Below are 56775 nucleotides of genomic sequence, written 5' to 3'. Positions count from 1 at the left end.
TCAGGCGACCGCTGCGCGCCTGGTGCGCAGGGCGGCGGGGGCGAAATGCTCGGCGATGAAGGCGAGATAGGCATCGACTTCGGCTGTGATGCGCGCGTCATCCCAACCGAGCACATCCGCAACCGCCTCGGCTGCGGCTCTGGCCTCGCTGACGCCCATGCCCGGGTTCCAGCCGATCATGACCCGTCGAAACATGAGGTCGGTGAGGGTTGCCGCATGTTCATGCGCTGCCGCATGGCGCAGGGCCTCGACCGGGATCGACGCGCCGGGCGCATCGTTCGCGGGCGGCAGCTTCGCGCCATAGGACAGCGGCCGCGGCGTGCCGGAGGGGCGGAGCATGCCCGCCATGCGCTCGGCGATCTTTCGTCCGGCATGGCGGTGCACCATGATGGGTGTGCCGGTCAGCGCGAGGGCGTTGGGCATGCCCTCTTCGGCCAAGTCGTGGATCTTGACCGACTTGACGCCCTCGTCACCGTCGCTGGTGGTCCGCGGGCGCACGCCGCACCAGCTGTAAATCACGTCCTCGGTGGTGAGCTTCAGGCTCGGGAAGACGCGGTTGGCCTCGCCCAGAATGAAGCTCAGCTCCTCGGGCAGCACCCGGACCGCGTCCGGGTCGTCTTCGAAGATGGTCTCGGTCGGGCCGAAGAAGTGATAGTCGCCCCACGGCATGCAGTAGAAGGGCTGGCCGATGCTGCTGATGGTCTCCATGCCGAGGCCGCGGCAGTCGTCCGGCAGCTTGACCATGACGTTGACGCCCTTGATGCCGACCAGCCGCGGCTTCGGATGCGGAACCACCTGGGCGGTCACCCGGTCCGCCCAAGGGCCGGCGGTGTTGACGAGCCCGTTGGCCTCGATCCGCGCGGTCACGCCCTTGGCCAGCGTATCCTCCAGGGTCAACCGCCAGCGCTTGTCCGCGAGCGGCTCGATGGCGGCAACCCTCGTGTAGTTGCGCACGGCGGCGCCGCATCTCTCCGCGTCCAGCACCGTGTCGAGGCAGATCCGCTCTGCCCACTTGTATTGGTATTCCTGGAACACGCCGACGCTGTCCAATCGGCGCTGATCCATCAGCCGGACGAGGCCGTATTGCTCTGCCGCCTTTGCGCCCGGCAGCCGGTGATAGCCGAGCGGCGCCTGGGGCGAACCGAACAAGCTGAGCGCCCGGTAGCCGAGATCGACCTTCCAGGCCGGGAAGGCTCCGTCGCGGAAAACGGGAAAGAAGAAGGTGTGGCGCGACAGGCGCTCCGGCATGGTGACGGCAAGCTGGGTGCGGCACTGCATGGCAAGCCGCGCCATGGCGATGCGGTTCTTGAGGTCGCCCCAGCGATAGGCGAAGCGCCACAGCGCATAGTCCGGCGAGAAGTAGGCTAGCCCGCAATAGAGCAGGCGGCTCGAGCGGCTGGTGGTGCCGCTGGCGAAATCGCCCTTGTCGATCAGGAGCGTGCGGAAACCCTTTGCCGCCAGGTGCTGTGCAGCGCTCGCCCCGGCTGCGCCACCGCCGATGACGGCCGTGTCGAATGTCTGTCCCTCCAGGGACGTGAGGGGGGTGCGCATGAGGGGACCTTCTTCAAGACGAGAGACTTGCGCGATCTTCGCGCCCCTGGACTGCGGCCGAACGCTCCAGCTCCTCGCGCGCGGCGACCGCCTCCTCAAGCCAACCGGGCCGCAGCTCGGGCACGGAAGCCACCAGCAGCCTGGTATAGGGATCGGCGGGGGCGGCCAACACGGTTGCGGTGGCTCCGCTTTCGACCTGGGCGCCTTTGCGCAGCACCACGACCCGGTCGGCGATGGAGGCGACGGTCGCCAGATCATGGCTGATGAAGATGATGGCGAGGCCGAGCTCGGAGCGCAGGCGCTCGATCAGTGTGATGATCGAGCGGGCGACGATGGTGTCCAGCGCCGAGGTGATCTCGTCGCAGATCAGCACGTCCGGATTGGCCGCCAGCGCCCGCGCCAGGTTCACACGCTGCTTCTCGCCGCCTGATAGCTCGCTGGGCAGGCGATCGAGGTAACCGACCGGCAGCTGCACCATCTGCAAGAGATCGGTCATGCGCTCTTCAGCGGCTTGCCCCTTCGTGCCATGGAAGAACTTGAGCGTACGCCCGAGGATGCGCCTGATGCGCTGCTTGGGATTGAGCGCGGTATCCGCCATTTGGAACACGAGCTGGATGCGGCGCCGCTCCTCCAGCGTGCGCTTGCGGTCGGCCCCCGCCAATGCTTTGCCCTGCAGCGTCACGCGACCAGCGGCGGGAATGTGCAGCCCGGCGATGACCCGCGCCAGCGTGGTCTTGCCCGAACCGGATTCCCCAATGACCGCGAGAATCTCGCCGCGCCCGACTTTGAGGCTGACATCGCGCAAGGTGGTGACGGCGGGGATGCCGTTGGCGAGCCGCCCGTAGCCCGCGACCAGCCGCTCGACCTGCAACAACGGCCCGGCTGCCGGGAGGCGGGTGATCTGGCCCGGCGCGCTGCCCTTGCCGGCGGACTTGACGGAGAGATGCCGGCACGCGGCGATCAGCTCGCGGGTATAGTCCGCTTGCGGCCGGTTCAGAATGTCGTCCGTGGTGCCCATCTCCACGACGCGCCCGCCACGCAAGACGACAATGCGCGTTGCGATCTGGGCGACGACCGCCAGGTCATGGCTGACGAACAGCGCCGCGGTGTGATTGTCATGGATGGCGCGCTTGAGCAGCCGCATCACCTCCACTTGCGTGGTCACGTCGAGCGCGCTGGTCGGCTCATCGCAGACCAGGAGCAGCGGTTCCTCCTGCAGCCCCATGGCGATCATGAACCGCTGCAGCTGGCCGCCAGACACCTGATAGGGGAAACGGCGGCTCACCTGTTCCGGTTCGGGTAGGCTCAGCGAGCGGAACAGCTGCAGCGCGCGTTCACGGGCGAGGGCTGCGGGCTGCGTGCGGTGGATGCGTGCCGCCTCGGTCACCTGGTCCATCAGCCTGATGCGCGGGTTGAAGGCTGCGGCGGCACTCTGCGCGACATAGGCCACTTTGCGCCCGCGCAAGCCATTGAGCGCGCGCCGGGCGGCGGCGAGAACATCGACGCCGGCAAGCGCCACGCGCCCTTGCTGCACATGGAGGCCCGGCCGCAGGTGGCCCAGGGCCGCGAGGGCGAGGGTTGTCTTGCCCGAACCCGATGCGCCGATCAGCGCGAGGACCTCACCACGGTCGACCGTGAGCGAGACGTCCTGCACCACCGCCGTGCCCGCGTCTGAAGCGACGCTCAGATTCTCTATGGTCAATATGGTGTCGCCCATGGCTATTCCCGCCGGACAGCCTTGCGGTCGAGCGCGTCGACCAGCAGGTTGAGCGCGATCGAGACGAGCGCGATGCACATGGCCGGCGCGATCGCCGCTAAGGGGTTGGACGACAGCCCACCCAGGCCTTCCCTGGCCAGCCCGCCCCAGTCGGCCTGTGGCGGCTGAACACCGAGCCCGACGAAGCTCAGGCTGCTCATGAACAGGATGGCGAAGCTCATGCGGATAGCGAAGTCTGCCGCGAGAGGCCTGATCACATGGGGCAGGATCTCGCCGAACAGGATCCAGCCGAGGCCTTCGCCGCGGGAGCGGACCACGGTGATGTAGTCCATGTTCACGAGGTCGTTGCCCAGGGCGCGGGCGATGCGGAACACGCCCGCGGCATAGACCACGGCCGCGAGACCGACGATGACGCCGATGGAGGGGCCAAGGGCTGCCACCACCACCAGGCCGACGATGATCTTGGGCAGCGACAGCACGACATCCACCGTGCGGCTGAGGACACTGTCCACAAGGCCGCCCTTGATGGCGGCGAGCAAGCCCAGCGTATCGCCGATGAGATGGGCGAGAATGGTCGCCGCCAGCGCCATCATCAAGGTGATGCGGGTGGCGTCGATCAGGCGCGAGAGCACATCGCGGCCAAGGGAATCCGAACCCAGCCACAGGTTGGATGCGGGCGGCGCAAAGGGCTCGTCGGTGATGAACTCGGTGGGATCATGCGGCAGGGGCCAGAGCGACAGGATCGCCACCGCGACGAAGAACGCGAGAATGGCGACACTGGCCCACAGCGTGACGCGCGGCTGCCGTCGGCCGGCGATGACGAGCGCGGTGCTCATAGGGCCTCCGCGGGGCGAGAGATGCCGGCTTGCGCTGCGTTGGCGCGGGGGTCGAACACGCGGGCGATGATATCGGCGAGCAGCACGAGCAGCACGTAAGTGGCGCAGAAGATCATGGCGCAGGCCTGGATCACCGGCATGTCGCGGGATTGCACTGCATCGATCATCAGCTGCGCCAATCCGGGATAGGCGAACACGGTTTCCACGACGACGATGCCGCTCACGAGATAGGCGACGTTCAGCGCTACCACATTGGCAATGGGGCCGATCGCGTTGAGGAATGCGTGATAGGCGACCACCCGGCGGTGCGGAATGCCCTTGAGGGTTGCCATCTCGATATAGGGCTCGCTCAATATGTTGCCGATGATGGCCCGGGTCATGCGGGCGATCTGCGCGGTCACCACGATGACCAGGGTGGCGGTGGGCAGCAGCAGGGCGCGTATGGTCTGGCCCAGACCCGCGCCGGGGCTGAGATAGGCCACAGCCGGCAGCCAGCCGAGGTGGACGGCAAACAGCAGCACACCGAGGGTGGCGATGAGGAATTCCGGCGTGGCGGACAGGCCGAGAATGACAATGGAGGTGCCCCGGTCGACCGCCGTGCCCGGTCGCATGGCCATCGCCAACCCGAGCGACACCGCCAGGGGAACGGCGATGATCGTGGTGAGGCCGGCCAGCATCGCCGTGTTCACGATGCGCTCGGACATCATGGAGGCGACGCTCGAGCGCGTGACGATGGATGTGCCCCAATCGCCCTGAACGACGCCGGCGAGCCATTCGAGGTAGCGAACCGGCGCGGGCCGGTCGAGGCCCATTTGCGCGCGCAGAGCCTGCACGTTTTCTTCGGTGGCGAACTGCCCCAGCGCCACCTGCGCGACGTCACCGGGCAGGATTTCGCAGCCGATGAAGATGAGCAGCGACATCACCCACAGCAGCAGGAGCGCCGCGCCCAGCCGTTTGAGTATGAGCGCCACCACGGCTGGCTCCCCCTTGCAGCTATGCCCCGATCAGGTCTCGATCCAGATGCGGTCGGTGAAGTTGAACCCGCCGAGGCTGCCAATGGGCAAAGGCGTCAAGCCCTTGATCTTCTTCGAGACCCCGTCGATGTAGCTGAGGAAGCAGGGCAGGATGATCGCCCCGGAATTGTGAATGATCGACTGGATCTCGTGGTAGTATTCGACGCGCTTCTGCATGTCGAGCGTGGCCCGGGACTCGTCGATCAGCTTCTCCAGCTTGTCGTTCTCATAATGCGAGAAGTTCCACGGGGCGCCCTTCCGCCAAGCCAGGTTCAGCAGCATGTTGTAGGTGGGCCGCGGGTGGAAATTGGTGGCTGCGTAGGGCCGCTTGCCAGCGACGGCCGTCCAGTAGCTTTCCGCAGGCTCGCGCTTGATGTCGAGATTGAGCCCGGCGCGGGTCGCTTCCCGCAGCAGGAGCTGTCCGATATCGACGCTGTAGAGCACGCCATCGCCCACCGCGACCTGCACTTTCGTATTGCCGATGCCGGATTTGCCCAGGTGGTACTTGGCCTTGTCGAGGTCCAGCCCGCGTTGCGGCAGATTGGCGTTGTAATAGGGGCTCTTGGGGCCGATCGGATGGTCGTTGGCGATCATCCCGTAGCCGCGCAGCACCGTGTCGAGCAGGCGCTGGCGGTCGATCATATAGGCCATGGCCAGGTTGAGATCGATGTTGTTCGACGGCGCACGATCCACAGCGGCCTGAATGGCGGTGTAGCGGGTGCTGGGCGTCACGAATACGTCGGCAACGTCGGACTTGCCCACCTCCTCGATTCCGTTGCCGCGAAGCTCGAGGACCATGTCCACGTCGCCCGAGAGCAGCGCGTTGGCGCGGGCCGCCGCGTCGGGGATGGGGAACATCTCGAACTCATCGATATAGGGGCGGCCTTCCTTCCAGAAGTTCGGGTTGCGCACCAGCACAGTGCGGATGCCGGGCTGGAACTCCTTGACCATGAAGGCCCCGGTGCCCACGGGCTTGCTGAAGTCGTATGTGTCCTTCTTGACCAGGGCGAACTGGAACAGCCCGATCAGGATCGGCAGGTCAACGTCGGGAGAGGCCAGTTCCACGACGAAACCGTCATCGCCATCCGCTTTCACGGACGAGATATTGGCTGCGAGCTGCTTCGCGCTGGAGGCGACCTTTTCCTCCTTGTGACGCATGATCGAGAAGATGATGTCATCGATGGTCAAGGGCGTGCCATCGCTGAAGGTGATGCCCTTGCGAATCTTGAAGGCCCAGCGCGTCGCCTCTGTGTTCGGCTCCCACGAGACGGCGACCTCCGGCCGCGCGGTGCCGTCTTCGCTCATGCTGGTGAGATAGCTGTAGACGCTCGTGCCGCGGATATAGTCATTGCCCTTGTCGTAACGGGCGGAATCGAAGGTGTCGCCGGTGCTCTGCTGAAAGAGCGCCAGGCGAACCAGGCCGCCGCGCTTGGGCTGCTGCGCGCGCACCTCCGAGATCAGCGGCAGCCCGCTGGCCGCCACGAGGCCGCCTACCAGCATGCCCGAATTGAACAGCCGGCGGCTTATGCCGCGGCCGCGCGCGAATTCCATTTGGCGGAATCTGGAGAATTCATCAGACGACATCGCCCACCCCCTAGTGTTATCGATATTCTCTGTACGTTATTGCGACAGGTTGTGTTCCTCTGCTTATGAAGGTCGCAATATTCGAGACTAATTATCGCTGTAAATACAAATGTCCTCTCTTCCGGAGCTGGTTTTCTCCGAAATCTCAACCAAAATAGCTCACCCTTCCGGGCAATTTCTGCTGTTGAGAACACCTCTAGGGTGATGATTCCGAAATGGAGCTGGCTTCGTTAGCCCCAAGATGGACATGGCTCATGCCCTGTTTGGACATGATCGCGCATCTGTCCTCGTCAGGCGAGTGCGCGGCCGGTAAGTTGCGCCGGATGCGCTGACGACAACAGAAGGGAGTGAGGCGACGAGATCATGACAATCAAGCAGTTCGAGGTTCCCACCGACCGCGTGGTTGCCTTGCCAGGCGAGAAGGACTGATGCGGCGGGCGACGTTTCTGTTTCGCGGCAAGCCCGAGGTTGCGGAACGGTGGCGCAATCTCTTTCAAACGCACGCACCGGAGGTGGACTTCCGCGCTTGGCCTGATACGGGCGACGTGAAAGACATTCGCTATATCGGCCTGTGGGACTGGGAGCCTTCATTCGAACGGCATTTCCCCAACCTGGAAGTGGTGTTCTCGCTAGGCGCCGGCATCGATCAGTTCTGGAAGGCGGACCTTCCAGAACACCTCCCGATCGTCAGAGTCATCGACGATGATCTCACCCAGCAGATGGTCGAATATGTAACCTTCGCGGTGATGGCTCATCATCGGGAGCTGATCACCTACCAAACCTCACGCGAGGCGCAGGCCTGGCAGCCCCGGCCGGTTCGCACCGCGGGCGAGCGGCCGGTCGGCGTGATGGGCCTTGGCGTGCTCGGATCGGCAGCGGTCGAACGGCTGAAGCAGCTGGGCTTCCAGTGCCGCGGCTGGAGCCGGACCTCGAGAGATATTCCGGAGGTGGCATGCTATTCCGGCGCGGTGGGGCTACCACCGTTCTTGAACGGCTGCGAAATCCTGGTATGCCTGCTGCCGCTCACGCCCGAGACGGAGGGCATCATCAATGCCCGACTGCTTCGGCAGCTACCGCCTGGCGCTGCCCTGGTGAATGTGGGGCGCGGCGGCCATCTGGTCGAGCGAGACCTGCTCGACGCGCTGGATAGCGGACACCTCAGCGGCGCGATACTCGATGTGTTCGAGAGCGAACCGCTGCCGCCAGGTCATCCGCTGTGGACACATCCTAAGGTCCTCATGACGCCGCATGTGGCCTCGACCACCCGGCCGGAGGGGGTGGTTCGTGGTGTGCTGGAAAATCTGCGTCGGCTCGAGCGGGGCGAGCACCCATTGGGTCTCGTGGATCGAAAGCGAGGCTATTAGGGCGGCTCGGATCAGGACCCATCCAGCAGCAGCGTCGGAACCCTGGTCATGACGCCAGCGCCCGTGCTTTCGGGAGAATGGCGGGCATGGATTCGGGGAAGTGGCAGGCGACGGGGTGGCCGGCCCCTCGGTCCTGCAAGGCGGGTTCCTCGCGCGCGCAGATCGCCTGCGCCTTCCAGCAGCGGGTGCGGAAGCGGCAGCCCGTCGGAGGCGAGATCGGGCTCGGCACATCGCCTTGCAGCACGATGCGCGAGCGCGTCTTCTCCACCGCCGGGTCGGTCACCGGGATGGCCGACAGCAGCGCCTGGGTATAGGGATGCTGGGCATTGCGGTAGAGGCTCCGCGCCTCGCCGATTTCGACGATTTTGCCGAGATACATGACCGCGACCCGGTGGGAGATGTGGCGCACCACCGCGAGGTCATGGGCGATGAACAGATAGGCGGTTCCGAGCGAGCGCTGAAGCCGCTTCAGCAGGTTGAGGACGCCCGCCTGGATCGACACGTCGAGGGCTGAAACCGCTTCGTCCAGCACGATGACCTGGGGCTCGAGGGCCAGGGCGCGGGCAATGCCGACCCGCTGCCGCTGGCCGCCGGAGAGCTCGTGCGGATAGCGGCGGCCGTGGGTCGGGTCGAGATTGACCAGGGCCAGCAGCTCCTCCACCCGGTGCTTCTTCTCCTGGCGGGAAAGCTGGGTGAGGCCAAGGGGGACAGCGATATTGGCGGCAATCGTCAGCCTCGGATGGAGGGACGCATAGGGGTCCTGGAACACGAGCTGCAGATGCCGTCGCATCTGGCGCATCGCCTTGGGCGGAAGGTGGGTGATGTCCTGTCCACGAAAGGTGATGGTGCCGGAGGTCGGCTCGATAAGGCGCAGCATGCAGCGGCCGAGGGTGGACTTCCCGCAACCGGATTCGCCGACAAGACCGAGGGTTTCACCCTTGTGAAGCGCAAACGACACGCCGGCAATCGCTTGCACTTGGCCGATGGGCCGGTCGATCAGAAGGCCGCCTTTGATCGGGAAGCTCTTCACCAGGTCGCGGATAGCGAGCAGCGGCGGCCCCGGCATTTGAGGGGAGGGGAGCATCGCGTTCATGCGGTGCCCTCCGGAGCCAGTTCCGCTTTCGTGGCCCGGGGGAGCCTGTCCGCGAAATGGCAGGCCACGCGCTGCGATCCCACGAGGCGCAAGGCTGGCTGCTCGGTCCCGCAGACCGGCGCAGCATAGGCGCAGCGCTCGCTGAAGGCGCAACCAGGGGCGCGGCTGCCCAAGAGGGGCGGTGCGCCGGGAATGGAGTAAAGCTCGTTCTGGCCGTCATCCTCGATCTTCGGCACGGAGGCGAGCAGGCCGCGGGTATAGGGGTGGCGCGGATCGCGAAACAGATCGGCCACAGCGGCGTCCTCGACGACCCGCCCCGCATACATGACGGCGACCCGGTCGGCCATGCCAGCAACCACGCCCATATCGTGGGTAATGAGGATGAGCGCTAGGCCAAGCTGCTCGCGCAGTCGCTTCAGCACGTCCATCACCTGGGCCTGCACGGTGACGTCGAGCGCCGTCGTGGGCTCGTCGGCGATGAGGACGGTCGGGTTGTTGGCGACGGCCATGGCGATCATGGCGCGCTGCCGCATCCCGCCGGAGAACTCATGCGGATACTGCCCCACGCGGCGATCCGGCTGCGGCACAGCGACCAGCGCCAGGAGCTCTTCGGCCTTCTTCCAAGCCTCGCGCCGGGTCATGTCGGGGTGATGCAGCTGCAAGGCCTCGGCAATCTGGTCGCCCACCGTGAGCACCGGATTGAGCGCGCTGAGCGAGTCCTGGAAGATCATGGCGATCTGAGCGCCGCGTATGGACCGGAGATACGACCGTGGGACACCGACCAGCTCGACGCCGCGAAAGCGCACGGAGCCCGACACCGTGGCGGTGGGCGGCGTCAGGCCGATGGCGGCCAGCATCGAAAGGGACTTGCCCGACCCCGACTCGCCGACTACCGCCAGGACCTCGCCCGGGTGCAGGGTGAAGTCGACACCGCGGACCGCTTCGAGCGAAGGGCCATTGCGCCGGGTAAAGGACACTTTGAGATCGCGAATCGCCAGCAATGGTCCGGTCGGGCTTGGTTCCATCATCAGCGCCCCCGCCGATCGAGGGCGTCGCGCAGGCCGTCGCCGACGAAATTAAAGCCCAGCACCAGGGTGAGGATCGCCATGCCCGGCCCGAACGCGATCCACCATTGGTAGAACTGGGCGGCGCCTTCCGCGATCATTGCGCCCCATTCGGGGGTCGGCGGCGTGGCGCCGAGGCCGATGAAGCTCAAGGACGCGGCGAGCAGCACCACCTGGCCGAGATCCATGGTGGCGTGAACCAGGATGGGCGTCCAGCACAGCGACAGGACATGGGTGAAGAAAACCCGCCACGGCGGGACCCCGCTGGCAATGGCCGCTTCCACGTGGTCGCGCTGCTTCACCTCCAGCACCTGCGCGCGCATCAGCCGCGCGAAGACGGGCCACCAGACAAGCACCATGGCAATCGTGGCGTTGCGCAGGCCGGGGCCCAGGCCCGCCGCCACCGCCATGGCGAGCAGGATGGCGGGAAAGGAAAGGGTGATGTCCACGAGCCGCATGATCACCGCGCCGACGGCCCCGCCCCAAAAACCGGCGATGCCACCCAGCAGCGAGCCGATGGCCACAGCGATCAGCACGACCGTGAGGGCGGTGGGAATGGACTGCTGCGCGCCATAAAGGGTGCGTGAAAGCACGTCGCGCCCAAGGGCGTCGGTGCCCAGCCAGTGCTGGGCGCTGGGCGGCTGCAGCCTGCGGCCCACCATGTCCAGCGGCGTATAGGGCGACCACAGATCAATGGTGAAGGCGACGATGAACCAGAAGGCGAGGACAAGGCAGCCGATGACGAGCGGCAGCCGCAGCCAGGCGGGGCGCTGAAACGAGGAGAGCTTGGCGACGATTGCGGTCATGGCGTCCTCAGCTCAGCCGGATCTTCGGATTGGCCGCGGCATAGGCGATGTCGGTCACCAGATTGGTGATGAGGAAAGCCAAGCCGCCGACGATGGTCACGCCGATGATGGCGGGATAGTCGAGCGAGCGCGCTGCGGATACCGCGTAGGAGCCGATGCCAGGCCAGGAGAAGACCGTTTCCGTGAGCACTGCACCGGTCAACAGATAGGCGAAGGAATGGCCGATCACCGTCAATGTCGGCAGCAGGGTGTTGCGCAGCGCATGATGAAACAGCACCCGCCTTTCACCGGCGCCCTTGGCGCGGGCGGTGAGGATGTATTCCTGGTTCAGTACGTCGAGCATGCTGGCACGCACGAGGCGCGAGACGATGCCGGTCACCGTCCAGCCCAGCACGAAGGCGGGCAGAATGAGGTGATAGGCGGCGTCCAACGCGGTCCGAAACTGGCCGGCGAGCAGAGCATCGATGGTGACCATGCCGGTGACGAAGGGCGGCGGGGTCAGTCGCGCGTCCAGGCGGCCAGGACCCGGCAGGATCCCGAGCTTCACCGAGGTCAGGTAAAGCAGGCCGAGGCCGACCCAGAATACGGGCATGGACGAGCCGATAAGGGCGAACAGCCGCGCGCCGTGATCAATGGGGGTGTCGCGGTAATAGGCTGCGAGAACGCCGAGGAGGATGCCGCCGGAACCACCGATGATCATGGCCCAGACCACCAGTTCCAGGGTGGCCGGGAAACGCTCGCCGATGTCCTGCGCGACCGGGCGCTTGGTCACGAAGGACACGCCGAGATCGCCGGTGAGCAGGTTGCGGATATAGGTGAGATACTGCTCGGGCAGGCTCTTATCGAGGCCCCAGCGCGCCTTGGCCGCCGCCACCACTTCCGGATTGTCCATTTCCCGCTCGCTCACAATCGCCGTGAGCGGGTCGCCCCGCGAGAGATGGGAAATCAGGAAGGCAACCGTCACGATGCCGAGCACGAGGATCGGCATCATCAGGAGGCGGCGGGCTACGTAGCGCTGCATTCACATCAAACCAGTTCGTGCTGCTCACTCGGACAGCTCACCCAGGGCAACAGGCAGCATACCGAAGCGCGCACCCTCGAGGTCCTTGCGCCGTGGGCCAGCAGGTTGTCGGGATTGATCAGCGGAATGGCGATCCGGTCGTTGATCATCTCTCGCGCGCGTTGGTGGTCGAACTCGTCGCGTTTCGCACCCCGAGCAGCGAGGGCCTGCTTGTGGATCTCGGCCTCCTTGGGTTTGATGATGGACGGGTCGCGCTCGGCATGCGCCCGCTTGGCCCACTCGGTATCCGGTGTCATGGCGAAGAAGTTTACCATGTTCGATGGCCCGAAGAAGGCGGGAATTGCGGAGGAGACGGTCATCGGGATGCGGTTCCCCGGTAATCCATTCATCAGGTCCTCCTCGGGGCAGTGCCCCGGCTGAATCGTGCAAACGATCATGGGAGCGCACATCCCGGGGTCGCGCAGAACAGGTCGCCGTCCCTCGTCCGCTGTATTTCTGATATATCATATCTGTTCTTTGCCGGTGTCAATCATCGAGCGGTTCTGAACCGCTCGAGCCCATTGTGTTCCCGGTCACACCCTTGTGTCCTATCGCCATTTGGCCTGTGCGCTCAATCAACGGGCGGGTAAACACTCTGTCTAGCAACAGGGGACTTGACGACCTTGAAAAGCCTCATCGTTCTGGCGCATCCGGAGAAGCGGTCCTTCAATGCGCAAATGGCTTCGATTGCCGAGCAGGTTCTGTCGAGGGGCGAGGAAGACAGCGCCCGTGTCCTCGATCTCTATGGAATGGGGTTCGATCCGGTCGAGCGCGGGGAGCATTACGCAAACCGGAAGGACCTCGAGTGTTTCGATGCCCAAGCCGAACAGCGCCATGCCGCCGACACGGACGCGCTCCCGCAAGACGTGCGGGCGCATCTCGAGGCGGTCGAGCGTGCCGACCTGCTCATTCTGCAATACCCGCTGTGGTGGTATACGCCGCCCGCCATTCTGAAGGGCTGGCTCGACCGGGTACTCGTCTATGGCCGCGCCTATACGGGCCAGCGCCGGTACGACAGAGGGCATTTCCGCGGCAAGCGGGCCATGCTGTCGGTTACGGTCGGCGCGCTCGAGCCCACCTACCGCTACAACGGCCGCAATGGCGATATCGTGCACCTGCTGTGGCCGCTGAATTTTACGCTTTATTATGTCGGGTTCACCGTGCTCGAGCCCTTTGTCGCCTACGGTATCGAAGGCGGCCTGAAATATTCCGAGCAGTCGGAGGCCGTGAGGAGGCTCAGGCGCTGTCAGGCCGATTTCGAGCGGACGCTGGCGAGGCTTGATCAACGGCCGACGATTCCTTTCAATGGCTGGGACGATTGGGACGAAGAGGGGCGCCTGAAGCCCGGGGTGCCCGGCTATTCCCCCTTCATGCGCAGCGACCCCTGACTGTCCCGCCGCTTAGCCTTCGAGGAGATTTTGCGACCACTGCTCAGGCCCTCAGTTCTCTGAAGGTTTGAGACGGCGGCGCGGATTGTACGGGCTCGACGGGTTGACGTCCAAGTCGACGTCCTTGACACAACCCTGCTGCCGCTCATGGCGGTCGCCAGCGTGCCATGGCCCGCTGCGGAGCTTCGCTTCTCTGACCCGCGACAGCGCAAAGCACCGCCAGGCTCCTTCGGGCGGAAGCGGCCTCGTGCTTTCCCCCGCGAACTGGTAGACGAGCGCTCTTTCCTGTCCGTCGGTATATCCCAACACGATCGGGCAGACCTCGCGCCGATATCCGTCAAAAACACACACGACCTGCTTGCGCGACGCCATCGCCTCGGCGAACAGCTCGTAAGTTGGGCTGGGCATGGGTGTTGCCTCGTTCGTCAGATATCGCTGGCTTAAAAGCCGCCGGCTCCGCTGTGGAAAACGCACCGGCGCACAGAATGCTCCCTTCACGATGTTCATGTTTTGTTCTATCTTGTAGAAGAAGCGGTCTGTGGAGGTGCCGGATGCAAGGCGTATTTGACTTCTATGGGAACTCTTCCCCGCGGCGTGAGCGCCCGGAACGGCTGTTTTTCGCGCTGCTGCCCGATGCTGGGACCGCAGCGCAGATAAAAGAATTCAGCGAGAGGTTCTTTCGCGATCACCGGCTTTGGGGAAGCCGCATCAGGCAGGATCGTCTCCATGTTTCATTACATTGGATGGGCGACTACCCGCGCCTGCGATCCAAATTTGTTTACGCTGCACGGCAGGCTGCAAGGCGCATTTCGTTGAGCCCCTTCCCGCTGACGTTTCGGTTGGTGAAGAGCTTCGAGGGGCTTCCCACCAAGCGCGGCAGGCCACATCGGCGACCGCTCGTCCTCCTCGGCGAGGGGGAGAACGTGTTTCGGCTGCATGAGCAGCTTGGCGCTGCTCTGAGGTATAGCGGCTTGCGGGCGTCACCGCATTTCGTGCCGCATATGACCCTTCTTTATGGCCCCCAAGCGGTTCCGTTGCAGTCGATCGGGCCGATCCGGTTTGTGGTGGAGGAATTCACGCTCATCCATAGCAGAGTGGGACTGACGCAATATCATCTGCTCGATCGTTGGCACCTGTCGGCCGTTCAACATTGACAGGATGTCACATAGCTTGATATCAACCTATGTGTTGGGCAGGACCGAGGTAGTCATGGAACACTCATATCGCTGGGTCATCGTCGGCGCAGGTGCGCTCATGGGCTGTGTCGCCGTGGGTGCGATGTTCTCTCTGGCGGTGTTCCTGGATCCGATGGCGACCGAGACCGGTTGGTCGCGCGCGGGTATTTCGAGCGGCATGACGCTCAACTTCCTGGTGATGGGTGTGGCCGGTTTCGGCTGGGGCGTAGCGAGCGACCGGTTCGGGGCGCGGATCGTGGTTCTGATCGGGGCAGTCTTGCTGGGGCTTGCGCTGGTTTTGGCAAGCCAGGCCACATCGCTCGTTCAGTTCCAACTGGCCTATGGCATTCTCGTTGGGCTCGCCTCCAGTGCCTTCTTCGCCCCGATGATCGCGGCAGTGACGGCTTGGTTCGGCACGAACCGCAGCCTCGCCGTTTCGCTCGTATCGGCCGGCATGGGGGTCGCGCCGATGACGATCTCGCCCTTGGCCCGCTGGCTCATTTCAGCTTACGACTGGCGCACGGCAATGCTGCTCATCGGCCTCATGGCCTGGGCCTTGCTGGTGCCGACGGCCTTGCTGGTGCGGCGGCCGCCGGTAGCGGCGGCGGAAGGTGCCTCGTCGGAGGATGGCGTCGCAGGGAAGGGAATCTCTGTCGCCAACGCGCTCCGCTCTCCGCAGTTCCTGGTGCTGGGGTTCACCTTCTTCGCCTGTTGCGCTGCGCATTCCGGGCCGATTTTCCACATGGTGAGCTATGCCATCGTATGCGGGGTCGGTCCCATGGCGGCGGTCAGCATCTACAGTGTCGAGGGCTTGGCCGGACTGGGTGGCCGGCTGCTCCTGGGCGTGATGGCTGATCGGCTGGGGGTGAAGCCGGTACTGATCGCCGGCCTCTTGGTGCAGGCATTCGCAATCGGCGCCTATGTCTTTGTCAGTCGGCTTGGGGAGTTTTACGTGCTTGCCGTGATCTTCGGCACCGCCTATGGCGGCGTGATGCCGCTTTATGCCGTACTCGCGCGCGAGTATTTCGGCCAAGCCATCATGGGAAGCGTGTTCGGCGCCGCCACGATGCTGTCAAGCCTGGGCATGGCGCTCGGGCCGTTGGCCGGCGGCTGGGTCTACGACACGTTCAATAGCTATGCCTGGCTGTTCATCGGCTCGTTCGCCCTGGGTCTGGGGGCCGTCGCCGTAGCCCTGGCGTTTCCGCCGTTGCCGCGGGAGCGCCTTCAGCCGGCCTGACGGGTACCGGAGTGACGGAGGTCGCTCACGATGTCCGCTGCAGCTACTCTATCCCTCAATGATGATGTTCTGGACATCAATATAGCGGTGTGATACAGTCATGGTGATTTTTGAGCGATGAGCCGTGATCACCGCTGCACAAATGCGCGCCGCCCGCGCTCTCCTTGGCATTGACCAACGCCGGCTTGCCGAGCTGGCTGGGGTGTCGCTGCCCACGATCCAGCGCATGGAGGCGAGCGAGGGGACGGTGCGCGGGGTGGTGGAGACTCTCGTCAAGGTGATCGAGGCCCTCGATCGCGCCGGCATCGAGCTGATCGGCGATGACGCCGTCAGCGAACGTGGTGGGCGTGGCGTGCGTCTCAAGCATTCACAGTCTGCAAACACAAGCTAGCAGAAGGCACAAATCGCGGCGGCGACCGGTCGCCGGCCGAAGGTGTCCGCTCTCTCCCGCCAAGCGAAGAATAGCCATGGCGATCTCATCTGCCCAGCCCAGCTTTATAGAGCTGTTCACGCCAAAGCTCGTCACCGTTCTCCGCGAACGCTACGGGCTCGCTGATCTGAAAGCGGACGCCATTTCGGGGTTGACGGTCGCCATCGTCGCCCTGCCACTCTCGATGGCCATCGCAATTGCCTCAGGGGTCACGCCGGATCGCGGTCTCTATACCTCGATCATCGGCGGCTTCATCGTCGCGGTGCTTGGCGGCAGCCGATTCCAGATCGCGGGTCCAGCCGGGGCGTTCATCGTGCTCGTCTCCGCCACGGCCGCCCAGCATGGCCTGGATGGCCTTCTTCTCGCGACGATGATCTCGGGGGTTTTGCTGCTTGTGCTCGGCCTGCTGCGGCTTGGCACGTTCATCAAGTATATTCCGTATCCGGTGACAGTCGGCTTCACCTCCGGCATCGCGATCATCATTTTCGCAAGCCAGATCAAGGAATTGTTGGGACTGACCCTGGCCAAGGAGCCCGGGCCGTTCGTGCCGAAGATCGTGGCGATCAGCGAGGCTCTGCCCACGGCAAACCCTTCGGCCGTGCTGGTGGCGCTGCTTACGATTGCCGTTATCGTGGGCATCCGACGGGTTCGGCCGCATTGGCCCGCCTTCATCATCGCCGTGGCCGTCGCAGCTGCGTCCGCCGCTCTGCTCGGCTTGCCGGTCGCGACGATCGGCACGCGGTTCGGTGGTATCCCCGAGGGATTGCCTATGCCGCATCTCCCCGCCATCTCCTGGCAGAAGGTGGTCGAGGTGTTTCCCTCGGCGCTTTCGTTCACCCTGCTCGGATCTATCGAGAGCTTGCTGTCGGCGGTCGTGGCGGATTCGATGAGCGGCCGGCGGCACCGTTCCAATGGCGAGCTGGTCGCGCAAGGCTTGGCCAATATCGCCTCGCCGCTGTTCGGCGGCTTCTGCGTGACCGGCAATATCGCCCGAACCGCCACGAATGTGCGATCCGGCGCCCGCGGCCCCGTTTCGGGCATGCTGCATTCGGCATTCCTGCTCGTGTTCATGGTCGCGGCGGCGCCGCTTGCTTCCTACATTCCGCTGGCGGCGCTGGCGGGGGTACTCGCGGTGGTGGCCTGGAACATGGTGGAAAAGCACGAATTCGCCACCCTGCTGCGGGCATCATGGGGCGATGCGGTCGTCTTGCTGGCCACGTTCCTGCTGGTGGTGTTCCGCGACCTGACCGAAGGCATCCTCGTCGGCTTCGCAATCGCGGCGCTCTTGTTCCTGCATCGGATGGCCCAGGCGGTCGCGGTTGAACAGTCGCGGCCGATCCTCGAGATGGACGAGCCGGATCGCGTGAACGGCAACAGCCGCCAGCCTTACGACGTGGAGCTGACGACGGACCCGGATATCGCGGTTTGCCGGATTTCCGGGGCGTTCTTCTTCGGCGCGGCGGCGGGAGTTGGGGCGGCGCTTGACCGGATCGGCGCGCAGCCCCGCACCTATATTCTCGACTTCGCCGCTGTTCCCATCCTCGATTCGAGCGGTGCGGCCACGATCGACGGCTTTACGAGAAGGGCCAGTCGGCGAGGCGCCGCCGTGGTCATCAGCGGCGCGTCACGGCCTGTCCGGCGCGTTCTGTTGATGCACGGCGTGCGGCCGCCCCGCGTGCGATTTCGGTGCACGCTTGCGGAAGCGCTCGCCACCGCGACAACAAGAGTCGGCGCCGGCACCGACCGGAGCCTAGAGCGGGATCCGCTCTAATCCTTCGCTTGACCGTGATGTTTTCCGAAAATGGTCGGTTCGGAATTGCGCTCCTAGCGGGATTGCTTGATGAACGCGACGAGCTGGTCGAGCACCGTGCCCCAACCGTCATGGAAGCCCATGTCTTCGTGCCGCTGACGGGCGGCCTCCTCGCCATGCATGGCGATGGCGGTATAGCGCGTGCCCGAGCCGTTCGGCGCGAGCAAGAGCGCAGCCGTGAAGAACGGCTTCGGCGCGGGGCGATAGCCGGCGAGCAGCGTATCCGTCCAAATCAGCCGCTCGTTCGGCACCACCTCCAGATAACAGCCCATGTTCGGGAATTCCTCGCCTTCAGGCGAGCGCATGACTGTATTGAACGCCCCACCGGGACGGAGGTCGATTTCGCATGAAGCGATGGTCCACGGTTTTGGCACGAACCACTCGCGGATTTGGGCAGGGGTGGTCCAAGCCTGCCAAACCCGCTCGACCGGGACGTCTATGTCACGCTCGAGCATCAGATCGAGCTTGGGATCAAACTTGGCCAAGGGCGCATTCATTCGGGCTTCTCCTCTCTCGTTTTAAGCAGGAAGGCATCGAGCCGGTCGAGCCGCCGCTCCCATAGGGTGCGCTGTTTGCCCAGCCAGTCCTCGGCCAGCTTCAATTGCTCGGATGCGAGCTGATAAGTGCGGACCCGTCCCACCTTGCGCGACCGGACCAAGCCGCATGTTTCAAGCACCTTCAGGTGCGCGACGAAGGACGGGAGTGCCATGTCATACGGCGCGGCAAGTTCGCTGACCGATGCGGGCCTCGCGCTCAGCCGTTCGAGCACATGCCGCCGCGTGGGGTCGGACAAGGCCCGGAAAATGCCATCCACCGGCGAAGCAGGGGCTGTGCCGCTGTGTGGGTGTATCATGGAGCTCCAAGGGCTTGGTTTTGCAATCGGCCCCGCATCCGCGGCCTTCATGTCACGGCCTCGAGTGATAGCCGATCGAAATACTTAGGTCAAATCCTAAGTTTCTATTCGTGGCACTGTCCTATGGAAACCGGGAGGTCGTCAGGATTTCGCGGCGGACGGGCTCGCTGGTTGGGGGGCGTGCACATTTGTGCAGCCGGGGGCGGACGGCTTTCCGGCCAGCCGGTCGGCAAGCCAGTCCAGGGCGGGCTCGGCGCTGAGGGGCGCGATCGACAAGTGGTCGGCCTGCATCTCCAAAAGCTCGACCGAGCTGCCGGACGCGCAAAGCCGTTGCGCAAAATTGCGCGTCACCCGAGGCAGCACCACGCCGTCTCCGGTGCCTTGCGCGATGAAGATGGGCACCTCTGGCGGCAGGTCGCCGGGGGTATTGTGGGCAATAATATCCCGCCAGGGCTCGACCTTGGTGGGATCTTCCTTGAGAAACTGGTTCGGAAGAATGCGCAGCGCAATGCTATCCAGGAACAGACCGACCGGCCCGGTCATGCAGGCGTTGGCCATGATATGCGCGCTGGGCAGGGCTTCGGGCCTCAGCACGTGATCGAGGTCCAGATGATAGACATCGGCCCAGGACAGAAGGGCAAGCGTGGTGAAGACCTTGCCGCCGGCCGTGGCGAGGTCGTCCTCGAACAGGGCGGACAGTTCGGTGGCCGGCGCGGCGGCGATCACGCCCTGAAGCGATCGGTCGGGCGCATACGCGCCGGCAAGCTTGCCCGTCCAGAGCGCGGCATGGCCGCCTTGTGAATGGCCCCATACCGCGAACTTGCCGCTGGTCTGCGCCAAGGCGTCGGCGGCGCGCACGGAATCGAGCACCGAGTGCGCGGCGCTGATGCCGACCAGATAGGGATGAGGGCCCTGCGTGCCCAAACCCTCGTAGTCCGTTGCCGTGACCACGTAACCACGGGCGATGAGATCAGGCAGGGCCGGCACAGTGGCGGCAAAGTGGGGCAGAAGCGAAGGCGCGCAACGACTGGCGAGGCCGGTGGTGGGGTGGGCCCAGGCGATTACGGGATAGCCGCCGGCTGGCGCGGGCGCATCGGGAGCGACGATCACGCCTGATACCGCGACTGGCTGGCCCTTCACGCCGGTCGAGCGGTATAGCACGCGCCAGGCCCGGGCGCCGTTGAGGTCAATATCCAGCGGCTCCGCACGGATGAGGCTGCCTGGCGCGCCAGCACTCAGCTCCGCGCGCGAGGCGCTATAGAACCTGTTCAGCTGCCCCTTGAGAAGGAAATGCACTCCGGCGGCTGCAGCCAGGGCGGAGAGGCACAGGATAATGAGCACCGGGGCGGCTGCTCTTTTGCGGGCCGGGAACACCATGACGGCCAGTAAGCCTGCGATCCCTTGAAATCTGGTATAAGCGGCCGCCGGGGTGTGCCTTTCGCCAACAAACGTCAGCTCATGGTCAGGACCCGCACCGATCCCGAGCGCTGCAGCACGTTGACGATGACCTGGGTGCGGGAGCGCCGCAGGGCCACGTCGACCGATCCGTCTGCCACTGCCAGATTGTAGAGGACCACCTCGTCGAGAAAGGCCGGCAGCGTCGGTTCATTGAAGGTGATCTGGCCGTGCGCCGGGTCGAATCCCAGCCCGAGACAGGCCTGCAGCATGAAGAACGGGGCGGCGGCCGCCCAAGCCTGCGGCGTGCAGGCGACCGGATAGAAGGTGGGGCCTTGCGTGCGCTGGCGGGGGAATCCGCAAAACAGCTCAGGCAGTCGGCGCATGTCAATATAGGTGGACGCGGCAAACAGGCCTTCGAAGATGCGCGCCGCCTCGCGGCGGAAACCGTAGCGGGAAAGGCCGGCGGCGATCATGGCATTGTCGTGGGGCCAGACCGAGCCGTTGTGATAGCTCATCGGATTGTAGCGCGCCTCGGACGAGGCGACGGTGCGTACACCCCATCCACCAAACGAGTCGGCCGACATCAAGGTCTGCGCCACCGCGGTGGCTCTGTGGGGATAGGCAAGCCCGGTGAGCAGCGCGTGGCCAGCATTCGACGCGCGCACCCGGCAAGGGCGCTTGTCACCGTCCAAGGCGAGCACGTAAGTTGCGAGCTCCTCGTCGAAGAAACACTCGTCGAATGCCCTCTGCAGCGCATCGGCGCGCCGCTCCAAGGCTGCTGCACGCTCGACTTGTCCAAGCTGCAATGCTATCCCCGCGGCGGCTTGCCAGGCACCGTAGACATAAGCCTGGACCTCGGCGAGTGCGATCGGCGCTCGCGCCATGGCACCATCCGCATGGAAGACCGAGTCATGGCTGTCCTTCCAGCCCTGATTGATCAGGCCCTCGTCCGTCAGGCGGCCGTATTCGACAAAGCCGTCGCCGTCGCGGTCGCCGTAGCGGTCGATCCAGTCGAGCGCCGCTTCGATGTTGGGCCACAGGGCGCGCATCGTGTCGAGATCGCCGGTGCGGCCGAAATAGGCACCCGCCAGCATGACGAAGAGCGGGGTGGAGTCGATGCTGCCGTAATAGCGGCGGAACGGGACCTCGCCCAGCTCCGCCATTTCCCCGTAGCGGACCTCATGCAGGATCTTGCCCGGTTCGGCATCCGCCGCCGGGTCGAGCACGGTTGCCTGGTTGGCCGCGAGATGGCGAAGCACGCCGCGGGCAATCGCAGGGTCGAGCCAGAGCGTCTCGAGGGCGGTGATCAGTGCATCTCGCCCGAACACCGCGCTGAACCAGGGGATGCCGGCATAGGGGTATGGGCCTTCCGGCGTGTCGGTCATCAGCATGTAGAGATCCGAAACGCTGCGGCGGACTGCTTCGTTGAAGATCTCGTTCGATGTCAGGATCGCTGCCGCGCGTGAGGACGAGGCCCGCAGCGCCCGTCTCGCATCACGCAAGGCGCTGAAGAAGGCGCGGCGCGGTGGGAAATTCATGCCCTCGGTGCCGCAGTTCACCTCGAGGAACAGTGACTTTGCCTCCTGCGGCCCGAGGTCGAGCACGAAGGATGCGCTGTTCCCGGTCAGCCGGACAGGCGCGGGATCGAAGGCAAGGGTCGTGGCGCGCCGTTTTCCATCGAGGCCGGTATAGGAGAGCACGACCTGGTTTTCTCCAACGTCCGGCGGGTGGTGCTTGCCCCGCTTGTCGCGATGGGCGCCGCGCACCTCGAACAGGTCGGCAAAATCCGCATCGAAGGTGAGTTCGACCGTAACGGTCCGGCGCTGATCATCGAAATTGCGGACCACCAGCCGCTCGAAACAGGTGGCGCCCCACAGAAAGCGCGAGCGGCGCAGATGAATGAGATCGTGCTCGAGTGTCAGACGGCCCCCCGCGTCGAACAGATCAGGGTTGGTGAGATCGCAGGTCAGGGTGGCGTTGTCGTCGCGCAAGGTCGAGCTGAGCAGCATCGGGCGCGCGCCGCCCATGGTGAGATAAAGGTGCGAGAGGTAGCGGGTATCGCGATGAAAGATCCCTTCGGGGCTGCCTGGTCCCGAAAGCGCGTCGCCATTGTGGTCGAAGACGGCGAAAGTGTCGCCATGTTTCAGGGTACGCGGCCGCCGCTCCTGAAGGGATGCGGCAGCCGGGATGAAGAACTGCGCAAGCTGGGTGGCACCGGCGCCGGCGGGTGCCGGCGCGTGCGGTGTCGCTTCAGCGCTGATCGTTTCCATGCCGGAGGCTCCCCTGGTCACCTCGTCATCGCCATTTTCCCATCAGGCCACAACATGGAGGCCGAATTCGCGTCCGGCAACCCTCGGCATTGGCTCGACGGCGGTGCGCACGCCAGGCAATGCGCGGTAGATCGCGAGGTAGTCCTCCGCCATGCGCGTTGCGGTGAACCGTTCCTCAAAGGTGGCTCTGACCTCCCCACGGTCCAATTTGTCCACATGGCGCACGGCGGCCACCGCTTCGGGAATCGACTGGACAACGAAGCCGGATATCCCGTCATCGATGATTTCCGGCACCGCGCCGCAGGGGTAGGCGATGACCGGCGTGCCGCAGGCCATGGCCTCGATCATGACAAGCCCGAAGGGTTCAGGCCAATCGATCGGGAACAGCAGCGCCCGCGCATTGCCGAGGAAGTCTGCCTTCTGGTTATCGTTGATCTCGCCGACGAATTCCACATTCGGATGCATGGCAATGAGCGGTGCGATCGTGCTGTGCCAGTAAGCCTGGTCTGCCTTGTCGACCTTCGCTGCGATCTTGAGTGGTATACCGGCGCGGCCCGCGATCTCGATGGCCCGGTCAGGCCGTTTTTCCGGGGAGATCCGGCCGAGAAACGCGAGGTAATTGCCTTTCGGGCGCGAAGTGAAGGGGAGGAGGTCGCGGGGGAGGCCATGGTAAACGGTGCCGACCCAGTTGACCGGCGGCATCGGCCGGCGCTGGTCATAGGAGATAGAGACCAGCGGCAGCTCCGGGAAGGCGGCATACAGGGGTTTGAGGTCGGGCAAATCAAGCCGGCCATGGAGGGTGGTCACGCAGCGGTCCGCCAAGGGCCGGATCAGCGGGTAATGGATAAAGTCGGTGTGGAAATGTAGGACGTCGAACTCATCCGCTCGGCGGCTGATTTCGTCCAGCATGATGACGTGATAGGGGAGGATGTCCATCACTGACTTATCCAACCTGAGCCCCATCTCGCAGCAGGGCACCAGCTTGGCGGACGTCCTGGAATCACCGCTCGCGAACAGGGTGACGTCGTGGCCCTGACGGACCAATTCCTCAGTCAGGTAAGAGACAATGCGTTCAGTTCCGCCGTAAAGCTTCGGCGGGCAGGATTCCGCGAGCGGGGCAATCTGGGCGATTCTCATCAATAAACCTCCTCGTGAGAGCGAAGCATCGACAACGAAGACCGCGGCCGGATAGCCTGTGCGGTTCACGCCGGTTCATAAGAACCGGCAGGCCGCGCGGGGTGTTCCAAGAAACACCAGCGGAGCGCCGACGAGCTAGGAACGGCTCTTCGTCTGTTCAAGAGGGGCCAGCCGGGGCGTGAGCCGCCCGATCGCAGTCCATGCTGTCCAGAAAACGTCGGCGCCGGTTAGATCGGCAAGGTGAGGGTGAAGACAGTGCCCCCATCGCGCTCAAAGGCATAATCGGCACCGATCTGCCGCGACAGGCCCTGGATCAGGCGATTGCCCATGCCTTGGGACGCGCTGGCGATATCGAAGCCGACACCATCGTCCCTGATCTGCAAGCGCGCCTTATTCGGCGCGAGGCGTTCCAGCGAGATGGCGATATTGCCCGGCCGCCCTGCCGGGAACGCATGTTTGAAGGCGTTCGCCATCACCTCGTTGATGATGAGGCCAAGGGGCACCGCCTTGTCCGACGGCACCTCAATCGGGGTCAGTGTCGAGGTCACCTGGACGTTCTCGGGGCTGCTTTGCCGGAGGCTTGCGACAAGGTCATCGATGTAGCTCGCCAGATCGAGGCTGCCCAGCCGGTTCGACATGTATATCTGCTGGTGGACAGCCGTCATTGCGCCGATTCGGTTGGCGAGGTCCCGCTTGATCTCACCTGGCAGGCCATGCATCTGCACCAACGCGACCACGGTCTGCAGGTTGTTCTTCACCCGGTGATGCATCTCCTGGAAAAGAATACGGTTCTGCTCGAGCGCCTCTGCAAGCTGCCGGCGTTGCTGTTCATAACGACGGAGCAACACCGAGACCCAGAGGGAGCAGGCCAGCAAACCAAGCACCGCCGGAACCGCAATCACGGCAACCGAGCCGATCTGAGCGCGAAACCGATCCCATACCGCGTTTTTCGACACCCCGGCGATCGCAATGAGAGGCAGGCCCGGAACGGTATAGAAGCCGACGATCCGTGACACACCATCGGCGGGCGAGGCGCTGGCCGAATAGGATCCGGCGGGCGATTGGGCCAGATGCTTGGTGAACAGCATGTAGTTCTTCAGATTGATCGTGTCCTCGGGGACCGGATGGCGCGCGACGAGCCAGCCATCGCTGCGGATGAGACCGGCGGTTGAATCGCGGCCGAGATTGAGTGTCGACCAGAACTCCGACAGAAGATCCGCGGGAATGACGATGGCGGCGGCACCCACAAACCTGCCGTTTCGCTCCAGTCGCCGGCCGATGATGAAGACCTTGCGCTTGTTGAACCGGTCGTTGATCAATGTGCTGACGTGCCAAGTCTGGCCGGCCTTCAAAGTTTGGAAAAACTCGGTATCCGCAACGCGCAGCTGGGCATCGGTGGTGTCGTTGGTAAGCACGGTGACGCCATTGACGTCGAAGACCCAGGCGCGAACGTCCCGCGGGAGGGCGGCAACGGCCTTGTCGAGGTCGCCGACACTGCCGGCCGTGACCATGTTGGGCTGTGCGCCCAATGCCTCGTCGATACGCTGCAGGGCCTGGTAAGCGGCCTCGGATAGCCACTTTATGTGCGCCCCAATAATCTGGGCGCCGCCTTCCGCACGAGCCTGCGCGGTGCTCACGGCATCACGATAGCTCTGCCAGACGAGCAAGCCCGACACCAGCAAAAGCGCAAGCAGCAGCGCTGCTGTAAGCCACAACGCTGCCTTCGGCGCTCCCAACGCGGAGGACGTCGCGTCAGGTCGGCCTGCTTTTCCCCCTGCCTGCGCCACTAACCTTATGAGCTCCCGCCGCCGATCTGTGCACCCATGAACCCGTCCACCTGCATTGTCTCATTCGGTGGCCGCATCCTGCATTTACATTAGCGCATGTGGGGCTTGACGTCAGTTGCGACGGTGCAAGGTCCCTTTTCCGGGCATGAGGGCAGCCGGGTCTATTTGGTGGTCCAGCCTCGAGACTCGACGGTCAGCATACTGCCCGTCGAAATGCTGGGCGACCGCTCCGTTTAGCGAGCAGCAACTTTGCGGGCGCAGCGACCATCCATACCGAGCGTGTATATGGAATATCGAGAAAATGTATTACCGCTAGCTCGGTCCGTTAGCTGATAGTGAGAAGGTCAAATAATGTCGCGGCAGTTCAAGCTGAGACAACCAGGGAGGAAAAATTGGCACTTCCATACGCAACGTGGTTGCGGTCGGCTGCGCTTGTCATTGCGATCGCTGCTGGGGCTCCGGTTGAGGCTGCCGGCGTGGACGAGCTGCCGCAACAGATCCGGGACGAGCTCTACAATCCCGAGATGATCGACCCGATGCAGCCGGTGGGCGAGAGCGCCTACCGCGACTGGAAGGCGAAGAACCCGCCGCCTTGGAAAATCGGCTATGCCAGCTCCTATGCCGGCAACACCTGGCGGGCCGACGTGATGAAGCGGCTGCAGGAAGAGATCATCCCGAAATGGAAGAAGCTCGGGCTGATCGAGGATGTCATCATCACCCAGTCGAACCTGAACGACTCCGTGCAGATCCAGCAGATGCGCCAGCTGGTGGACCAGGGGGTCGACGCGATCATCGTCTGCTGCTCGAACCCGACGGCCCTGAACCAGACGGTCCAATATGCCCATCAGCGGGGCGTGCCGGTGTTCTCCGCAGTGGGCTATCTCACCTCGCCCTATGCGGTGAACTCCTCGGCGAATTTCGTGGTCGGCGGTCATATGCTCGGCGAGTGGATGGCGAAGGAAATCGGTGGCAAGGGCAATGTGCTGATCGTCGAAGGCATTCCGGGCGCCTCTGCTTCCGACTCGCAAAATGTGGGCGTACTCAAGGCGTTGGAGAAATATCCTGACGTCAAGGTGGTGGGTCAGGTCGCCGGCATGTGGACGGACCAGATTGCCCAGGCCGAGATCCAGCGCTGGCTTGCCACCAATCCCGGCCAGCTCGACGGGATCATCATCCAGTCGGCTTCAGAACTTGGCGCGATCCGGGCGCTCAAGCAGAGCGGCCGCGAGATGGTGCCGATTACTATCGGTGGCGAGCTCGGCGCCTTGTGCTACTGGCGCAAGAACCCGGACTATGTGAGCGCGGCGATCCAGGCCTGGCCTCCTGGTGACGACTTCGAGATGGGCTGGAACATCATGATGCGCACCCTGCAGGGGCAGGGGCCCAAGGTGCAGTCGATCCTGACCAAGCCGCAGGTGCTGACGTTCGAGCAGTTGTCCACGGTGCTGGACGAGAACTGCAACGAGGACTCCGACGGCTGGTACAATGTCGGCATCGAGAACTGGGCCGGGAAGGAATACCTCGACCAGTTCTTCCTCCGGCCAGCCGATCCCGAGGCCTACGATCCGGCCAGCCACGGCAAGTGAGCAAGAACCGGAGCCGCCCTGTTCCCTCGTGGGGCGGCTCTGGCTGCGACAATGTTCGAGCAACCGTGCCTTGGCCAGGAATGAGTCGGGCGTGCAATGGCTTATCCGACCGTCGAAATCTCCTCGGTGTGGAAGACCTTCGGGCCGACCGTGGCGCTGGGGGGATGCAATCTCAAGGCCTATGCCGGCGAGGTGCATGCGATCATCGGCGGCAATGGTTCCGGCAAGAGCACCCTGGCCAAGGTCATTTCCGGGGTGCTCATCCCGGACCGCGGCCAGGTAGCCGTGTTCGGCAAGGCGGCCACCTCGCCTTACGAAGCGCGATTGCTCGGCATCGCCAATGTGTTCCAGGAGGTGCTGGTCGCGGACGAGTGCTCGGTGCTGGACAATCTCTATCTCGGATCAGATGGGTTGCTTGGCGCGTCAATGAACCAGGAGGAGAAGCGCGCCAAGGCGGGCACACTCATGCGCGAACTGCTGGGCTTCGACCTCGATTTGTCCACTCTGGTGGGCGAGCTGCCGCTCAGCATCAAGCAGTGGATCACCATTGCCCGCGCCCTGCTGGCCGAGCCCAAGGTGCTGATTCTGGACGAGTCGTCAGCGGCGCTCGATTTCGATGCGACCGAGCGTCTGTTCCGCAAGATGCGCCAGCTGAAGAAAGGCGGCGCCAGTATCCTGATCGTCACCCATCGCATCGCCGAACTTGTACGCATCGCCGACCGGGCCACCGTGCTGCGCGACGGGGTGGACGTGGGGTGCCTCGACAAGCACGAGATCACCGAAGCGCGCATTCTCGAGCTGATCGCCGGGCCGGAGCGGGACAAGGCCGAGCAGGGCCAGCCGGTGCCCGAGCGGCAGAGCCCGAGCCCGGTGCTGCGGGTGACCGATGGCCGCGTGTGGCCGGACGCGGCGACGATCAATTTCACGCTCTATCCCGGTGAGGTGATCGGGGTTACCGGTCTCGACGGCCAAGGCCAGGCCGATTTCGTACGCTGCCTGGCGGGCATTCAGCGGCTCCGTGACGGCCGCATCGCCGTGATCCGCGACAGGACGGCCAGCGAGGTCACCGATCTTCACTCGGCGCGCGACAACAAGATCAGCTATGTGAGCGGCGATCGGAAGAAGGAAGGAATATTTGCCAATCTCAGCATCTTCGAGAACTTACTTCTACCAGTGTATCAGGAATATAAGGTCGGTGGTGTCCTGAACCTGATCAGCCGCAACAAGCTCGCACCCGTTTTTGAGTGGGAGTCGGACAAGCTGGCGGTGAAGATGGGCGACCGGGACAACGCCATTACCTCCCTGTCCGGCGGGAACCAGCAGAAGGTGCTGATCGCCCGCGCGTTTGCGGAGAAGCCGGGCGTACTGGTGCTGAACGATCCGGCGCGCGGCATCGATGTGGGGGCCAAGCTCGATCTCTACCGCAATCTCAAGGACTATGCCTTGCGCGGCAATGCGGTCGTGTTCCTGTCGAGCGAGATCGAGGAGTTCCTCAATCTGTGCACTCGGGTGCACGTGTTCCGCAACGGTTCGATCTGGGCGGAGTTCGAACCGCCGTACGACACCCATGCCATTCTGAACGCCATGTTCGGCCGCCGGGCCACCGCGCGCCTGCCCGGCGAAGCGGCAAACGAGAATGTCGAAATGGGCGAGGTGAAGCCTGTGCGGGCGGTGGCCGGTGGCGGTGGCTTGCGTTTCGAGAATGGCCGGCCGATGCCGCGGCCGGTGATGCCGTCGCCGCGCAAGGCTCCGGCCGAGATGGTGCCGGTCGCGCCTTTCAGCCTGCAATGCCCTGAGATTCCGCCGGGCGCGCTCATCCCTGAGCGCTTCGCGGAGGACAACAAGCGGTCGCCGCGCCTTGTCTGGTCGGGCGTGCCGGAAGGCACCCGCAGCTTTGCCCTGAGCATGACCGATCCTGACCTGCCGGACGCGTTCAACTTCCCGCGCGCCTTCGCCCATTGGCTGGTGCACGACATCCCACCTGATGTGCGCGAGCTGCCGGAGGGGGCTTCAGGCACCGCGCTGATGCCGGTCGGGGCGGTCGAGCTCAACAGCGACTTCGTCACCTTCGCCATTCGGGGCTTCGGCCGCGGCTATGGGGGCCCATGGCCGCCCGACCGTCAGCACCGCTACGTGTTCACACTCTACGCGCTCAAGGCTCCGCAGCTCGCCCTGGCGCCGGATGCTGACCTGACTGCCTTCGCCGCCGCGGTCATGCCGGTGACGATCGAGCAGGCGTCCTTCGTCGCGGTCTACGGGCCCGCCAAGAAGCCGCTGCCCAGTTGAGGGTGCCACATGTGTTTCGGGGTTTGAGGAGGGATCGGATGAGCAACAGATATGGCAGTCGGAAAAGCTTCGATCTGGAGTGGATCGAGCGCTGGGCGCGTTGCGTGAACGACGACCGCATCCTGCCGGTGATCGGCCGTTTCTTCACCGGGCGGTTCGTGCTTGGTGTGGACGAGACCGAATATCTGATCGAGGTGCGCGGCGGCAAGATCCAGCGCATCGCGGAGGGCCTCACCACCAATGACATGGGCTACGAATTCGCGCTGAAGGCGCCGAGCAGCGCCTGGGCCAAGTTCTCCCAGCAGATCCCGCCGCCGATGTTCAACGACATTTGGGCCATGGCGCATCCGCTGCACAAGCAGCTGGTGATCGAGGGCAACACCCTTCCGTTCTGGCAGAATCTGCGGGCGCTCACCCGCATGCTTTCGCTGATGAGACAAGTTTAGAGCGGTGGTTCTCATGAACAGAACCACCGCTATCGCTCTTTGGATGCGCATCGGATCCTCCGAAAACCGGTACCCACTTTTCGGTCCGATGCGACTGGCGCCGCAGGAGGCATTCGCATGAACACCCATGATCCCATTGTCGGCCGCTATGTCTATGTCCAGTGCGAGGGCAAGACGTACCGCACCTATTACGAGGAGAACGGCGAGGGCATTCCGCTGGTTTGCCTGCACACGGCCGGCACAGATGGCCGGCAGTATCGGCACCAGCTGTGCGATCCCGATATCACCGCCAATTTTCGGGTTATCGCTTTCGACATGCCCTGGCACGGCAAGTCGTTGCCGCCCTCGGACTATTACCTGATGGAGGAAGAGTACAAGCTCACCACCCGGTTCTACAGCGAGTTCATCGTCGCCTTCTGTCGCGCGCTCGACCTGAAGAAGCCGGTGATCATGGGCCAGTCGATGGGCGGCAATGTATGCCTCGCATTGGCGCTGAAATACGAGAATGAGTTCTCGGCGCTCATCGCGCTGGAAGCCTGCGACTATTCACCCGGATGGTGGATCGATCCGCTGCATCATCCGCACATCCATGGCGGCGAGGTGGTGGCTACCTCGGTGTTCGGGCTGATGTCGCCGGAATCGCCGGACGAATATCGCTGGGAGACCTGGTGGTACTACGCGCAAGGCGGGCCCGGCATCTTCAAGGGCGACCTCTATTTCTACAGCGTCGACTCCGATTTCCGCGACCAGTGCCACAAGATCTCGGGCAAGGTGCCGATCTTCTTCCTGACCGGTGAATACGACTTCGCCTGCACGCCGGAGATGACCGAGCGGACGGCCGAGAAGGTCAAGAACGCGGAATGCATCATCTTCAGCGGTGGTCACTTCCCGACGTCGGAGGACCCGGCGAAGTTCAAGGAGGTGGTCTCGCCGGTGCTGAAGAAGATCATCAGCCTCGATCCGGAGCGGCGGGGCCAAGCGGCCGGTCTTGCTGGTCGGTCGAACCTGGTGGAGCTGCGCTCGAGCGGCCGTAGCGAGCGACCTGGCGAGGGACGGCGGGTGATCGACTTCTAGGGTCTGCCATCCGTCCGTTCGGTTCGGGGAAGAAGAGCATCCGATGTCGGATCCGAGGGGCTCTCAGAACGCATATCTGCTGGTGCCGATCCTGCTGATCGCCGTGCTGCTGAGCATCGCGGTGATCCGCGGGCCCCATCTGGTTTCGCTCTCGGGCTTCGGCAGCGCCATCATCGTTGCCGCGCCGCTCATCATGGCCACTTATGCGCTGATGGCGCTGGCAGTGGCCGGCCGCGGCACGGTCGACCTGGCGGTCGGGCCGCTGCTCGCCTTCATCAATGTCACCATCGTCAAGCTGAACGGGCTCGATCTCGTGACCTCGCCGCTGGGTGTGTTCGTGGTCGCCCTGGGCATCGGGGTCATCTATCAGCTGATCTTCGCGGCTGTGATCATCGTGGTGAGGGTGCAGCCGATCATCGTGGCGCTCAGCGGATTCCTGGCGCTCACCGGCATCAATCTGGTGATCCTGCCGCGGCCGGGCGGCACGGCGCCGGAATGGATGGCGACCTGGGGCCTGGGCATGACGATCTTCTCGCCCATCCTGCTGATCATCCTGATCGCGACCGGCGGCTGGCTCTTGTTCACCCTCACCTCGTTCTACGGCAACCTGCGCCTGATGGGCTATGACGAGCGCGCCGCCTATACGAGCGGGGTGCGCATCAACATCGTGCGCTTCGGCGCCCATGTGATCGCCGGCCTGTTCGTAGGGCTGGGCGCGATCTGCTATACGGCGCTGATCGCCTCGGGCGATCCGACCCAGGGCACCACCATGACCTTGACGGCGGTGACGGCGCTGGTGCTGGGCGGGGTGAGCCTGGCTGGCGGGCGCGGCGGGGTGACCGGCGCGCTGCTCGGGGCGGTGAACCTGTTCCTCATCGGCTATGTGCTCGCCACGTTCAATTTCGGCGCCACCCAGGCCTTCGTGACCCAGCTGTTCTACGGACTGATCCTGGTTCTATCGCTGCTGCTCACCCTCCTGGTGCCGATCATCGGCCGGCACATCTCGTTCATCTCGCCTTACGGGGCCTTCGTGGTGCTGGGGGCGATCGTCGTCGGCATCATGCTGCAGGTGAGCACGGCCGAGATCTATGTTCCGACGCCGCGCGCCTCGGCTGAGGCGGCAACGGCGGCCGCACCAGCCTCCGAGCCGCAGAGTGCGCCATTGCTGACGCGGTATCTGCTGGTATTGCCGGCCGATCCCGCTGCGGTGGGCATTGCCAATCTCACGCCCCTGCAGCAGGGTTTGTTCGGAGCGGCTGCGATCCTAGTGCTGCTCACCTTCACGGCGCGGCTGGTGGTGGCGGAGGCGATCTCGGTACGGCTCGGCACCTTTCTCTATGTGTTCGTGTCGGCGCTCATTCTGCTGTTGTTCTTCGTGGTGGCCGAGCAGAGCCGTGCGGGCCAGAACAGGTCGCTACCCATGGCCACGGGTGCTGCGCCGCAAGGTGAGCAGCCATGACCAACCAGCCGGCCAGCGCCCGCCCTCTGTTCGTGCCGCGATCATCATTCCTGATCTGGCTGAACCTGGCGGTCACCTTCGTCATCGGCGCGATCGGCTTCGGGCTCGGTTTCGCCCAGGGGCTGAGCGCTCAGGTGGTGATCCTCTACACCGTCCTCTCGGTGGCGGTGCTGTTCTGGCTGTTCAACTACATCGCAGTGGTGTTCGAGCAGCGGCCGCGCCGATTGGCGGTCGAGGCCGAGGCAGCCCAAGAGCCGCAGGCGCCGGTCGGTGCCCGGGGCCTGTGGCGGCACAACCGGGCGCTGATCATTTCCATGGGCCTGCTGCTGCTCGCCTATCTCATCATCACCGCGTCGGTGCCGGCCTTCCGCACCCTCGAGAATCTGATCGCCTTCCTGCTGCTTGAGGCGATCCTGCTGTTCGCCTTCAAGGTGGCCGGCCGCTTCGCCCATGGGCGAAGCGCCTTCATCGGGCTCACCGTGCTTCTGGCGCTGATCGTGATCAGCGCGTTCACCATCGACGGCTTCCTCTCGGCGGCCAATATCCGGGCGGTACTGCTGTTTGCGGCTTTCCTCGGCATCGCTTCGATCGGCCAGACCCTGGTGGCGCTGCTCGGCGGGCTCGACCTGTCGATCCCGTTCGTGATCGGCGCCTCCAATATCGGGCTGCTCTACCTCATCGGCTTGGGCGTGCCGCCATGGCTCGCGCTGGTCATCGTGCTCGCGATCGGGGCGGGTATCGGCTTCCTCAACGGGGTGCTCTCGTACCGCCTGCAGGGACAGGCGCTGATCCTCACGCTCGGCATGGGCTTCGCGGTGGCGGGCCTCGTTCAGATCCTCACCAGCATCGGCTCGTCCTTCTTCGGCAATGTGTTCGGCACGGTGCCGCCCTGGCTGCAGAACCTTGCGGCCATGAACGGGCGCACCTTCGGCTTGGCCGTACCGCCGACCATCTTCCTGTGGATCCTGCTGGCGGCGCTGGTGATCATCGGCCTGCGCTATTCGGCCTATGGCCGCTACATCTATGCGCTGGGCGGCAACCGCCGCTCCGCAAAGCTGATCGGCATTTCCGAGTTCAAGTACTGGACGCTGGCCTACACGATCAGCGGCTTCTTCGCGGCGCTCACCGGCTCGCTGCTGCTGGGCTGGAGCGGCGGCGGCTTTATCGGCGTGGGCGACCCGTACCTGTTCACCACGCTCGCCGCGGTGGTGATCGGCGGCACCTCGCTGATGGGCGGCTATGGCGGCTATGGCTTCACGGTGATCGGCGTGCTCGTGCTGCAGGTCTTGAGCGCGTTCCTGATCGGCATCGGCCTCAAATACGAGTGGCAGCAATTCATTTTCGGTCTCCTGATCCTGCCGATGGTCGCGCTCTATGGCCGCGCCCCGCATATCAGGTCGCAAGTATAGGGGAAGCGCGATGTTCGGAACCCTCTTCCAGTCCAGCGACGTGGTCAGCACCTCGTTCGGGGTCGCCACCGTGGCGACGCTGGCCACCGCGGTGCTTGCGCTGCTGGGCTTGAGCTGGGTTGCCGACCGCTGGCGGGTGCCGGTGGCGTTGTCGGGCGTGGCGCTGCTCGCCTCGGGCCTGCACTATCTGGATGCGGCGCAGATCTGGTTCTCAACCCAGCAAATGACCTCAGCACCGCGCTATGTGGGCTGGTTCGTGGTGCAGCCGATCCAGGTCGCCTCCGTGTTCTTCCTCGCCCGGATCGCCGGGCCGGTGCCGGTGGGCGTGTTCTGGCGCACCGTGGCGGCGGCGATCCTGATGGTGCTCTGCCGCTATCTCGGGGATGCCGGCATCTTCAACCCGACCCTCGGGGTGCTCCTGTCGATCGCCTTCTGGCTGTACATCCTGGGCGAGCTGTATTTCGGGCCGATGAGCGAGGCGGTGCGCAAGTCGTCGCGGCCGATCCGGCTCGGCTATTTCTGGATCCGGCTGATCCTGACCATCGGCTGGGCCATCTACCCCATTCTCTTCTTCGTCGACGTGGTGATCGGCGCGGGGCACGCGCGCAGCGTCATCGTGCTCTACACGCTGGCCGATCTCGTCAATCTCATAACCGTCTCGATGATCGTTCTGGCCGCGGCCGGCAAGGAGCGCTTCTGAGGCTGAAAAAGATGCCCTGTCGCCCGGGTTTGCGGCAGCGGATGTAAGGGAGGACCCGACCCATGACTGGCGCAGATGTCATAGCCATTGTCATTCTGATCACGATACTGATCGCGATCGGCGTCTATCTCCTGCACTGGCTGTACCGGCACTCGTCGAAGGACCAGTCCTTCGTGCGCACCGGCCTCGGCGGGGAGCGGGTGGTCATGGGCGGCGGGGCGCTCATCATCCCCATCGTGCACGATATCACCCGGGTGAACATGAACGCCATTCCCGTCGAGATCCGGCGCCTCGGCGAGCAGTCGCTCATCACCAAGAACAAGATGCGCATCGACCTGATCGCCGAGTTCTTCGTGCGGGTGATCCCGACGGAAGAGGGCGTGTCGATCGCGGCCCGCACACTTGGCGAGCGCACCCGCGACGGGGCGGAGCTCAAGGAGATCGTGCAAGGGCGGTTCGTGGATGCGCTCTCCGCGGTGGCGGCGACCATGACCATGGAAGAGATTCACGCCAATCGTGGCCGGTTCATGAGCGAGGTGTCCGCCATTGCCGCCAAGACGCTGGGGACCAACGGGCTCGAGCTCGAGAATGCGGCGCTCACCAGCTTGAACCAGACCGATATTTCCGTGTTCAACCCGGCCAATGCGTTCGATGCGGAAGGCCTGACCCAGCTCACCGAGCAGATCGAGGAACGCCGCCGGTTGCGCAACCGCATCGAGAATGAGGCGCGCATCGACATCAAGCTCAAGGACTACGAGACCGAGCAACGGGCGCTGGAGATCGACCGAGATCTCGAATATGCGCGCATCGAGCAGGCGCGCGCCATCGAGATCCGGCGGGCGGCCGAGCAGGCGGCCATCGAGGAGGAGCGCTCGAACGCCGCCATCAGCATCGAGACGGCGAAGGTCAAGACCGAGCAGGAGGCGGAACGGATCCGTATTGCCCGGGACCGGCTGGTGGAGGCCGAGCGGATCAGGACTGCAAACGAGATCAGAGCGCTGGAGATCGAGCGGCAGAAGGAGACGGAACTCACGGAGATCAACTCGCGCAAGGCGCTGGAGACGGAGCGGATCCTCTCGCGCCAGGCGATCGAGGCCGAGCGCATCGAGAACGAGCGCAAAATCAAAGAATTCGAGATCCGTTCGCGGCAGGATATCTCGATCATCGAGACCACGGCCGCAGCGGAGGTCGACCAAGCCAGGCTCTCCAGAGAAAAGGAGGTCGAGTCCAGCCGCATCGAAACGACCAAGCTGATCGAGATCCTCTCGGTGCAGCGGGACAAGGAGATCCGTATTACCAACGAGCTGGCGGACGCGGAGCAGGAGAAGGCGCGCATCCTCAGGCGCTACAATGTGGACCTGGAGCGGCTGACGAAGGACGAGGAGATCGTCCAGCTCGAGATCGCCAAGAACCAGAAGATCAAGCTGGCGGAGACGTCGGCTTTCCGCGCCATCGAGGATGCGAGCATCACCGCCAACCGGGAGATTGACGAGCTGCGCATTGCCGCGCGGAAGTTCGTGGACCGGTTCGAGATCGAGCAGCAGAAGGAGGTGGAGATCGTCGATAAGGAGCGGCTGATCGCGGTCATCAACAAGTCGATCGAGGAAGCCTATGCCAGGACCGAGGCGGCGGAGGCCTGGAAGGCGCAAGCCGCGGTCGAGGAGCAAATCACCAGCGCCAAGCAGGAGGAGGTGGCCAACCGCCTCAAGCGCATCGAGCTGATCGAGGCTTCCGCCAAGACCGAGCGGGAGGCGCAGCGGCTGGTGACCCTTGCTAAGGCCGAGCGGGAGGCGACCGAAATGCGCGCCCAGGCCGATATCGCCGAGGCCAATGCGGCGGAGGTGCGTTATGCCAAGGAAGCGCAGGGGCAGCGGCTGCTCAACGAATCCGAGAATCTGCGGTCCGATGCCAGCCGGCGCAGCGCCATCTATGAGAACCTGGTACGCAATCTGCCGAGCATCATCCGCGAGACGGTCAAGCCGATGGAGCGGATCGACTCGATCAAGATCCTGCAGGTCGACGGGTTGCCCGGCCTCAACAGCCCGTCGGAGACCGGCGGCGGCAATGGCAGCGGCAATGGTGGGGGTGATGGCGGCAGCATGACCGACCGAGTGGTGAACTCGGCCATGAAATACCGTACGCAGGTCGCTTTCGTGGATGGGCTTTTGAAGGACCTGGGCCTGCCGGTCGAGAGCATCGGCAGTGCCGGCGGCATGTCGTTCCGCAACTTCCAGGTGCCGGACAAATCGGCCAAGGACGGGGACGATTGATGTTGGCCGCGTGAGCGCGAACGGGGAGGTGCCCCATGGACCCGATGACGCCGACCGAAAGGCTGGATCGGCACGCGCTGGTGATGGCGATCTGGCTGGCGTTCGGGCTGGTTGCGGCTGCGCTGTTCGATTACGGCCTCGGTTCCGGCGGCAGCTGGGCCATCATCGCTGCCTTCGCGGTGGTCGTTGCGGCCTTCATCGGGCACATCATAGTCAACGCGGTATTCCGCACCAGCTTCACGCCCAAGGAGGTGGTGCTGGGCCTCGTGATCTACGGGGTAGGCGTGCTGGCGTTCGGCATGGCGGCGCTGTTTTCGCCGGGGTTCGGTGCGCGTGCCTTCCTGCCGATAAGCGTCGGCTTCGTGGCGGTCTTCGCAGCCGTCGTGTTCTACATGATCACCCATTTCGGCGTGCGTCGGGCGTTCGAGGCCTTCGACGTGATCCGCGAATTCCGTGCTGACGGCGATGGCGCTGACCGGGCCGCCGGGGAGGGCAGGCGGTGACCACGCTCCTCGTGACGATTGCCGGCTTCTTCTTTGCCTATGCGATCTATATCGCATCATTGAGCGCGCGGGCGGCACACCGCTCCGAGGACTATCTGGACGCCGGCCTCGCCATCCCGCCCTGGGGCTATATCTTCGCCGGGACCGGGGTGGTGCTGGCGGGCCTCAATCTCTATGACCACCTGCTGCTGACGGCCGCTTACGGCCTGCAATACAGCCATGTGGCGGTAGGGCTGATCCTGGTGGCGCTGTGCGGTGCGCTGGTGCAGAAGCGAGTGTGGCTCGCGGCGCGGATCATGGGTCAGCGCACGATCGGCGATCTGATCGGCGACTACTATGGCAGCGTGGCGCTGCGGATCTACCTGCTGGTCATTCTGTTCCTGTTCGCGGTGCCGTTTTCCGCATATTGCCTGGCCGAGATCGGCGCGCTGGTCGAGAGCGTGACGGCAGTACCGGCGAGCCTCACCGTCTGGGTGGTCGCGTTCTTCCTGTTCCTGCACGCGGTGATCGGCGGCTGGCGGGCGGTGATCTATGTGGCGGCAGGCCTGGCACTTCTGGTGCTGGCCCTGCTGCTGTTTACCGGTGGGTTCGTGAGCCTTGTCTTCGAGCCCATTGCCTTTACCGCGCAGGGCATCGCCACGACCGACGGCGTGCTGCCCGATCGGATTCCCGGCGTGATGCAGTTTTCGGCGGGGATCGGCAAGGAGGCGGCTGCCGGCGGGATATGGACCACAGTGGCGATCGTCTCCTTCGCCCTGGGGCTGATCGGCATCGTGCTGAGCCCAGGCTTTGCGTTCTTAGGGATTACCACTGCCGCCAAGCGCGCCTTCGCCTTCAACCAAGTGTGGATGGTCGGTGGGCTGGCGGCCGGATTGCTGCTGCTGGTGGCCCCGACCATCGCCGCGGAGATGAACGCCTCCGATCCGCGCGGGCTTGCCGGTCTTGCGGCGCGGCTTGCCTCCCTCGACCAGCTGGTGGCCGCCTGCTTCGTGATGATGCTGCTGGGTGCTCTGCAGCTCGGCATCGTCTTCTTCGCGGCGTCCGGTGCCAATATCGTCACGATCGAGCTCATCGGGCGCTATGTGCTGCCGGAGCTCAGCCCTGCCGGCCGCAAGCTGGCGGCGCGCATTGCACTCGCGGCGATCTTTGCCGCGGTCGCCCTGATCGCGACATTCACGCCCCTGAGCGCGGCGATCTTCTCGTCCCTGGCACTCAACCTGTCGGCGCAGCTGCTACCGGCGTTCCTCGGGCTCTGCTGGGTGTCGTGGATCAGCCGCAGCGCCGTGCTGGCCGGGCTCGTGATCGGCACGCTTCTGGTGGTGTTTACCGAGCCTTTCGGTCTCATCATCTTCGAAGCGCTATTTGTCGACCTGCCCTGGGGGCGCTGGCCGCTCACCGTCCATTCCGCCGCCTGGGGGCTGGTGTTCAACGTGGCGATCTGCCTACTCGTGGCGCTGTTCACCCGCGGGGGCGAGGAGCGCGCACAGCGGCAGCGGCTGCATGACGAGTTCAGCCGGTGCTACCGGGCCGACTTCGGCGGGCGGGCGGCGCGCGGCGCCAAGTGGTCGCTGACCCTGATCTGGGCCTTTCTGGCGCTCGGTCCAGGCGCGATCCTGGGCAACGCGTTTTTCAGCCAGCCGATGTTCGCTGGAGGCGATGTGGCGCTCGGGATGCCTTCCCTGCTCGCCTGGCAGCTCGTGTTCTGGCTGGTTGGCGTGCTGTTGGTCTGGTGGCTGGCCTATCACGGGCGGCTGTCGATCATCGATCTGGTGCCGGCCAAAGCCAATCTCAGCAGGCCGCCCAAGAACCCCCTGTTCGAACCGCTGACACCGGGATGGATCGCCAGGCTGCTCGGCCGGCTGGCCGAACGGCCGTCTAGCGCCAGGCCATCCCGTGAACCAGGACGCACAACTTGGAAAAGGCCGGCATAGATCTCAGGCGGCTGCGCTATTTCATCGCCGTGTGCGAGCATGGCGGCTTCTCGCGGGCGTCGAGCTCAATCGGTATCGCGCAGCCGGCGCTGACCCGGCAGATCAAGCTCCTGGAGAAGGAGATCGGCGTCTCCCTTATTAATCGTACGGGGCGGGGCGCCGAGCCGACGGATGAAGGCCGGTTCCTGCTGGCCAAGTCGCGCCAGCACCTGGATGGGCTCGATGACTTGGTACGGCAGCTGCGCCATCGTTCGTCCCAGCTCAGCGGCCAGGTGATAGTGGGCGCCTGCCCAACCGTGGCGCCGGCCTTCTTCGATGGCCTCGCCGCCCATGTGCGGGACAATCATCCCAAGCTGAACCTGGCACTGATCGAGGCCTATAGCGACGACCTCTGTAGTCTCACATTGCGCGGCAAGCTCGACTTGGCTGTGCTGGGCCGCGAGGATGTGCCGGCGGACCTCGCGCCGGTCGATCTGCTTTCAGAACGGCTGGTGCTGGTGTTCTCGCATTCGCGTGAGGCGACGCGCGCCCCGATCGAGCCCTCGGCACTTGCCAGCACGCGGCTCATCCTGCCGAGCCGCGTTCACCGGCTGCGCAGGATTATCGACCAGATCTGTGCGCGGCGCGGTGTGACGCTCAGCCCTGAACTGGAGCTTGACTCGCTTGGGACACTGAAGGCGCTTGCTGCGCGCGCTGTTGGGGGCTACTCGACTATTTTGCCCTATCAGTTCGTGCGTGCCGAGCTGCAGGGCCAGCAGCTTTCGTTTCTCGAGATAAACGAACGCGACCTGCAGCGCACGATCGCGGCCATCGTTCCTCCTGAGCCGCGCAGCCCCGATGTCGCGGCTTATCTCCTGAACCTCTTGTGCCGTACGTCTGCTCAGTTGAGCGGCAAGCCGCCAAGCGGTAAGCCGTTGAGCGGCAATTTTCGCCACGTCTCGTACCAGATCGATCACAGCTAGACTGGCCAAACCGCTGGCTGCTAGGATTGCATAAAAGAATGTTATAGCTGCTATGCAAGCCGGCCAGGGGAGGGCGTGATGGACGTGCGTCAGTTGCGGTATTTCTCCAAGGTGGTCGAGAGCGGCTCGTTCTCCAAGGCAGCCAATCAGCTGCACGTTGCCCAGCCCGCCTTAAGCCAGCATGTCCGTCATATGGAAGAAGAACTCGGCGTGACACTGCTTTATCGGGGCGCGCAGGGGGTGAAGACGACCGAAGCGGGCGACCGGTTGCTGCACCACGCCAAGCGCATCCTCGCCGAGTTTGCCGAGATCGCCGATAGTGTGCGCGGGCGTGCTCTGGCGCCCAGCGGCGAGGTGCGTTTCGGCCTGCCCGGCACGGTCGGCGAACTTCTGGCAGCGCCTCTGATCGAGGCTGCCAAAGCGCGCTATCCCGATGTGCGCATTCGGGTCGTCGAGGCGATGAGCGGCTATGTGCTTGAATGGCTGAAGCGGGGTGAGGTGGACCTCGCCATGCTCTATGCCACCTCCAACCCCAAGGGGCTTGCGGTGCACCATGGGCTGTCGGAGGAGATCTGCCTATTTGCCGGGTCCTTGACTGGCGATGCGCCTCCGTTCCTTCAGAACGCAACGGTCGATCTCGCCCAAGCCGCGCGATTGCCGCTGGTGGTGCCCGGCCCCGGCCATGGGCTGCGCGAGTTGATCGAGCAGGCGGCGCTCTCGGTGCGCGTGCCCATCCAGCCGGCCATCGAGATCGACTCCTATAGCCAGATCAAGAAGCTGGTGGCGCGCGGCCTTGGCTATGGCATCCTGCCCCGCATGGCCGTGCAGAGCGAAGCGGATGCTGGGGTGTTCCGGATCTGGTGCTTTGCGAGGCCGGAGATCACCCGCAGGGTGTATCTCGCCTATTCGACGGAGCGCCCCTTGGCCACGGCGCCCCGCGCCATCGGGCAGCTCTCATGGGATATCCTGCGCCAACTCGTCAGGGATAGGGCATGGACGGCCGAACTCTCCGATGAATCCCATAGGCCCAATCTCTACAACTAGCCAAGCCTTGCGGGCCAGGTGCGCATTAGTCGGTTGTCATTCAGCCTGAGCAAATCGCTATATCCGCCATTCCTAAATGCTATTTGACTTCAAGGCGGTCAGGGCGTGTCCTCAGTTCTGATGAACAGGGAAGGAAGCGCATTGGCTCGTGCGTTGGAAGGAATAACCGTGGTCGCGCTGGAGCAGGCGGTGGCCGCACCGTTTGCCACGTCGCGACTTGCGGATGCCGGCGCCCGTGTGATCAAGCTGGAGCGGCCCGAGGGCGACTTCGCCCGGGGCTACGATGATTATGTGCTGGGGCAGTCGACCTATTTCGTCTGGAACAACCGGGGAAAGGAGTCTTGCGTCGTCGACCTGAAGCAGCCTGAAGATCTTGCGCTTGTCGATGCGATGCTGGCGCGCGCAGACGTGTTCGTGCAGAATCTGGCGCCGGGGGCGACGGACCGGCTCGGCATCGGCAGCGCCAGCCTGCGGGCGCGGTTCCCTCGCCTGGTGGTGTGCGACATTCTGGGCTATGCACCCGATACGCCCGACCAGGACCGCAAGGCCTATGACCTGCTGATCCAGGCCGAGACGGGCTTGGCCGGTGTGACCGGCTCCGCGGAGTCCGGGCCGAGCCGGGTCGGTCTTTCGGTGTGCGACATCTCCACCGGGCAGGTGGCCTATTCGGCCATTCTCGAAGCGCTGCTCATGCGTGAGCGGACCGGCGAGGGCTGCCATATCCAGGTGTCGCTGTTCGACACCATCGCCGAATACATGAACGTGCCCTACCTGACGCGGCGCTACGGTGGGCGGGAGCCGCGGCGCATCGGTCTCGCGCACCCGACGATCGCGCCTTATGGGGTCTTTCAAGCGCAAGACGGAGATGTGGTGATCGCCATCCAGAACGAGCGGGAGTGGAAGGTGTTCTGCGAGCGGGTGCTGGATGACGCCGCCTTGGCGACCGACCCCCGCTTCGACCGCAACACGGCGCGGGTAAACAATCGCGAGACGCTGGACCAGCTGATCCAGGATCGGGTCGGACGCTCTCGCGTGGCCGAGATCCGCCGGCTGCTGGATGAGGCACGCCTCGCTTATGGGCTGGTCTCGACCATGGACGATCTGATCGGCCACCGCAGCGCCACAAGGGCGGCGGTGGAGACACCGGAGGGCACGGTGGAGCTGTTGGCGCCATCCGTGATCATGAACGGTGTGCGGCACACGCTGGGGCGAATTCCGAGGCTTGGCGAGCATACGGAGGCGCTGCGGCAGGAATTCGGCCAGGGCGGCGTTGCAAGCTCGGCCCAAGCCATGGCGAAAGGAGGTGCGGCATGAGCCTGACCCGAAGCCTCGTCCATCTCGTCCGGGATAAGCACATTACCGAAGCCGATTTCGAATGGGCATCGCTATTCGTACTCGACACCCTGGCCTGCGCGCTTGGTGCGCTGAAGACGGAGCCGGCCCGGATCCTGGCCACGGTCGCACCGCCTGCCCGTGGCGACACCGGCCGGCGCGCCTTCTACCTCGGCGGCCTGTGCCACATCCTGGAGATGGACGACCTGCACCGGGATTCCGTCACCCATCCCGGCTGCGTGGTCATTCCTGCAGCCTGGGCGGTGGCGGAAGAGCATGACCTGCGCGGCCGCGCATTCCTGAAAGCGGTGCTTGCCGGTTATGAGGCATGCTGCCGGGTCGGTATGGCGGTCGGCAAGGCGCATTACCGGGTCTGGCACAATACCTCGACCTGCGGCCCGTTTGGCTCGGCCATGGCGGCCGCCGAGCTCCTGGGGTTGACCGGGGATCAGGCCGTGTGGGCGCTGGGCAATGCTGGCACGCAGTCATCAGGCCTGTGGGAGTTTCTGGCGTCCGGTGCCATGAGCAAGCATCTGCACACTGCCCGTGGTGCCGAATCCGGCGTGCTGGCGGCGCAACTGGCGCGCGAGGGCTTCACCGGGCCCGAACGCATCTTGGAGGGCGAGAAGGGCTTTTTCGCCGGCTTCTGCCGGGACCCGGTCCCGGCGGCGGTCACGGCGGCACCGGAGCAGTCCTGGCAGCTGACGCGCACGTCCATCAAGCCGTGGCCGTGCTGCCGGCATACGCATCCGGCGATCGACGCGGCCATAGGGCTGCATTCTGAGCTTGGCGGCGCGGAGATCGCCAGAGTGACGGTCGGCGCCTATCAAGCGGCGCTCGATGTCTGCGACCGGCCGCAGCCGGAAGATCCCTACAGCGCCAAGTTCTCGTTGCAGCACTGCGTGGCCATTGCCCTCAAGGACGGCCGGGTGGATCAGGCGAGCTTCGATGCCGCAAGCCGTAGCCGCATGGCGGGCGAGCGGCCCAAAGTCGCGCTCTCCGTCGCCCCGGGGGTCGATAGCGCCTATCCCCGGAGCTGGGGTGCGGAGATCACGGTCGAGACGGCGGACGGCCGCAAGCTGCATGCCTCGCGCCGGGAGGCGAAGGGGGATCCGGAAAATCCGGTCGGCCCCGAGGAACTCTCGGTCAAGGCACGGGCACTGCTCCTGGACGGCGGCATGGCGGCGGGTGAAGCGAATGCGCTGATTGGAAAGATCCTAGCGCTGCCGACCGACATCCCGGTGCGCGACCTCGAGCTGTTCGCGCCCGGCCGTGCGGGTGAAGCTGCACCGCCTCTTGCACGGAGCGCCTGAGGGATGTTCGAGCCGCAAGACCACCAAGAGATCCGCGAGGCGGTGCGCAAGCTGTGCGAGCGCTTTCCCGGCGAATATTGGCGCAAGCTCGATGTGGAGCGAAGGTACCCAAAGGAATTTGTGGACGCTCTGACTGAGGCCGGTTATCTCGCGACCCTCATCCCCGAGGAATATGGGGGGGCTGGGCTCACCCTTTCGGCGGCCGCGGCGGTGCTGGAGGAGATCCAGCGGGCCGGATGCAACGGGGCGGCGTGCCATGCGCAGATGTACATCATGGGCACGCTGCTCAGGCACGGCAGTGCGGAGCAGAAAGAGCGCTACCTGCCGAAGATCGCTTCCGGAGAGCTCAGGCTGCAGGCCTTTGGCGTCACAGAACCGACCAGCGGCACCGACACCACTTCGATCCGCACCTTCGCCCGGAAGGAAGATGGGCATTACGTGATCAACGGCCAGAAGATCTGGACGAGCCGGGCGGAGCATTCCGACCTGATGCTGCTCCTGGCGCGTACCGCGCCGCGCGACCAGGTGGCCAAGCGCACCGACGGCCTGTCCGTGTTCCTGCTGGATATGCGAGAAGCGCGCGGGAACGGCCTCTCCATTCGGCCCATCCGCACGATGATGAACCACTCGACCACCGAGGTGTTCTTCGACAATGTGCGCGTGCCGGCGGAGAACCTGATTGGGGAAGAGGGCAGGGGTTTCCGCTACATCCTCTCGGGCATGAACGCCGAGCGCATCCTGATTGCCGCCGAATGCGTTGGCGACGCCAAATGGTTGCTCGAGCGCGCTGCGTCCTATGCCAAGGAGCGGCAGGTATTCGGGCGGCCCATCGGCGCGAACCAGGGGATCCAGTTCCCGATCGCGCGGGCCTATGCCAATATGCGGGCAGCCGAGCTGATGGTGAAGGAGGCAGCACGGCTATACGAGGCCGGGCGCGATTGCGGTGCGGAGGCGAACATGGCCAAGATGCTGGCCGCGGATGCCTCCAACGAAGCGGCGAATGTCTGCATCCAGACCCATGGCGGCTTCGGTTTTGCCGAGGAATATGACGTGGAGCGGAAGTTTAGGGAAACGCGGCTTTATCAGGTCGCGCCGATCTCCACCAATCTGATCCTCGCCTATCTTGCCGAGCACGTGCTCGGCATGCCACGGTCCTATTAAGTCCTGTTCAGAAGGTTCGTGATGGCGGCAGCAGTGGAAAGCGAGAAGCCCTTCGCCGAGTGGATCGGCCGGACAACCGAAGCCGAGGACGTGGTGGCGCCGCGCCTGGTGGCCAGTTTCCGCGCCACCTTCGAGCCGTTCCTGGCGCCGACCACGACGGATGAGGCGCCGCTCGGCATCCACTGGTGCCTCTCCCCCGCAATCGCGCCTCAATCGGCACTCGGGCCGGATGGCCACCCCGCCAAGAACCGAGATGTTCCACCGGTGCCGCAGCCCCGGCGCATGTGGGCCGGCGGCTCGGTCGAGATATTCGACCCCCTTCGCGTAGGCGACCGGGTGAAGCGGGTGACCACCATCGCTAACATCACGCGCAAGCAGGGCCGTAGCGGCGAATTGTGGTTCGTGGCGGTGGACCATGTCTATTCCACCGGGCGCGGGGTGGCGCTGCGCGAACGGCACGATATGGTTTATCGGGAAGCGGCGAAGCCTGGGACCAGCACAGGCCCAACCGCTGCAGACGATGCGGCGGCGCGGCCGCATAGCCGCACGTGGACGGTGGAAACGCCGCCTACTTTCCTGTTCCGCTATTCCGCCATCACCTTCAACGGCCACCGCATCCACTACGATTATCCCTATGCCACGGAGGTCGAGGGCTATGCCGGCCTGGTGGTCCATGGGCCGATACAGGCGACGCTGCTGTTGAATTTGGCAGCATCCGAAGAAGGCCGTGCGCCGGAGCGTTTCTCCTACCGCGGCCTCTCGCCTGCCTTTGGCGGGGATCCCCTGCTGGTCTGCGCCGGCACCAATGGGGAAGCAGGCGTCTACTGGACGCAGCATGTCTCTGGCCGCGTCCACATGGAAGGACGTTCGTCGTTGCGATAGGCGGAGCGTTGCCGGTGAGCATAGAATTTCTGCTGACGACCATCATCGTGGTGATCTCACCGGGTGCGGGCGTGCTCTACACCCTGGCTGCCGCGCTCTCGCGAGGAGCCCGCGCCAGCGTTGTGGCAGCGTTTGGCTGCACCCTCGGTATTGTGCCCCATATCGCTGCCGCGGTGACCGGCCTTGCCGCGCTGCTGCACACGAGCGCGATTGCTTTCCAGGTGCTGAAGTATCTCGGGGTGGCCTATCTCCTGTACATGGCCTGGATGACGCTCAAGGAGCATGGGGCGCTGAAGATCGAGGCGGGTGCCGCGCCACGCTCGGCCACCCAGGTGGTCGTCTCCGGCATTCTCATCAATATCCTGAATCCGAAGCTGTCGATCTTCTTCTTCGCATTCCTGCCGCAATTCGTGCACCCGGACCAGCCGGGGGCGCTGGCCGAGATGCTGGAGCTCAGCGCCGTATTCATGCTGGTGACCTTCGTGGGCTTTGTGGCCTACGGGCTGTGCGCCGCCGCGGTCCGCAGCCACATCCTCTCGCGGCCGCGGGTGCTGACCTGGATGCGCCGCACCTTCGCCGGTGCCTTCGCCGCGCTGGGGGCCAAGCTGGCGGTCGACCGTTAAGGCGGTCGGGCTCTATGGGTGTCGGTGGCGGGCGGATTCGTCGCGGGCCAGCAGGGCTTCGCCCTGGCGCTCCAAGATCTTCGCCACCCGCGCCGGAGGGAAGCCGATGGCTAGGAGGGTAGGGCCGGTGTTGGCGACTTCGTGGTACTCGGCGATCAGGCCATCCCTCAGGCGCATGATGGCCACGCCCTCGAACATCACACGCCGGCCCTGGGCCTCCGGCAGTATCGAGACATAGCTGAAGAGATAACGCGCATAGAGCATGCGGCCGTCGGTCACCGGGTCGATCATGTCCCAGCGGAAGTCCCGGGCGGTGCGGTGGAACCAGTCGTCGATCAGTTCGGCAATGCGCTCGCGGCCCTCGAACGCCCCGTAGAACGCGTCATGATACACGCCATCCTCGGTGAAAAGCTGGGCAAAGGCCGTGCCGTCGCGCCGCTCCACGGCCGAGGTGAAGGCGGCGAGCATCGTCTCTGGTGTCATTTGTTTCCTCCCGGTGATCGCCTCATACGAGACCGGTTCTCGAGCCGCTCGTCAACGGCTGAGGGAGGATGCCGGCACTCAGGTGCCGCAGAAGGTTTTCAGGACGCGCTCGTGCGGTTCCGGTGGTTGGGCGTAGAGAGCAAAGGCTGGCTGGTTCTCGTAGGGTCTCGACAACACGGCCAGCAGCTCTTCGAACGGCGCGTAGTCCTTGTCGTCGACCGCTGCATTGATCACCGCCTCGATGCGGTGGTTGCGCGGGATGAACATGGGGTTGGCTGCGCGCATGGCTTGCCGCCGGGCAGCAGGATCGCCCGGCTCGTCGGCGAGCCGCTGCCGCCAGCGCGGTGCCCACGCATCATAGGCTGCCGGGTCGGTGAACAGGCTGCGCACCTGCTCGTCGGCGGCGGGGTCCGCTACCGCTTCGCTCAGATTGCGGAAGGTGAGGGTGAAGTCGGCGCCGTTTTCGGCCATGGCCTTGAGCAGATCATGGATGAGATCGAGATCATGATCGCGCGCGGTCTCAAGGCCGAGCTTGCGGCGCAGGCCGGCGTGGTAGGCCGCTTCGAACAGCTTGGGATATGTGTCTATTGCCTCTTGCGCCATGGCCACAGCCTTGTCCTGGTCGTCGGACAGCAGCGGCAGCAGCGTCTCGGCGAAGCGCACCAGGTTCCAGTGCACGATCTGCGGCTGGTTCCCATAGGCGTAACGGCCGTGATAGTCGATCGAGCTGAATACGGTCGTTGGACTATAGGTGTCCATGAAGGCGCAAGGGCCATAGTCGATAGTCTCGCCGGCGATGGACGTATTGTCTGTATTCAGCACGCCATGGATGAAGCCGATCAGCAGCCATTTGGGCACGAGCTCGGCCTGGGCCTTCACCACCGCGTCCAAGAAGGCGCGATAGGGATGATCGGCCTCAGCCACCTCGGGATAGTGTCGGGCGATGGCATAGTCCGCGAGCTGCTGCAGCGCCTCGAAATCGCCGCGCACAGCGAAATACTGGAACGTGCCGATGCGGATGTGGCTCCTGGCCACCCGCGTCAGCACGGCGCCGGGCAGGAAGCGGTCACGGATAACGACTTCGCCGGTGAGCACCGCGGCCAGGGACCGGGTGGTGGGCACGCCCAGAGCGGCCATGGCCTCACTCACCAGATATTCGCGTAAGACAGGCCCTATGGCGGCGCGCCCATCGCCCTGGCGGGAGAAGGGGGTGGGGCCCGAGCCCTTCAGCTGGATGTCGCGGCGCACGCCGTCGCGCCCGATGACCTCGCCGAGCAGGATGGCACGTCCATCGCCGAGCTGCGGGACGAATTGGCCGAACTGATGGCCGGCATAGGCCATGGCGATGGGCTCGGAGCCGTCCGGGATACGGTTGCCGGCCAGCATCTCCAGCCCCTCGGGGCTCTCCAGCCAGTCCGGATCGAGATTGAGCTTGCGGGCCAGTGCCCGGTTGAGCTTCACGAGCTTGGGCGCGCGGACCGGAGTGGGCGCGACACGGGCATAGAAGCGGTCCGGCAAGCGGGCATAACTGTTGTCGAAGGGCAAGGTCACGGGCAGGCTCTGTGTGATGCTGCGGGGCGGTTGATGTCTCGGAATGTAATCCGGAACGGACGAGGTCCAAAACGCCTTATTCCCGAGAGATCGTTGTGATCTCTTGGAAAAACAAGGGGGTAATCAGGGCTCAGGGACAGGCGGTGCCATGAACGCGCGGCAAATGGATTTGCTTGCAGCTGATCAGGTGTTGCCGGACGGCTTCGCCTACCAGCCGGAGGTCATCACACCGGCGGAGGAAGCCTGGCTGGTCGAACAGCTGGAGGCGTTGCCGTTCAGGCCCTTCGCGTTCCAGGGCTATCTCGGTAACCGGCGGGTGGTCTCGTTCGGCCTCCACTATGATTTCAACACGAGCCGCATGCAGGAGGCGGCGCCCATTCCCGACTTCCTGTTGCCGTTGCGGGAGGTCGCTGCCCGGTTTGCAGGCCTTTCGCCTGAGGATCTGGTCCATGTGCTGGTGACGGAATATGCGCCGGGCGCCGGCATCGGCTGGCACCGGGACCGGCCCTTGTTCGAGGATGTGATCGGCATCTCGCTCCTGTCGCCCTGCCGGTTCCGGCTGAGGCGCAAGGCGGGCTCGGGCTGGGAACGGCTGTCGGTCACGGTGGAGCCGCGCTCGGCCTATCTGCTGCGCGGGCCGGTGCGCACCGAATGGGAACACAGCATTCCGCCGATGGAGAGCCTGCGCTATTCCGTAACGTTCAGGAGCTTGCGGGCTGGGAAGGGCCTGCCTCAGCGAGCGTAGATCGCCGACCTGCCGGCGCTGAAGTCATGGGCTGCGAGAAGCGAGGCAATCGCGGCCGCAATCTTGCCGCCGCCCTGCGCCGAAGGCTCGATCGGGTTGGCGAAATCCGCATCGTCATTGCAGATGAGCCGCAGATCGAGGATGGGCACGTGGCGGAGCGCCGCCTCTCGGATGATTGCATCGTTAAGCACCATGAGTGCTGTGGTGCCGATCTGGCGCTGCACGGGGTCCGGATAGCGCGGATCATAGATGGTGCAGATGGCGGTCGGCAGACCCCGTTCGAGCACCGCATCCAGCATGGCGGCATATTGCACCTGAAACCGCCGGCGGATTTCGGTGAGCTGCAGAAGGGTGTCAGCCACCGACCGCGACGGCGCTTCCAGGATCGAAGCCTCGCCAAGTGCATCATTGCCGCCGATGCTGACCACGAGATGAGTGGTGTCCTCCGGAAGTCGCGCTAGTTGGCGGGGGATATCCGCCATCACGCCCCCGTCTGCAGCCACAAGGGTCGCCTGCCAGCCCGCGGGCAGCCGGTGCCGCACATGGGTGATCACGTCAGGCCCGTCGATCACATAGGCGGCGTTGTCGAACACGGAGTCACCCAGCAGAACAACATGGCGCATGGTCGTTAGGTCCTCAGATCGGGCCCTGGCAATCGAAGCGAGCAGAGCGGCTGTCGAGAGCGCAAATGTCCGGCGCGTGATACGGAAGTACGGGGCGGCCATTCGGATAGCCTCGGTGTGATATCGCCTAGCATGGAATCCTCATGAGGCGCTCATGACAACGGGGGAGCATGCCCGCCGGATCCGCGGGTCTGTTCAATTATCATGAATTCATTCGATTGACTGAATCAGTCGAATGAATTAATGTGGGACCGTTGTTTCGGTTAAGTCTGAAGGTCGTTGGAGTGGTGGCGATGGCGGAACCGTCTATTCAGCGAAAGTCGCGCCGTACCCAGGCCGGCAGCCGCCGACGTGCGCCCGATCGGCGGGATGCCACCCGTGAACGGCTGCTGACGGCTGCCATAGACGTGTTCGGGCGCTATGGCTTCGATGCCACTACAACCCGCGCTCTGGCCGAGGCGGCCGGTGTCAATCTGCAGGCCATACCCTATCATTTCGGCGGTAAGGAAGGCCTTTATATCGCCGCTGCCGATCACCTCGCGCAGATCATCTCCTCTCATGTGAGCGGGCGGCGGGAGCAGATCCGCGCACGCATCGAACAGGCGGACGGTGGGCTCGAGGTCGCGGAAGCGCGCCAGCTGCTGGTGCAGATGATGCGGACAATGCTGGGTCTGTTCGTCAGCCGGCAGTCGGAGCCGTGGGCCCGATTCATCCTGCGCGAGCAAATGGAGCCGACCGAAGCTTTCGAGCGGATCTACGGGCGCGTGATGAAGCCGACGCTCGAGGTGATCGGTCGGCTGGTGGCGATCATTCTCGGCGAGGAGGTGGGCTCGGAGCACGTGCGGCTACGCACGGTAACGCTGCTCGGCAGCCTGGTGGTGTTTCGCATGGCCAATGCGGCCGTGCTTGCCCAGCTGGGCTGGGAGAGCATCGGCCCGCGCGAGCTGGACCGCATTCATGCTGTGGTCGACGAGCTGGTGAGTGCGCTGGGGCAGCCGGGAGGGCGCGCATGAGACGCAAGCTGATCCCGGCCGTGCTCGTGCTTGTCGGCCTCGGTGTGGCGGCCGGCTGGTGGTTCGACCTGCCGGGGCGGCTCGGCTGGACCCGCACACAGGCGGATCGGCTGACGCTCTATGGCAATGTGGACATCCGCGAAGTGCGGCTCGGCTTCCGGGTCAGCGGGCGCATCGCCAGCATCAGCGTCGATGAAGGGGATGCGGTGAAAGCCGGCCAGAGCCTCGCCAAGCTCGATGCGCAGCCTTACGAGGATGCGGTCCGCGCGGCCGAGGCGCAGGTCGCCAACCAATCCGCCAATCTCGCCAAGCTCGAGGCAGGGCCGAGGAAGGCGGAAATCGCGCAAGCGCGTGCTGCCCTGGCCGAGCGCAAGGCCGATCTCGTCAACGCCAACCAGTCGCTCGTGCGGGCGCGGCGGCTGCGGCCGGGTGGTGCGATTTCGCAAGCGGAGCTGGACCGGGCGCAAGCTGCGAAGGATATGGCGGAAGCACGGGTCAATTCCGCGACCGAGGCGCTTGCGCTGCTGCTCGAAGGAACCCGGCCGGAGGACATTGCCGCCGCCCGAGCGAGCCTGCAGGCGGCGCAAGCAGAGCTTTCCAGGGCCAAGACATCTCTCGCCGATACCGATCTGCTTGCGCCGGCCAACGGCATCATCCTGTCGCGGGTGCGTGAGCCCGGCGCCATCATTTCGCCCAGCGATACGGTGCTGGTGCTATCGTTGAGCGAGCCGGTCTGGGTGCGCAGCTATATCGCCGAACCCGATCTCGGGCGCATCCACCCCGGCATGACCGTGGAGGTGGTGACGGACACGGCACCCGACCGCCCTTATCGCGGGCAGGTGGGTTTCATCTCGCCGGTGGCCGAGTTCACGCCGAAATCGGTGGAGACGCCGGAGCTGCGCACCGATCTGGTTTACCGTCTGCGGGTGGTTGTCGAGCAGCCGGACGAGGGCCTTCGCCAGGGTATGCCGGTGACCATACGGGTGCCCATGGACCAAGGAGAGCGGCACCATGTCGCCAATGGGCAGTGATTTCGTCACCCTTGAGACGGTCACCAAGCGTTTCGGCGAAGGTCCACCGGCGCTGGATGCCATATCCGGCGCCATTTCCGGTGGGGAGATCACTGGCCTGGTCGGCCCGGACGGGGCCGGCAAGACCACATTGATCCGGCTGATGACCGGGTTGATGCTGCCTGAAGAGGGCTCGCTCACCGTACTTGGCTTCGATACGCAGCGGGATCCGGCGCGCATCCAGGGCCTCATCGGTTATATGCCGCAGCGTTTCGGCCTCTATGAGGATCTCTCGGTTCAAGAAAATCTAGACCTCTATGCGGACTTGCGCGGTCTGCCAAGCCGCGAGCGTCCTGCGGTGTTCGACGAGCTGCTCACCTTTACGGATCTGAAGCGGTTCACCGGGCGGCTGGCCGGCAAGCTATCGGGCGGCATGAAGCAGAAGCTCGGGCTTGCCTGCGCGTTACTGCGCAAGCCGAGGCTGCTGCTGCTGGACGAGCCCGGCGTCGGGGTCGACCCCATTTCGCGCCGCGAGCTGTGGCGCATGGTGGAGAACCTGACGCGTGAGGGCATCGGCGTGGTGTGGTCCACGGCTTATCTGGACGAAGCGGAGGCCTGCGACCGGGTGCTGCTGCTGAATCAGGGGAAGCTTCTGTTTGCCGGCACGCCGGCCGAAGTGACCAGCCGGGTTGCGGGGCGCGTCTATAAACTCACCGGGATCGCAGGACGGCGGCGTTCAGTGCTGGCTCAGGCTCTAAATGAGCCCGGCGTCATCGATGGGGTGATCCAGGGCGAGGCGATCCGGCTGGTGTTCGCTGCGGGGAAGAGCGCACCGATGGCCGACAGCGTTGGGGGGCCGGCGACCGCGATAGCTCCCGCGGCACCACGGTTCGAGGACGCGTTCGTCGATATGCTGGGTGGTGGCCCGGGCGGCCGTTCGAAATTGGCAGAGGTGGCAGCGTTAAGGACAGCGGAGAGCGACCGGCCGGTGATTGAGGCGCATGGGCTAACCAAGCGCTTCGGCACGTTCACGGCGGCGGACAATATCAGCTTCACCATCCCGCGGGGGCAGATCTTCGGGTTATTGGGGCCGAATGGGGCGGGCAAGTCGACCACCTTCAAGATGCTGTGCGGCCTCCTCAAGCCGACGGAAGGTGAAGGGCGGGTTGCCGGCTTCGATCTGCGCCGTGATACCGCCGAGGCGCGCAACCGGCTCGGCTATATGGCGCAGAAATTCTCGCTTTATGGTGATCTCAGCGTGGCGCAGAACCTGTCGTTCTTTGCCGGCGTCTACGGGCTTACCGGCGCCCGCAAGCGCGAGCGCATCGCGCTGATGACGGAGATCTTCGACTTCGGGCCTCGCCTTGGCATGTCGGCCAAGGAGCTGCCGCTGGGGCTGAAGCAGCGGCTGGCGCTGGCCTGCGCGGTGATGCACGAGCCCGAGGCGCTGTTTCTGGATGAACCCACCTCCGGCGTGGACCCGATTACCCGTCGCGAGTTCTGGGCCCATATCAACGGCCTGGTCGAGAAGGGCGTGACCGTCCTGGTCACGACCCATTTCATGGACGAGGCGGAGTATTGCGACCGCATCTCGCTCATCTATCGCGGCCGGTCCATCGCGCTGGGCTCGCCCGACGAGCTCAAGGCGAGCGTTGCCAGGCCCGACAATCCCGACCCGACCATGGAAGACGCTTTTATCAGCCTGGTCGAGGGATCCGAGCTCGCGGAGGCGGCATGAGCATCGCGGATGAGGGCCGGTCGGCACGGGCAGCGCGGATGAGGCGGTTCGCGGCGCTGGTGCGCAAGGAGAGCTACCAGGTGCTGCGCGACCCGAGCAGCATCCTCATTGCCTTCGTGCTGCCCCTGGTGCTGCTGTTCCTGTTCGGCTATGGCGTGTCGCTGGATGCCACCCGGACGCGGGTCGGGCTGGTGATCGAAGCGGCGACCCCGCAGACCCGCGACCTTGCCGCGAGCTTCCAGGCCTCCCGCTATTTCGACGTGATTGTCGGCCGCGACCGGCGCGATTTCGAGGACGACCTGGTTCTCGGCCGCATCCGCGGCATCCTGGTCATTCCCGCCGATTTCGCTGAGGCTGCCGCGGCCGGTGCGGCGAAGCTGCAAGTGATCGTCGACGGGTCGGACCCCAACACAGCAAGCTTCGTGCAGAACTATGCGCGAGGGGTGGTGGCGACCTGGGCCGCGCAGCGCATGGCAGAGCTCGGCACGGCGCCACCCGGTATCGGCGTGGAGCAGCGCTTCTGGTTCAATCCGGAACTGGCCAGTCGCTTCTTCCTGGTGCCGGGCTCGATCGCCATCGTGATGACCTTGGTGGGCACCCTGCTCACCTCGCTTGTGGTGGCGCGCGAATGGGAGCGGGGCACCATGGAGGCCATGATGGCAACGCCGGTGACCGCGTGGGAGCTGCTGGCCGGTAAGGTTCTGCCCTATTTCGTGCTGGGCTTGGCGTCCATGACCCTGTGCGTGCTGGTGGCGGTGTTCCTGTTCGGTGTGCCGTTCCGCGGGTCGGTGCCGGCCCTCTACCTGCTTTCGGCGAGCTTTCTCATGCCGGCACTGGGACAGGGCCTGCTGATCTCGGCGGCGACCAAGAACCAGTTCTTGGCCTCGCAGCTTGCCCTCATCTCGGCCTTCCTGCCGGCCTTCCTCTTGTCGGGCTTCCTGTTCGAGATCAGCTCCATGCCGCGGGTGATCCAGCTCATCACCGCCATCGTGCCGGCGCGCTATCTGATTCCCAGCCTGCAGTCGGTATTCCTCGCCGGGGATATCTGGCCGATGTTCCTCAGGGCCATGGCGGTGATGCTGTTCATGGGCAGCCTGATGTTCCTGCTGGCGGCGCGCAACACGCGCAAGAGGATCGGCTGATGTGGTGGGCGAGGCTCAAGGCGCTGATCATCAAGGAGCTGCTGGCGGTGCTGCGCGACCCGCGCGGCCGCATGGTGCTGATCGGGCCGCCGATCGTGCAGCTGTTCGTCTTCTCCTATGCGGCGACTTTGGAGGTGAAGAATGTGGACATCGTGGTGTTCAACCAGGATGCCGGCCGCTGGGGCGCGGAGCTCATCAACCGGATCGACGGGGCACCCACCTTCCGCAGCATCACCCGGGTCGACAACCCGGAAGCGTTGCGCGAGGCGATAGACCTGCAGCAGGCGATTGCCGCAGTGAGCATCGGCCCCACATTCTCGCGCGATCTTGCCACAGGCGCACGGGCCGACCTGCAGATCATTCTTGACGGCCGCCGTTCAAATTCGGCGCAGATCGTGGCCGGCTATCTCAATCAGATCGTCGCCGGGCTCGGGGCAGAGCCGGCGTCCGGCACCCGTGCTGGGCCAGTTGCGATCGAAGTGGTGCCGCGCAACTGGTTCAACCCCAACCTGATTTTCCAGTGGTTCATGGTGCCGAACCTCGTTGCGGCCATCGCCCTGCTGATCGGGCTAGTGGTGACGGCGCTGTCCATCGCGCGGGAGCGGGAGCTGGGTACGTTCGACCAGCTCATGGTGTCGCCACTCAGGACGCACGAGATCCTGATCGGCAAGCTCATTCCACCGGTGCTGATCGGCACGTTCCACCTCACCGTCTATGTGCTGGCGGCGGCGCTCGTCTTCGGCGTGCCGCTGCGGGGCTCGCTCTTCCTGCTCTATGGAAGCGCGGTGTTCTACCTCCTAGCTGTCGTCGGCGTCGGATTGTTCATCTCGGCGATGTCCGCCACCCAGCAACAGGCCATCCTCGGCGCGTTCCTGTTCATGGTGCCGGCGATGCTGCTTTCGGGTTTTGCCACGCCGATCGAGAACATGCCAGGCTGGCTGCAGCCGATCACCCTGGCCAATCCGCTCCGCTATTTCCTGGCGGTCGTTCGAGGCGTGTTCCTGAAGGCAATCCCGGCGGAAGAGGTGCTCAACAACACCTGGCCCCTTGCAGTCATCGCGCTGATCACTCTCAGCGCCGCGTCCTGGCTGTTCCGGCGGCGGCTTGAATAGGGATCAATGGGCTGCCGCCCGCCGAGCGTTGCGCAGCAGCATGAGCGCGGCAATGGCGCCGGCAAGCGCGAGCAGCGCACATAGCCCCGTCGCAATGGCCATGGCTTGGGTGAAGGCCGCGCGGGCGGCATCGAGCAGACCTGCTGCAGCCGCACCATCCAGGCTTCGAGCTACGGCCGCTGCGCCACCGAGGCTGCCGCGGGCAGCCTCTGCCGCGTCTGCCGACAGGCCTGAGGGCAGGGTTGCGCCCATGAGGCTGCGATAGACCGCCACCCCGATGCTGCCCAGAACCGCGATGCCCACCACGCCGCCGAACTCGGCGCCGGTCTCGGAGATGGCGCTGGCTGCACCGGCGCGCTCGGGCGGCGCCGAGCTCACGATGATGTCGGTGGTCAGTACGAAGGTGGGGCCGAGGCCGGCGCAGAGGACGACGGTGCCCGCCACCAGCAGCGGCAGGCCGCCATGATCAAGTTGCGTGAGCATGGCCATGCCGAGCCCCAACAGCCCCATGCCGCCCGCGATGACATGAGCGGGACGGTAGCGGTTCACCACGAGGGGCGCCAACATGGAGCCGGCTGTGACGGTCGCGGCAGACGGGATGCTCCACAGCGCTGCCGCCAGCGGCGTGAGGCCGAGTACCAGCTGCAAATACTGGGCGATATAGAGAAAGGTGCCGAACATGATGAGGCAGCCCAGTAGATTGATCGCCAGCGCGGTGGATAAGGCTGGCGAGCGGAACAGGCTGAGGTCGATGAACGGATCGGCGAGCCGCCGCTGCCGCTGCACGAAGGAGAGCCCCAAGCC

General features: G+C 64.7%; 50 protein-coding genes (1 of these 50 cut by a window edge). 29 read left to right on the top strand and 21 right to left on the bottom strand.

All coding sequences use genetic code 11. The annotated features are described in order from the left end of the window. The 5 genes from E4P09_RS09910 to E4P09_RS09890 are packed head-to-tail and all read right to left on the bottom strand — an operon-like array spanning position 1 to position 6668. On the bottom strand, positions 1-1551 hold the full coding sequence (locus E4P09_RS09910; protein WP_137389456.1) for an FAD-dependent oxidoreductase: 1551 nt from the start codon (positions 1549-1551) through the stop codon (positions 1-3). A gap of 13 nt (positions 1552-1564) precedes the next feature. Further along, the gene (locus E4P09_RS09905) at positions 1565-3268 is read right to left on the bottom strand and encodes an ABC transporter ATP-binding protein (RefSeq protein WP_137389455.1); all 1704 of its coding nucleotides are present in this window, start codon (positions 3266-3268) and stop codon (positions 1565-1567) included. A 2-nt stretch (positions 3269-3270) separates the two neighbouring features. Beyond that, positions 3271-4104, bottom strand: coding sequence for an ABC transporter permease (locus tag E4P09_RS09900; RefSeq protein ID WP_137389454.1), 834 nt, complete (start codon positions 4102-4104; stop codon positions 3271-3273). Beyond that, the gene (locus tag E4P09_RS09895; RefSeq protein ID WP_239025115.1) at positions 4101-5078 is read right to left on the bottom strand and encodes an ABC transporter permease; all 978 of its coding nucleotides are present in this window, start codon (positions 5076-5078) and stop codon (positions 4101-4103) included. The genes E4P09_RS09900 and E4P09_RS09895 overlap by 4 nt, the downstream gene beginning before the upstream one ends. Positions 5079-5108: 30 nt before the next feature. Next, a complete protein-coding gene (locus E4P09_RS09890) occupies positions 5109-6668 on the bottom strand; it encodes an ABC transporter substrate-binding protein (protein WP_170984341.1) in 1560 nt (519 codons plus the stop codon). 461 nt (positions 6669-7129) lie between these two features. Between E4P09_RS09890 and E4P09_RS09885 the strand changes: the two genes are divergently transcribed. Beyond that, on the top strand, positions 7130-8065 hold the full coding sequence (locus tag E4P09_RS09885; protein WP_137389452.1) for a 2-hydroxyacid dehydrogenase: 936 nt from the start codon (positions 7130-7132) through the stop codon (positions 8063-8065). Positions 8066-8111: 46 nt separating this feature from the next. Here E4P09_RS09885 and E4P09_RS09880 read toward each other — a convergent pair whose 3' ends face one another. Genes E4P09_RS09880 through E4P09_RS09860 form a run of 5 tightly spaced genes read right to left on the bottom strand, consistent with a single transcriptional unit; the run spans position 8112 to position 12438 of the window. After that, positions 8112-9158 carry an ABC transporter ATP-binding protein gene (locus E4P09_RS09880; protein ID WP_137389451.1) on the bottom strand — a complete coding sequence of 349 codons (1047 nt, stop codon included), beginning with the start codon at positions 9156-9158 and terminating at the stop codon, positions 8112-8114. Further along, positions 9155-10186 carry an ABC transporter ATP-binding protein gene (locus E4P09_RS09875; RefSeq protein ID WP_170984340.1) on the bottom strand — a complete coding sequence of 344 codons (1032 nt, stop codon included), beginning with the start codon at positions 10184-10186 and terminating at the stop codon, positions 9155-9157. The genes E4P09_RS09880 and E4P09_RS09875 overlap by 4 nt, the downstream gene beginning before the upstream one ends. After that, positions 10186-11028 carry an ABC transporter permease gene (locus E4P09_RS09870; protein ID WP_137389450.1) on the bottom strand — a complete coding sequence of 281 codons (843 nt, stop codon included), beginning with the start codon at positions 11026-11028 and terminating at the stop codon, positions 10186-10188. Before E4P09_RS09870 ends, E4P09_RS09875 begins: the two co-directional genes overlap by 1 nt. A 7-nt stretch (positions 11029-11035) precedes the next feature. Further along, positions 11036-12049, bottom strand: a complete 1014-nt coding sequence (locus E4P09_RS09865; RefSeq protein ID WP_137389449.1) for an ABC transporter permease — start codon at positions 12047-12049, stop codon at positions 11036-11038. A 5-nt stretch (positions 12050-12054) separates the two neighbouring features. Then, on the bottom strand, positions 12055-12438 hold the full coding sequence (locus E4P09_RS09860) for a hypothetical protein (protein ID WP_137389448.1): 384 nt from the start codon (positions 12436-12438) through the stop codon (positions 12055-12057). 264 nt (positions 12439-12702) lie between these two features. On the opposite strand from E4P09_RS09860, the gene E4P09_RS09855 reads away from it, so the two are divergent. Then, the gene (locus tag E4P09_RS09855) at positions 12703-13476 is read left to right on the top strand and encodes an NAD(P)H-dependent oxidoreductase (protein ID WP_239025114.1); all 774 of its coding nucleotides are present in this window, start codon (positions 12703-12705) and stop codon (positions 13474-13476) included. Positions 13477-13527: 51 nt separating this feature from the next. Here E4P09_RS09855 and E4P09_RS09850 read toward each other — a convergent pair whose 3' ends face one another. Continuing rightward, entirely contained in the window at positions 13528-13983 is a 456-nt protein-coding gene (locus E4P09_RS09850) for a hypothetical protein (protein WP_239025113.1), read from the bottom strand. A 44-nt stretch (positions 13984-14027) separates the two neighbouring features. Here E4P09_RS09850 and E4P09_RS09845 point away from each other — a divergent pair, with 44 nt between their 5' ends. The 4 genes from E4P09_RS09845 to E4P09_RS09830 all read left to right on the top strand — a co-directional run bounded on the left by E4P09_RS09845 (position 14028) and on the right by E4P09_RS09830 (position 18089). Next, positions 14028-14630, top strand: coding sequence for a 2'-5' RNA ligase family protein (locus E4P09_RS09845; RefSeq protein ID WP_170984339.1), 603 nt, complete (start codon positions 14028-14030; stop codon positions 14628-14630). A 55-nt stretch (positions 14631-14685) separates the two neighbouring features. Continuing rightward, on the top strand, positions 14686-15888 hold the full coding sequence (locus tag E4P09_RS09840; protein ID WP_137389446.1) for an MFS transporter: 1203 nt from the start codon (positions 14686-14688) through the stop codon (positions 15886-15888). 124 nt (positions 15889-16012) lie between these two features. After that, on the top strand, positions 16013-16279 hold the full coding sequence (locus E4P09_RS09835) for a helix-turn-helix domain-containing protein (protein WP_137389445.1): 267 nt from the start codon (positions 16013-16015) through the stop codon (positions 16277-16279). Between the two features lie 76 nt (positions 16280-16355). Continuing rightward, on the top strand, positions 16356-18089 hold the full coding sequence (locus E4P09_RS09830; protein WP_137389444.1) for a SulP family inorganic anion transporter: 1734 nt from the start codon (positions 16356-16358) through the stop codon (positions 18087-18089). A gap of 53 nt (positions 18090-18142) precedes the next feature. Here the strand turns inward: E4P09_RS09830 and E4P09_RS09825 are convergent, their stop codons facing one another. The 6 genes from E4P09_RS09825 to E4P09_RS09800 all read right to left on the bottom strand — a co-directional run bounded on the left by E4P09_RS09825 (position 18143) and on the right by E4P09_RS09800 (position 25501). Beyond that, positions 18143-18625, bottom strand: a complete 483-nt coding sequence (locus E4P09_RS09825; protein ID WP_137389443.1) for an SRPBCC family protein — start codon at positions 18623-18625, stop codon at positions 18143-18145. After that, the gene (locus tag E4P09_RS09820; protein ID WP_137389442.1) at positions 18622-18981 is read right to left on the bottom strand and encodes an ArsR/SmtB family transcription factor; all 360 of its coding nucleotides are present in this window, start codon (positions 18979-18981) and stop codon (positions 18622-18624) included. Before E4P09_RS09820 ends, E4P09_RS09825 begins: the two co-directional genes overlap by 4 nt. Before the next feature lie 141 nt (positions 18982-19122). Then, on the bottom strand, positions 19123-20322 hold the full coding sequence (locus tag E4P09_RS09815) for a lipase family protein (protein ID WP_170984338.1): 1200 nt from the start codon (positions 20320-20322) through the stop codon (positions 19123-19125). Between the two features lie 110 nt (positions 20323-20432). Beyond that, positions 20433-22649: an amylo-alpha-1,6-glucosidase gene (locus E4P09_RS09810; RefSeq protein WP_137389440.1), complete on the bottom strand. Its 2217-nt coding sequence runs from the start codon at positions 22647-22649 to the stop codon at positions 20433-20435. 42 nt (positions 22650-22691) lie between these two features. Next, positions 22692-23786, bottom strand: a complete 1095-nt coding sequence (locus E4P09_RS09805) for a glycosyltransferase family 4 protein (protein ID WP_137389439.1) — start codon at positions 23784-23786, stop codon at positions 22692-22694. 227 nt (positions 23787-24013) lie between these two features. Then, on the bottom strand, positions 24014-25501 hold the full coding sequence (locus E4P09_RS09800; RefSeq protein WP_137389438.1) for a sensor histidine kinase: 1488 nt from the start codon (positions 25499-25501) through the stop codon (positions 24014-24016). A 464-nt stretch (positions 25502-25965) separates the two neighbouring features. On the opposite strand from E4P09_RS09800, the gene E4P09_RS09795 reads away from it, so the two are divergent. From E4P09_RS09795 to E4P09_RS09715, 17 genes are all read left to right on the top strand, one after another. Beyond that, positions 25966-27159: an ABC transporter substrate-binding protein gene (locus tag E4P09_RS09795; RefSeq protein ID WP_205042078.1), complete on the top strand. Its 1194-nt coding sequence runs from the start codon at positions 25966-25968 to the stop codon at positions 27157-27159. A gap of 96 nt (positions 27160-27255) precedes the next feature. After that, positions 27256-29445: a YbhB/YbcL family Raf kinase inhibitor-like protein gene (locus E4P09_RS09790; protein WP_137389437.1), complete on the top strand. Its 2190-nt coding sequence runs from the start codon at positions 27256-27258 to the stop codon at positions 29443-29445. 38 nt (positions 29446-29483) lie between these two features. Next, positions 29484-29891: a hypothetical protein gene (locus E4P09_RS09785; RefSeq protein ID WP_137389436.1), complete on the top strand. Its 408-nt coding sequence runs from the start codon at positions 29484-29486 to the stop codon at positions 29889-29891. 117 nt (positions 29892-30008) lie between these two features. Next, positions 30009-30965 carry an alpha/beta fold hydrolase gene (locus tag E4P09_RS09780; RefSeq protein ID WP_137389435.1) on the top strand — a complete coding sequence of 319 codons (957 nt, stop codon included), beginning with the start codon at positions 30009-30011 and terminating at the stop codon, positions 30963-30965. Between the two features lie 43 nt (positions 30966-31008). Next, positions 31009-32424: an ABC transporter permease gene (locus tag E4P09_RS09775; protein WP_137389434.1), complete on the top strand. Its 1416-nt coding sequence runs from the start codon at positions 31009-31011 to the stop codon at positions 32422-32424. Further along, entirely contained in the window at positions 32421-33833 is a 1413-nt protein-coding gene (locus E4P09_RS09770; RefSeq protein ID WP_239025112.1) for an ABC transporter permease, read from the top strand. The genes E4P09_RS09775 and E4P09_RS09770 overlap by 4 nt, the downstream gene beginning before the upstream one ends. A gap of 10 nt (positions 33834-33843) precedes the next feature. Beyond that, positions 33844-34533 carry a bacteriorhodopsin gene (locus tag E4P09_RS09765; protein WP_170984337.1) on the top strand — a complete coding sequence of 230 codons (690 nt, stop codon included), beginning with the start codon at positions 33844-33846 and terminating at the stop codon, positions 34531-34533. 62 nt (positions 34534-34595) lie between these two features. Continuing rightward, positions 34596-36803: a flotillin family protein gene (locus E4P09_RS09760; protein WP_137389432.1), complete on the top strand. Its 2208-nt coding sequence runs from the start codon at positions 34596-34598 to the stop codon at positions 36801-36803. A 35-nt stretch (positions 36804-36838) separates the two neighbouring features. Next, positions 36839-37306 carry a hypothetical protein gene (locus E4P09_RS09755; RefSeq protein ID WP_137389431.1) on the top strand — a complete coding sequence of 156 codons (468 nt, stop codon included), beginning with the start codon at positions 36839-36841 and terminating at the stop codon, positions 37304-37306. Beyond that, positions 37303-39237, top strand: coding sequence for a hypothetical protein (locus E4P09_RS09750; protein ID WP_137389430.1), 1935 nt, complete (start codon positions 37303-37305; stop codon positions 39235-39237). Before E4P09_RS09755 ends, E4P09_RS09750 begins: the two co-directional genes overlap by 4 nt. Further along, positions 39219-40199: a LysR family transcriptional regulator gene (locus E4P09_RS09745; RefSeq protein ID WP_137389429.1), complete on the top strand. Its 981-nt coding sequence runs from the start codon at positions 39219-39221 to the stop codon at positions 40197-40199. Before E4P09_RS09750 ends, E4P09_RS09745 begins: the two co-directional genes overlap by 19 nt. A 78-nt stretch (positions 40200-40277) precedes the next feature. Continuing rightward, positions 40278-41243 (top strand): LysR family transcriptional regulator, encoded by a 966-nt coding sequence (locus E4P09_RS09740; protein WP_137389428.1) that lies wholly within the window; start codon positions 40278-40280, stop codon positions 41241-41243. A 141-nt stretch (positions 41244-41384) separates the two neighbouring features. Next, positions 41385-42557 (top strand): CaiB/BaiF CoA transferase family protein, encoded by a 1173-nt coding sequence (locus E4P09_RS09735; RefSeq protein WP_137389427.1) that lies wholly within the window; start codon positions 41385-41387, stop codon positions 42555-42557. Then, positions 42554-43888, top strand: a complete 1335-nt coding sequence (locus E4P09_RS09730; protein ID WP_137389426.1) for an MmgE/PrpD family protein — start codon at positions 42554-42556, stop codon at positions 43886-43888. The genes E4P09_RS09735 and E4P09_RS09730 overlap by 4 nt, the downstream gene beginning before the upstream one ends. A 3-nt stretch (positions 43889-43891) precedes the next feature. Then, on the top strand, positions 43892-45049 hold the full coding sequence (locus E4P09_RS09725; protein ID WP_137389425.1) for an acyl-CoA dehydrogenase family protein: 1158 nt from the start codon (positions 43892-43894) through the stop codon (positions 45047-45049). A gap of 21 nt (positions 45050-45070) precedes the next feature. Next, on the top strand, positions 45071-45931 hold the full coding sequence (locus E4P09_RS09720) for an HTD2 family dehydratase (protein ID WP_137389424.1): 861 nt from the start codon (positions 45071-45073) through the stop codon (positions 45929-45931). A 14-nt stretch (positions 45932-45945) separates the two neighbouring features. Continuing rightward, entirely contained in the window at positions 45946-46554 is a 609-nt protein-coding gene (locus tag E4P09_RS09715) for a LysE family translocator (RefSeq protein ID WP_137389423.1), read from the top strand. A gap of 12 nt (positions 46555-46566) precedes the next feature. Here the strand turns inward: E4P09_RS09715 and E4P09_RS09710 are convergent, their stop codons facing one another. Beyond that, on the bottom strand, positions 46567-47037 hold the full coding sequence (locus E4P09_RS09710) for a nuclear transport factor 2 family protein (protein WP_137389422.1): 471 nt from the start codon (positions 47035-47037) through the stop codon (positions 46567-46569). Positions 47038-47115: 78 nt separating this feature from the next. Further along, complete coding sequence (locus E4P09_RS09705) at positions 47116-48594, bottom strand: protein adenylyltransferase SelO (RefSeq protein WP_137389421.1); 1479 nt, start codon at positions 48592-48594, stop codon at positions 47116-47118. A gap of 142 nt (positions 48595-48736) precedes the next feature. On the opposite strand from E4P09_RS09705, the gene E4P09_RS09700 reads away from it, so the two are divergent. Further along, positions 48737-49333 (top strand): alpha-ketoglutarate-dependent dioxygenase AlkB, encoded by a 597-nt coding sequence (locus tag E4P09_RS09700; protein WP_137389420.1) that lies wholly within the window; start codon positions 48737-48739, stop codon positions 49331-49333. On the opposite strand, the gene E4P09_RS09695 is transcribed toward E4P09_RS09700, so the two are convergent. Further along, positions 49321-49956, bottom strand: a complete 636-nt coding sequence (locus tag E4P09_RS09695; RefSeq protein ID WP_137389419.1) for an SGNH/GDSL hydrolase family protein — start codon at positions 49954-49956, stop codon at positions 49321-49323. The genes E4P09_RS09700 and E4P09_RS09695 overlap by 13 nt on opposite strands. 293 nt (positions 49957-50249) lie before the next feature. Between E4P09_RS09695 and E4P09_RS09690 the strand changes: the two genes are divergently transcribed. The 5 genes from E4P09_RS09690 to E4P09_RS09670 are packed head-to-tail and all read left to right on the top strand — an operon-like array spanning position 50250 to position 55971. Beyond that, positions 50250-50969: a CerR family C-terminal domain-containing protein gene (locus E4P09_RS09690; protein WP_137389418.1), complete on the top strand. Its 720-nt coding sequence runs from the start codon at positions 50250-50252 to the stop codon at positions 50967-50969. Then, positions 50966-52000 (top strand): secretion protein HlyD, encoded by a 1035-nt coding sequence (gene hlyD, locus E4P09_RS09685; RefSeq protein ID WP_137389417.1) that lies wholly within the window; start codon positions 50966-50968, stop codon positions 51998-52000. Before E4P09_RS09690 ends, hlyD begins: the two co-directional genes overlap by 4 nt. Beyond that, positions 51990-53717 carry an ATP-binding cassette domain-containing protein gene (locus E4P09_RS09680; protein ID WP_170984426.1) on the top strand — a complete coding sequence of 576 codons (1728 nt, stop codon included), beginning with the start codon at positions 51990-51992 and terminating at the stop codon, positions 53715-53717. The genes hlyD and E4P09_RS09680 overlap by 11 nt, the downstream gene beginning before the upstream one ends. Beyond that, positions 53714-54859 carry an ABC transporter permease gene (locus tag E4P09_RS09675; protein ID WP_137389415.1) on the top strand — a complete coding sequence of 382 codons (1146 nt, stop codon included), beginning with the start codon at positions 53714-53716 and terminating at the stop codon, positions 54857-54859. The genes E4P09_RS09680 and E4P09_RS09675 overlap by 4 nt, the downstream gene beginning before the upstream one ends. Beyond that, entirely contained in the window at positions 54859-55971 is a 1113-nt protein-coding gene (locus tag E4P09_RS09670) for an ABC transporter permease (protein ID WP_137389414.1), read from the top strand. The genes E4P09_RS09675 and E4P09_RS09670 overlap by 1 nt, the downstream gene beginning before the upstream one ends. A gap of 3 nt (positions 55972-55974) precedes the next feature. Here the strand turns inward: E4P09_RS09670 and E4P09_RS09665 are convergent, their stop codons facing one another. After that, a protein-coding gene (locus E4P09_RS09665) for an MFS transporter (RefSeq protein WP_137389413.1) crosses the window boundary here: on the bottom strand, positions 55975-56775 show its 3' portion. 747 nt of this gene lie beyond the right edge of the window; 801 of the gene's 1548 nt are visible here — the last part of the coding sequence; the start codon falls outside the window, past its right edge; it ends in the stop codon at positions 55975-55977.

The organism is Rhodoligotrophos defluvii (assembly GCF_005281615.1).
Lineage (GTDB): Bacteria > Pseudomonadota > Alphaproteobacteria > Rhizobiales > Im1 > Rhodoligotrophos > Rhodoligotrophos defluvii.
This window is presented reverse-complemented; position numbering and strand designations above follow the sequence as displayed.

What these genes read in the sequence shown, in the direction of transcription:
- E4P09_RS09910 (WP_137389456.1), bottom strand. Translation starts at nt 1,551, where the DNA reads ATGCGCACCCCCCTCACGTCCCTGGAGGGACAGACATTCGACACGGCC.
- E4P09_RS09905 (WP_137389455.1), bottom strand. Translation starts at nt 3,268, where the DNA reads ATGGGCGACACCATATTGACCATAGAGAATCTGAGCGTCGCTTCAGAC.
- E4P09_RS09900 (WP_137389454.1), bottom strand. Translation starts at nt 4,104, where the DNA reads ATGAGCACCGCGCTCGTCATCGCCGGCCGACGGCAGCCGCGCGTCACG.
- E4P09_RS09890 (WP_170984341.1), bottom strand. Translation starts at nt 6,668, where the DNA reads ATGGAATTCGCGCGCGGCCGCGGCATAAGCCGCCGGCTGTTCAATTCG.
- E4P09_RS09885 (WP_137389452.1), top strand. Translation starts at nt 7,130, where the DNA reads ATGCGGCGGGCGACGTTTCTGTTTCGCGGCAAGCCCGAGGTTGCGGAA.
- E4P09_RS09880 (WP_137389451.1), bottom strand. Translation starts at nt 9,158, where the DNA reads ATGAACGCGATGCTCCCCTCCCCTCAAATGCCGGGGCCGCCGCTGCTC.
- E4P09_RS09875 (WP_170984340.1), bottom strand. Translation starts at nt 10,186, where the DNA reads ATGATGGAACCAAGCCCGACCGGACCATTGCTGGCGATTCGCGATCTC.
- E4P09_RS09870 (WP_137389450.1), bottom strand. Translation starts at nt 11,028, where the DNA reads ATGACCGCAATCGTCGCCAAGCTCTCCTCGTTTCAGCGCCCCGCCTGG.
- E4P09_RS09865 (WP_137389449.1), bottom strand. Translation starts at nt 12,049, where the DNA reads ATGCAGCGCTACGTAGCCCGCCGCCTCCTGATGATGCCGATCCTCGTG.
- E4P09_RS09860 (WP_137389448.1), bottom strand. Translation starts at nt 12,438, where the DNA reads ATGAATGGATTACCGGGGAACCGCATCCCGATGACCGTCTCCTCCGCA.
- E4P09_RS09850 (WP_239025113.1), bottom strand. Translation starts at nt 13,983, where the DNA reads ATGAACATCGTGAAGGGAGCATTCTGTGCGCCGGTGCGTTTTCCACAG.
- E4P09_RS09845 (WP_170984339.1), top strand. Translation starts at nt 14,028, where the DNA reads ATGCAAGGCGTATTTGACTTCTATGGGAACTCTTCCCCGCGGCGTGAG.
- E4P09_RS09840 (WP_137389446.1), top strand. Translation starts at nt 14,686, where the DNA reads ATGGAACACTCATATCGCTGGGTCATCGTCGGCGCAGGTGCGCTCATG.
- E4P09_RS09830 (WP_137389444.1), top strand. Translation starts at nt 16,356, where the DNA reads ATGGCGATCTCATCTGCCCAGCCCAGCTTTATAGAGCTGTTCACGCCA.
- E4P09_RS09825 (WP_137389443.1), bottom strand. Translation starts at nt 18,625, where the DNA reads ATGAATGCGCCCTTGGCCAAGTTTGATCCCAAGCTCGATCTGATGCTC.
- E4P09_RS09820 (WP_137389442.1), bottom strand. Translation starts at nt 18,981, where the DNA reads ATGATACACCCACACAGCGGCACAGCCCCTGCTTCGCCGGTGGATGGC.
- E4P09_RS09810 (WP_137389440.1), bottom strand. Translation starts at nt 22,649, where the DNA reads ATGGAAACGATCAGCGCTGAAGCGACACCGCACGCGCCGGCACCCGCC.
- E4P09_RS09805 (WP_137389439.1), bottom strand. Translation starts at nt 23,786, where the DNA reads ATGAGAATCGCCCAGATTGCCCCGCTCGCGGAATCCTGCCCGCCGAAG.
- E4P09_RS09790 (WP_137389437.1), top strand. Translation starts at nt 27,256, where the DNA reads ATGGCTTATCCGACCGTCGAAATCTCCTCGGTGTGGAAGACCTTCGGG.
- E4P09_RS09785 (WP_137389436.1), top strand. Translation starts at nt 29,484, where the DNA reads ATGAGCAACAGATATGGCAGTCGGAAAAGCTTCGATCTGGAGTGGATC.
- E4P09_RS09780 (WP_137389435.1), top strand. Translation starts at nt 30,009, where the DNA reads ATGAACACCCATGATCCCATTGTCGGCCGCTATGTCTATGTCCAGTGC.
- E4P09_RS09775 (WP_137389434.1), top strand. Translation starts at nt 31,009, where the DNA reads ATGTCGGATCCGAGGGGCTCTCAGAACGCATATCTGCTGGTGCCGATC.
- E4P09_RS09770 (WP_239025112.1), top strand. Translation starts at nt 32,421, where the DNA reads ATGACCAACCAGCCGGCCAGCGCCCGCCCTCTGTTCGTGCCGCGATCA.
- E4P09_RS09765 (WP_170984337.1), top strand. Translation starts at nt 33,844, where the DNA reads ATGTTCGGAACCCTCTTCCAGTCCAGCGACGTGGTCAGCACCTCGTTC.
- E4P09_RS09760 (WP_137389432.1), top strand. Translation starts at nt 34,596, where the DNA reads ATGACTGGCGCAGATGTCATAGCCATTGTCATTCTGATCACGATACTG.
- E4P09_RS09755 (WP_137389431.1), top strand. Translation starts at nt 36,839, where the DNA reads ATGGACCCGATGACGCCGACCGAAAGGCTGGATCGGCACGCGCTGGTG.
- E4P09_RS09740 (WP_137389428.1), top strand. Translation starts at nt 40,278, where the DNA reads ATGGACGTGCGTCAGTTGCGGTATTTCTCCAAGGTGGTCGAGAGCGGC.
- E4P09_RS09730 (WP_137389426.1), top strand. Translation starts at nt 42,554, where the DNA reads ATGAGCCTGACCCGAAGCCTCGTCCATCTCGTCCGGGATAAGCACATT.
- E4P09_RS09725 (WP_137389425.1), top strand. Translation starts at nt 43,892, where the DNA reads ATGTTCGAGCCGCAAGACCACCAAGAGATCCGCGAGGCGGTGCGCAAG.
- E4P09_RS09720 (WP_137389424.1), top strand. Translation starts at nt 45,071, where the DNA reads ATGGCGGCAGCAGTGGAAAGCGAGAAGCCCTTCGCCGAGTGGATCGGC.
- E4P09_RS09710 (WP_137389422.1), bottom strand. Translation starts at nt 47,037, where the DNA reads ATGACACCAGAGACGATGCTCGCCGCCTTCACCTCGGCCGTGGAGCGG.
- E4P09_RS09700 (WP_137389420.1), top strand. Translation starts at nt 48,737, where the DNA reads ATGAACGCGCGGCAAATGGATTTGCTTGCAGCTGATCAGGTGTTGCCG.
- E4P09_RS09695 (WP_137389419.1), bottom strand. Translation starts at nt 49,956, where the DNA reads ATGCGCCATGTTGTTCTGCTGGGTGACTCCGTGTTCGACAACGCCGCC.
- E4P09_RS09690 (WP_137389418.1), top strand. Translation starts at nt 50,250, where the DNA reads ATGGCGGAACCGTCTATTCAGCGAAAGTCGCGCCGTACCCAGGCCGGC.
- hlyD (WP_137389417.1), top strand. Translation starts at nt 50,966, where the DNA reads ATGAGACGCAAGCTGATCCCGGCCGTGCTCGTGCTTGTCGGCCTCGGT.
- E4P09_RS09680 (WP_170984426.1), top strand. Translation starts at nt 51,990, where the DNA reads ATGGGCAGTGATTTCGTCACCCTTGAGACGGTCACCAAGCGTTTCGGC.
- E4P09_RS09675 (WP_137389415.1), top strand. Translation starts at nt 53,714, where the DNA reads ATGAGCATCGCGGATGAGGGCCGGTCGGCACGGGCAGCGCGGATGAGG.
- E4P09_RS09670 (WP_137389414.1), top strand. Translation starts at nt 54,859, where the DNA reads ATGTGGTGGGCGAGGCTCAAGGCGCTGATCATCAAGGAGCTGCTGGCG.